Here is a 57,671-nt window from a genome sequence, read left to right as displayed (position 1 = left end):
CGCCCCAATCAGAAAGTAAAACCACCATGGCTTGGGCTATTTGTGCATCATTTTCTATCAGTAGTATTCGCCTGCCGGCCAAAAACGGCTTAATTGGCATCGAGTGGGTTGTCGCTGCGCTTAGCTTTATGTCGTCACTGGTTGAGTTTGATTGAGGCTCTGCCGTTTCGGCATGTGCAACGCCCGCGCTTTTCATGTCTAAGTGCCCGTTGCTAGCTGAAATTTCAGCGCAAGGTACAGACACACTAAATTTGCTGCCCTTGTTTACTGTGGATACCAGTGAAATAGGGTGGTGTAGCAACCGGCCTATGCGCTCTACGATAGTTAACCCTAATCCCAAACCTTGGGCGTTTTGTTTTTCGTCTAATTGATGGAATTCATTGAAAATTTCACTTTGCTGGTGGCTAGGAATACCAGCTCCTGTGTCGTAAACACAAATATCAACTAGCGGCGCATTTGATCCCGAATTTAACTGAAAGCCTGATGGCATGTACTTGCGCCTTACCCCAATCAGCACCTTGCCGGCAGCAGTATAGCGTATCGCATTCGATAATAAGTTTTGTACAATACGGCGTAACAAGTTTTTATCGGAATGAATAACGAGTAGGGTGGGTACATAACGCAAGGTTAAGCCTTTAGATGCTGCTATTACACTAAACTCTTGAACGAGTGGCGCTAACATATCATCAAGTGCAAAATCGCTTGTTTGTGGAGCCAGCTTGCCCGACTCCAACTTGGTCATATCTAGTAACATAGTTAGCAGGCTTTCTGCACTATTAAGTGAGCTTACCACCCCTTCTGAAAGTGTGGCTAATTCACCACCTTTGGTTTTTTGAGCCAGCATGGCGGCGAATAAGGTAGCGGCATTAAAGGGTTGCATGAGATCGTGCCCAGCTGCGGCTAAAAATTTAGTTTTACTTTCATTTGCCCTGTCGGCTTCAAGTTTTGCATGCTGCAGCTCTTCAGTGCGGGCAGCTACGCGGCCTTCTAAGTCAAATTTAGCGCGCTCAAGGGCTTCTTGAATGGCAATGTATTCTGTTATATCACTGTAGGTTGTTACATATCCGCCCCCTGGAAGTGGTGAGCCGTTTAGCTCAATCACTTTTCCGTCAGGTTGTTTTCGTACGTACTTATACCGGCTGCCTTCTTTCATATAAACAATACGTTTATTAATTTCTTCGTTGCTTAGCGTGGCGTTACCGAATAGTCCTCGTTTAGCGTTGTAAGAAAGAATACTTTCAATCGACATACCGGTTTTAAGGAAAGCCCGAGGGTAGTCGAACATTTCAATATAGCGCTCATTCCACGCTAATAACTGCAGCTTTTCATCTAATACGCTAATGCCTTGCTCAATATTTTGTACCGACGATTGCAGTACCTCATGATTAAACTGAAAAGATTGCGACGCTTCTTCTACCCAATCTACTAATTCAGGCAAGGTCTCGTTTTTAGTTTCGGTTATAGCGCCTAGCAATATGCGCGCACTTGGCGTACCCACTTGAGCGCTGAGCAATTTTTCTGTGCGCTGCAGAAGGGTATGGTTTGCGTAACCAGAATTGGCATCATTAGCATCGGAGATATTCACAGAAAGTTGATTTACTAAAGCTTGATGAACATTGGGGTCTAGCACGCGCTTCGTTAACGCCGTTAAATCTTTAATGCGAATAGCAAAAGCAGGTGATGCAAGCGTTTCGTGTTCAATGCCATGAAGCGGGCGTTTGAACGTAATATAAGAAACCACAATAAAGGTGACGCAGTTCGCTAATAGAGAATAAGCAAACCCTATTCCTAGCTCGGCATCAGAAGGTGGGCTATTAAAGTAATAGCTCGACATTATGCTGGGGTACAGCAAGTACATTACCCAAAAGCTAAAGCCGGCTAGCAACGCGCATACGGCGGCAGATTTGGTACTTCGTTGCCAATAAATACCGAACATAAGCACAGGAAAGCACTGGCCTAGTAAGGCAATCGCAATAATACCGCTTTTTACTAAGGGAGCTGATTGGCTAACATTTAAGTGATACCAAAGTGCCACTGACAACACCACCAATACGGTAAGGCGCCGGATAGTTAAAATTTTACTGGGTTGCATAGTGTGATTGGGTTCAGCGCGCAAACGTAGCTTCAGCCACAACGGAGTAACTAAGTTGTTGGCTATCATGATGCCAAGGGCAAGCGTTGCAACAATGACCATGCTGGTAGTAGCCGATAGGCCACCAATAAAAGCAATAATAGAAACAGACATATTTTCTGCATACAGAGGAAGGGCTAATACATACGCATCGGAATTGACGCTTTGCGGCAGTAACACTTTACCAGCCAATGCCAAGGGAATAAGAAACACCGTCATACCCAATAGGTACAGGGGAAATAGCCAGCGAGCGGTTCTTAATTCTCCTTCGCCGTTTAATTCAACGAAGTTCATGTGAAATTGGCGCGGTAATACAAACATAGAACACACACCTAAAAGTACGTGCGATAAATACACCCATGGTGCCCTGTCGGCATAAATAACACTGCGCGCCGCGTCGCTACTGGCGGCTTGTGTGACTAAATCAAGCACGCCATCAAACACGTAAAAACAAACAAATATGCCCACCACCCAAAGTGCAACAAGCTTCACCACCGATTCAAAGGCAATGCTAAGCAGCAAACCTGGGTGCTTGTCGGTAAGGTTGAGCGTGCGTGTACCAAATACAATGGCAAAAATAGCCATTAGCCCCGCCACATATAAACTTACGTTTTGCGTTGAATGTTGAGTATCGGGTGTAATGAGGTTGATGCTTTTTGTGATAGCGTCTAGCTGCAAGGCGATATAAGGAATTACACCAATAAAGCACAGCAAGGTGATTAACGCGGCAATAAGGTGAGAGTGTTGATATTTAAGGCCAATTAAATCGGCCAACGAGCTGATATTGTGTTGCTGACATAACCGGCTAATGTGCAGTACCACGGGAAAAGCAAACGCCATGGTAAGGATAATACCCATATAAGTAGGTATGACGGCCCAACCGTATTCAGCCGCTTGAGATGTGGTGCCAAAGAACGCCCACGATGTGCAGTGAACCCCTAATCCCAAGCTGTATAAAATAGGGTGCTGTTGATTATCGCGTAGCCGCTTATCGCCCCAAAAGGCAATGGCAAATAATGCGAGCAAATAAAGGGCAACTACCGTTCCAACGGTCCAAATACTGAGCATCAAAATTCCCTAATACAATACGTATTAAAGTTAACATGTTTTTTACAAGGTGTGGGTGTGCAGCTCGCATTTATTGATCTATTTAAAAAAACGCAAAAACAAACCATAAAAATAGTGTGGTTACCCTTGAAGGCGGTTAAAGCAGCCCCATAATTAATCCCAACATAGACATTGCCTATGATTGAGTACGAGTCATTCATGGGTTTATGCAGTATAGACATTAACGTTTGGAGGAAAGCATGAGCGATAACCGCGACGTGCAGGCAGAGCAAGAAGTTTCTGGCGTAGACGAAACCGTACAAAATGCTGAAGTGATACAAGAAGAGCAATCTTCACCAGAAGCTGAATCAGATGCAACGCAGCGCATCTATGAACTGGAAACAGCACTTTCAGAAGCACAGGCAACCATTAAAGAACAGCAAGATAGCGTATTACGTGCCCGTGCTGATGTGGAAAACGCCCGTCGCCGCGCTGAAATGGAAGTAGAAAAAGCACGTAAGTTCGCATTAGAGCGTTTTGCGGGTGAGCTTCTTCCTGTTGTTGATAACCTTGAGCGCGCTATCGAATTAACCGATGGCGAGAACGAAGCGGTTAAGCCGTTGCTTGAAGGTGTAGAAATGACGCATAAAAGTTTCTTAAGCACTATTGAGAAATTTGGATTGAGCCTTATTGATCCGCAGGGTGAAACCTTTAACCCTGACTTGCACCAAGCTATGTCTATGCAAGAAAGTGCAGACCACGCACCGAATACGGTAATGGCGGTTATGCAAAAAGGGTATCAAATTAATGGCCGTTTGTTGCGCCCAGCCATGGTTATGGTTTCGAGAGCGCCTAGCGGTGGTGTAGATACGCAAGCGTAAATACGTCTTGCGGCATAAATTACACAATAATGTCAGTTTTTTTACTGACAACTATTGAAAATAGTGCGGAATAACCCCACTAAAACTGTAGATTAAATAAATTTTTGGAGACACGTAATGGGTAGAATCATTGGTATCGATTTAGGTACAACGAATTCATGTGTCGCAGTGCTAGACGGCGACAAACCTCGCGTACTTGAAAACGCGGAAGGCGATCGTACAACGCCATCAATCATTGCTTACACAAACGACGGCGAAACTTTAGTGGGCCAATCTGCTAAGCGCCAAGCGGTAACAAATCCTGAAAACACGCTTTTCGCGATTAAACGCTTAATTGGCCGTCGTTTTCAAGATAAAGAAGTACAACGCGACATCGACATCATGCCTTACAAAATTGTAGGTGCAGACAACGGTGATGCATGGGTAGAAGCGAAAGGCGAGAAAATGGCGCCTCCTCAAGTTTCTGCTGAAGTACTTAAGAAAATGAAAAAAACCGCTGAAGATTATCTTGGCGAAGAAGTGACTGGCGCAGTAATTACTGTCCCTGCTTACTTTAACGATTCACAGCGTCAAGCAACGAAAGATGCGGGTCGTATTGCTGGTCTAGAAGTTAAACGTATTATCAACGAGCCAACTGCGGCTGCGTTAGCGTACGGTATGGACAAAAAGCAAGGCGATAACGTGGTTGCGGTATACGACCTTGGTGGCGGTACGTTCGATATCTCTATCATCGAAATTGATGAAGTAGACGGCGAGCACACGTTTGAAGTACTAGCAACTAATGGTGATACTCACCTTGGTGGTGAAGATTTCGATAACCGTGTAATTAACTACCTTGTTGACGAATTCAAGAAAGACCAAGGCATCGACTTACGTAAAGATCCGCTTGCTATGCAGCGTCTTAAAGAAGCCGGTGAGAAAGCGAAAATTGAGCTTTCTTCTTCACAGCAAACGGAAGTTAACCTACCGTACATCACAGCAGACGGTTCAGGTCCTAAGCACTTAGCGATTAAACTAACGCGTGCAAAACTTGAGTCTTTGGTTGAAGAGCTTGTCAAGAATACCCTTAACCCGCTTAAGCAAGCGTTGGCAGACTCTGATCTATCAGTAGGTGATATCCAAGATATTATCTTGGTAGGTGGTCAAACACGTATGCCATTGGTACAGAAGCTAGTTACTGAATTTTTCGGTAAAGAGCCACGTAAAGACGTTAACCCTGATGAAGCCGTAGCAGTAGGTGCAGCAATTCAAGGTGGTGTACTTTCTGGTGACGTTAAAGACGTACTACTTCTTGACGTAACGCCCTTGTCTCTTGGTATCGAAACCATGGGCGGCGTGATGACAGCACTAATTGAGAAGAACACGACTATTCCAACGAAGAAGTCGCAAACTTTCTCTACTGCTGAAGATAACCAGTCTGCGGTAACAGTACACGTGCTACAAGGTGAGCGTAAGCAATCTAGCGGTAATAAATCACTAGGTCAGTTCAACCTTGAAGGTATTCGTCCAGCTTCACGTGGTACCCCTCAAATCGAAGTAACTTTCGACTTGGATGCGGATGGTATCTTACATGTGTCTGCGAAAGATAAAGACACAGGTAAAGAGCAGAAGATCACAATTAAAGCGTCTTCAGGCTTAAGTGATGAAGAAGTCGAGAAGATGGTTGCTGATGCAGAAGCTAACAAAGAAGCTGATGCTAAGTTTGAAGAACTCATTCAAGCACGTAACCAAGCTGATGGCATGATCCACGCTACTCGCAAGCAACTTGAAGAAGTTGGTGATGCACTAAGTGCAGAAGATAAAGCGCCAATCGAAGAAGCTGTTAGCGCGCTAGAAACAGCGGTTAAAGGCGAAGACAAAGCAGACATCGAAGCGAAAACGCAAGAACTCATTCAAGCGTCTAGCAAGTTGATGGAAGCGGCTCAAGCACAGCAAGCAGGCGCGGCCGGTGAAGCGGGCGCTGAAGGTGCTGAGCAACAAGCAACTGGTCAAGCTGATGAAGACGTTGTTGACGCTGAGTTTGAAGAAGTTAAAGACGAAGATAAAAAGTAAGCAAACTGTTGCGATATGCCCGGTAAGCCGGGCAAACTTTAGCAGTTAAGGCGCATCAGGTTCACTTGTTGCGCCTTTGTCGTGTAATAAAACACGATAATAAATGTAGTTTCACAAGGGCGATAATGTGCTCGAACAACGTGCTTGTGATAATAATAGGTAGGATAAGTAAACACTATGTCGAAACGTGACTACTACGAAGTGCTTGGGGTAGATAAAGGCGCTGGCGAACGCGAAATCAAAAAAGCGTATAAAAAGCTAGCGATGAAATATCACCCAGACCGTACACAGGGCGATAAAGCCCTTGAAGTTAAATTCAAGGAAATCCAGGAAGCCTACGAAGTATTAAACGATGCGCAAAAGCGTGCCGCTTACGATCAGTATGGCCACGCTGGTGTAGATCCTAATCGCGGTGGCGCTGGCTTTGGTGGTGGTGGCGACTTCGGTGATATCTTCGGTGATGTATTTGGTGATATTTTCGGTGGCGGCGGTGCTCGCGGCGGTCGTCAATCACGTGCTCGTCAGGGCTCAGACCTTCGTTACAACCTAGAACTCTCGCTTGAAGAAGCGGTACGTGGCAAAAGCGTTGATATTCGCGTGCCTACATTGGTTGAATGTGAAGTGTGTGACGGTTCTGGTGCGAAGAAAGGCTCTACGCCCAAAACGTGCCCAACCTGTCATGGAAACGGTCAGGTGCAAATGCGCCAAGGCTTTTTTGCGGTTCAACAAACTTGCCCAACCTGTTCAGGCAAAGGCAAGATTATTGAAGATCCATGTAATAGCTGTCATGGCCATGGTCGTAAAGAAAAAACCAAAACCCTTAATGTTAAGATCCCATCTGGTGTTGATACCGGCGATCGTATTCGTTTATCTGGCGAAGGCGAAGCAGGAGAGAATGGTGCACCGGCAGGTGACTTGTATGTTCAAGTACATGTGCGTGAACACAAAATATTCCAGCGTGACGGCAACAACTTGTACTGTGAAGTACCATTAAGTTTCACAACAGCAGCGCTAGGTGGCGAGCTAGAAGTACCTACGCTCGATGGCAAAGTGAAACTTAAGATTAGCCCTGAAACCCAGACAGGACGTATGTTCCGTTTACGTGGTAAAGGCGTTAAATCGGTTCGAAGTGGCGCGGTTGGCGATTTGATGTGTAAAGTCGTGGTGGAAACACCGGTTAGCTTATCATCACGTCAAAAAGAATTGCTGCAAGAATTAGAAGAATCGATGGGTAAAGCATCAAGTAAACACAGTCCAAAAGCACAAGGCTTCTTTGACGGTGTGAAAAAGTTTTTCGATGATTTAACTAACTAAATTGTATCGCATTAAAAAAGCCCTCTTAGGAGGGCTTTTTTTTGTCCTAAACATCGGAAAAATACAAAATTTACATGCTAAAACCTTGCGCAAAAGGTGGGTATTCGTCAGGATAGAAACCAGACCAACACAACGAACAGGCATGGCGATAACTATGAGCAAGAATCTAGGAAAGATAATAAAGAACACGTTAGCTACCGCAACGTTAGCAACCGTTTTAGCTGGTGGTGCCATTGCGGCGACGGAAACATCAGAAGCCTCGTCAGAAAAGCACGCAAAAGCGGCGACGCAATACCGCCAAGCAATGTTCCAATTGATACGCAGCAATATGGGACCGTTGGGCGGCATGGCGAAAGGTGCGCTACCTTTTGACGAGTCTGTGATGATGACCAATGGCGTACGTTTGGAACAACTTGCAGATATGATGAGTGATTACTTGTCAGTCGATACACGTAAATTCAACGTCGAGACAGGTGCTAAAGACGCGTTATGGGAAAACTTCCCGGACGTAGAAACCAAGATTGCTGCTTTAAAAGAAGCCTCTATGGGCTTACAAGCGGCAGTAAAAGCAGGGGATGAAGGTGCTTATCGCGGCGCGATTGGCAAAATAGGTGCAAGCTGCAAGTCTTGTCACGACGACTACAAAAAAGACTAACCCTTTGAGTCATTCGCAGCGCATGAGCTTTCGTGCGCTGTTATTCATATTCCCTCATGTTTATCACTTTAAATATACGACTTATTTATACTGGCGCATAAATTCTTATTATATGTCAGGTGATTACTCATTTCTTATTGCAAATGTGCTGGAAAAAGTAATAAAAACTCACTATTGTTGGTTAAATAGTGATCACAGTTTTGCGTAAGCAATGAAAGACATTAAGCCAATATTCAACGATAAATGATCGTACTATAACCATCTTGAGATGGATTGGAGTTCACCTATAATGCAGCTTCACGACGGATTGTTGGGCTCTTTACAAGATAGTAGTTTGCCAGAAGTTACCTCGCGGTTGAGTGAAGCCAGAGTAAATACGGAAGCTACCGCAGTCTTGCTCGTTTCATTACCTCCTACCGCCAGTCGCGTGGATATTCTATTCTGCGATGATAATAATGCCGATTCAAAGAAACAAACACTGGTCATGCCCAAGCATGCTCAACTCCTATTATCAATGACAGAAATGAGTGCCACTTTACCGGGCAGTGATTTTGAATGGCCAGAGGCGCTAAAAAAATGTGTCAACCAAAACGTGATTGTCGGTGGGATAAAAGATTTTCAAGGTAATATTATTGGTGCTGTTTTTATTGTGCTCCCATGTCACCAATTAACGAATCAACAAAAGCATTACGCCAGTATCGCCCGCCAGCAAATAGAACTAAGTCTTCAATATAAACTTATTCAGCATCCCTTTACCGACAAGCTCGCCGAAAAGATTCAGTTACTCAATGAAATAGGGCGTATCTCTCATGTTGGTGGCTGGGAGCTCGATTTACATGCTGGGGTTGTCGCGTGGACACGAGAAACCTACTTATTGTTCGGTGTTACGCCTGGAAGAGATATCACGGTAGAGCGAGCGTTAGCCAACTTCCCACAAGATAGCCGCGAAAAAATTGCCAAGGAGATGAAAGCGGCAATTAAGTCACTCTCTACTTTTGCATTAGAAGTAGAGTACATCAATGCTGAAGGTTATCGGCGCTGGCTAAAAATGACGGGTACACCTCAGTCGGATGGTACTCAAAAGCATCAAGACAATGTGTATAGAATTTATGGTTCTGTACAGGATATAACAGAACATAAACGCTTATCGGATACCCAACACAACTACACGGAATACCTTTCTACTATTTTGGACAGTATTGCAGATGCGCTAGTGACGATTGATGAAGAAGGCACAGTGATCACGGCAAACAACACGGTTGAGCATGTGCTAGGTTACGATGCTGATGAACTAATAGGGCAAGATATCTGTATATTGGTGCCTAAAGTTGAATCACAAAATACTAAAGATCACCTGAAAACTTTCATGGAAGGGGGGAGGAAAACCACTAAAGCTTCCGTGGAACACCACTTTGTTAGCCATAAAAATGGTGGCCTGATCCCTGTTGATATTTCATTATCTTCTTTTCATTTCGATATGCAGAAACGGATAGTGGTGGTATTTCGAGATATGAGTGTTCGAAAACAATTGGCAGACCAAGTTTATCAAGCGGCTTTCTATGACAATATCACCCAACTGCCAAACACTAAACTGTTCGAAAAGGGGTTGAAGTGTGTAATTCGAAAAGCGGGAGTAACCTATGCTGATATCTATTGTGCGCAAATTTCTATCGACAATATAAGTCAGTATAAGCAGGCGTTTGGCCAGCCTACCGCCGATTATGTTATGCGTATTCTTGCCTCTAGGCTCACCCGAACATTTTCTAAACCCTTCTCTATTTACAGAGGCGCAGAAAGCAACTTTTATTTGTTATACGAAGACGTCATTACCGAGGAAGATAAAGAAGCTCGCCACGCTATTGATGCAGTTAAACAGCAATTTACCGATGAAGTGTGTAGCGATATCACCTTGCACAATAGCCCGCATAAAATTTATGCCGTAGTGACCATTTGCCAGCTTAAGGGCATGGAGGCAAGCGTGACGAAAGTCAGGCATATGCTTTCCCAAGGGTATAACCAACTGAGCGCAGACCAAGTAAATACACCAGTGGTTTTTCATAGTGCTTCTAGTGTGGGTTATGACCGATACAATTTTATTCGACAATCCCTTGGTGCTGCTGTCAGTAATCATGAACTCTTCATTGAGTTGCAACCCCAATATGAGGGCGATGGCAGTATGGTGTGTGCCGAGGCGTTAGTTCGTTGGCAGCACCCCCAATTAGGCTTAATTACCCCCGCTGAGTTTATTCCTATTGCTGAAGAGACTGATGCAATAGTAGAAATTGGCCAATGGGTGATGAATGAATGCGGAAAGCTATTATACGAGTGTAATAAAAGCGGTTTGAGAACACGGCTCTCAATTAATATTAGTGCCAAACATATGGCTAGAGCCGACTTTAGCGAAAAAATGCTCGCAGTGATTGCTCATTGGAATATTCCTACGGGGAGCCTCACCATTGAACTTAGAGAGGCCGAACTTATCGGAAGTTTTGCTTTGGTACGTAACTCAATGAAAGAGCTATCAGAGAAAGGGGTATCTTTTTCCATAGATCATTTTGGTAGTGGTAATTTGAATTTAAGTTACCTTCGCGACCTTTGCATAAAAGAAGTAAAACTTGATAGGCACTTTATTGATGAAGAGGATGGGAAGGGGGCGCAAAGCCCGCTATTAAACAGTATTTTCGATATCGCAAATATATTCGAGCTAAGAACTGTGGCAGAAGGAATAGAAAATACCACGCAATTTGACGATGCAAAGAAGCGTGGTTGTCATGTTTTTCAAGGGTACTTTCTAGACAGGCCTCTTAATGTCAGAGATTGGCGTGCAAAATTACCAGTGAAATAGCGTGACTATTGGGTAAAGCGAACCACATTAAGCCCCGTGTTTATATTCACTAACACCAAATTGACGATGCTGATAGCACAAAGGTTTAATAAATAATTTCAGTGAATACAGTAGCTTAATTAACGTAAGCCTGAAGTCTTATACGATAAATTCATGTTTATGAAGTAGGGTAAAGTAATACTTTACTGCGGAAACGGTCATGAATTATCATCAAGAATATCAGGCGTCAATTGATAACCCAGAAGCATTTTGGCTAGATAAAGCACAGTATCTCGACTGGTTTACTCCCCCTAAAACAGCAATTAGCGAAGATACAAACGGCTATCCTCAGTGGTTTAAAGGGGGAAAGCTTAATACTAGTTATTTGGCATTAGATCACCATGTAAACGCTGGCCGCGGTGAGAGCGCGGCACTAATTTACGATTCCCCTGTTACCAACACGCAAGAAACCTGGACCTACAATACCCTACTCAATGAGGTGGCTACGTTAGCGGGCGCACTCACTAGCCTTGGTGTGACGAAAGGCGATACCGTTATTGTGTATATGCCTATGATCCCTCAAGCGGCGGTAGCAATGTTAGCGGTTGCAAGAATTGGCGCAATTCACTCGGTGGTATTTGGTGGCTTCGCCGCCAGTGAATTAGCGGTCAGAATTGATGATGCCGAACCTGCACTCATTATTACGGCGTCGTGCGGAATAGAAGGTAAAAAACTACTGCCTTACAAACCCATGGTTGACGACGCTATTGCCCTTGCTCACCACAAACCGGTAGGCTGCGTTGTTTATCAACGCAAACAGCTTGCCGCTTCTCTTGTTGATGATTTTGACCACGATTGGCAAGCATTGTGTCAAGCCAGCGAGCCAGTAGAATGCACAGCCGTAGATGCTACCGACCCCCTTTATATTTTGTATACCTCTGGCACAACGGGCAAACCCAAAGGGGTTGTTCGTGACAATGGTGGTCATGCGGTAGCACTTAATTATTCTATGCAAGCCATTTACGGAATAGATCAAGGTGATGTTTTTTGGGCAGCATCTGATGTGGGCTGGGTAGTAGGGCACTCTTACATTGTTTATGGACCCCTAATAAAGGGGGCTACTACTGTCATGTTTGAAGGCAAGCCCGTAGGTACACCAGATGCTGGCGCATTCTGGCGTATGGTAGAGCAGCATAAAATAAGTGTACTGTTTGCAGCGCCAACGGCATTCAGAGCGATTAGAAAAGAAGACCCTGAAGCTAGTTGCATCGGCCGTTATGACCTAAGTAGCTTGCGTACTATTTTTATGGCAGGAGAACGATTAGATCCGCCAACATATCATTGGACTGTGGAAAAAACCGGTAAGCCGGTGGTTGATCATTGGTGGCAAACCGAAACCGGATGGCCCATTTGTTCTAATCCCATTGGCATAGAACCTTTGAGCACTAAACCTGGTTCATCTAGCGTACCAACCCCCGGCTTTAACGTAAAAGTGCTCGGTTCAAGTGGGGAGCAAGTCTCCGTAGGTAAAAAAGGGGTAATAGCCATTTCTTTGCCGTTGCCTCCCGGGTGTTTAACGACTATCTGGCGAGACCATAAGCGTTTCACCCAAGGGTATTTGCAGGAATTCGAAGGTTATTACAGCACGGGTGATAATGGGTACATAGATGAAGAAGGGTTTGTGTTCATTATGGGCAGAACCGACGATGTCATCAATGTGGCGGGGCATCGATTATCAACTGGGGAAATGGAAGAAGTACTGGCTTCACACCATGCGGTGGCTGAGTGCAGTGTTATTGGAGTGGCTGACGCGCTAAAAGGGCAGATTCCAGTAGGCTTAGTCTTACTTAAAGATGGCGTTGAAGTAGAAGAAGCGGCCTTTGAGCAAGAGCTCATTGCTAAAGTACGAAATACGATAGGCCCGGTAGCCAGCTTCAAGCGTGCCATTATTGTGAGCCGCTTGCCAAAAACACGTTCAGGGAAAATATTGCGTAAACTGTTAAGGCAAATCGCGGCTGATGAGCCAATCAATATACCGTCTACCATTGACGACCCAGCCAGTGTGACAGAGATTGCCGATTTAATGAAACACAAAGGCTTAGTTGAACGCTAAGCCTTATCTTTTCTCTTGCACAAGGAGTTAGAAGTACTCTTCTACTTCAGGTGCGGGCGGCGCAATTTCTATCGCGTAGTAAAGCGCAGCCGCTGTCATTAGTGCTATAGCCAGAGCTAGCAAAAGGCGCGATGAAGGAATAGGGGGAGCTTGAGTTTCTTTTTTGCCATGAAACATAGGGGGCACAAGTTTTTGCTTTTTATACACGGCATAAAACCCAATAGCGGCAACATGTAAGCCTATTACCCACAGTAAAATCTCGAAGGCGAGATGGTGCAAGGTATTCATAAGGTCTAACGTGCTACCGCTGACAAGATGGCGATAGGGGCCATCTAGAAAAATATCATCGGTCATAAACAAGCCGCTTACTGCTTGTACCAACAACAGTGAAATCATTACTACCACAAACCAGCCACCGAGGGGATTGTGGCCTGCCACAGCGGCGCTGTTTTTATCAAACAGCGTACGTAAATAACCTATTACCGCACTAGGGCCTTTCACAAATTGACTAAAGCGGGCATAAGTTGGGCCTATGACTCCCCAAATCACCCTAAATACTAAAAGCCCTAAGGTGAAGTAGCCAATATAGAAATGCCATTGGGTCGCATCATCCATCCACTCAGCGGTAATATATTGTGCTGCAATACTGGCAACCAATAGCCAGTGGAAAAGCCGAGTGGGGAGATCCCATATAAGCTGTTTATGCATATTATTCTGCCTATGTGTTTTGAAGTAATTCAATAAACGGTATTTTTCACGTCATCTAGGTCTTGGGGTAAACCCACAGGCTATCATGCTAGCTATTTTTACCGTTAAAAACGATAGGTTGCCCGCCTTTTTTGTATTAATGCTGCAATTTTTCAATTATCGGTAATATTTAAGCTTATCTCGTTGCAATAGTAACTGCATTTGGCAAAATGCGTTTACTGTTAAAGGAAAAGAATAACGTAAATGAAAGTAGGTTTATTTGGCGCCAATGGGCGCATGGGTCGGGTGCTTATTGAAGCACTAGATCAAAACGAGAATGCAGAATTGAGCGTTGCTACGGTGCGCGATGACTCTCCTTGGGTTGGCATGAATGTAGGCGAACTGGCAGGCATTGGCAAAAAGCCAATTGATTGCTTAGGCATGTCTGCTTTAACCCAATCACACGCCGATGTAATGATTGATTTTACATTGCCAGTGGTGTTTGAAAATAATATTGCATGGTGTGTGGCCAACAAAATGCCAGTGGTCATTGGTACTACTGGGCTAAGTGAAAGCCAATTGGCTGCGCTAGATGAAGCGGCGAAAACCATTCCTATTGTATTTGCGGCTAACTACAGCGTGGGCGTTAACCTGATGTTGTCATTGGTTCGACAAGCTGCGAAGGCGTTAGGTAACACGGCTGATATAGAAATTATGGAAGCCCACCACAGGTTTAAACAAGATGCACCTTCCGGCACCGCCATGGCCATTGGTGAAGCTATTGCCGATGAACTGGGTCGTGACTTAAAGACATGTGCAGTATACGGCCGTGAAGGAAAAGAACCTGAGCGCGACCAAGGCACTATTGGGTTTGCTACCGTTCGCGCAGGCGATATTGTAGGTGAGCATACCGCTTTGTTCGCTGATATTGGTGAGCGATTAGAAATAACCCATAAGGCATCTAGCCGACTGACATTTGCAAAAGGGGCTGTGCACGCTGCCCAGTGGCTGCATGATAAGCCAGCAGGGTTATATTCTATGGTTGATGTTTTAGATTTAAAATAAAAGCCAAACGCTATAGCGGTGTTTTTAATTTTAACAGCAGCTTAAGTGAAATTATTTCAGGCTAATAAGTGGTGGTTTTGGCGGTTATACAAGGTAAATGAGTTTAAGTGGTGATTTTAATGATTTTTGATATTTAAATTAGACATTTTTAGTCAGTCATGTATACTCGCCGGAATTTGCCCGAATTTCGTATTCTAAAGCTATAAAACTGGCTGTAGAGCACGGTTTTATTAGCTGCAAAGATCGTAAAATGAGCGCTGTTAAATCAGTACTCTCATTTTTTGTGGGGTTTGGACAGAAATTCTGTTCAAACACATAGTTATCCTTAATCTGGAGGTTGACTTGGCTAATTCTGCCCTTTTGGTGTTAGAGGATGGTTCTGTCTTTAAAGGAACGGCGATAGGTGCGCAAGGTACTGCCGTTGGTGAAGTGGTTTTTAATACTTCAATGACAGGCTATCAAGAAATCATCACTGACCCATCCTACGCTGAACAAATCATTACCCTTACTTATCCACATATTGGCAATACCGGTATTAACGAAGAAGACGTTGAAGCAGATAAAATCTGGTCTAAAGGTCTTATCATTCGTGACTTACCATTGGTTGCTAGTAATTTCCGTCAACAACAAACGTTATCTGAATACCTCAAAGCCAAAGGCGTTGTAGGTATAGCCGATATCGACACCCGTCGTTTAACACGTATTTTACGTGATAAAGGCGCGCAAAACGGCTGCATCGTTTGTACTGATGAGTTAGATGAAGCGAGCGCGTTAGCACAAGCAAAAGATTATCCTGGCTTGAAAGGCATGGATTTGGCAAAAGTAGTAAGCATTACTGAGCCAAAAAACTGGACTGAAGGCAGCTGGAAATTGGGCGAAGGGTATATCACTCCAGCCGATAGTAAATATCATGTAGTCGCTTACGATTACGGGGTTAAGAGCAACATTTTACGTTTGCTTGCAGACCGTGGTTGTCGCGTTACCTTGGTACCAGCGCAAACACCTGCTGAAGAAGTGTTGGCTATGCAGCCTGATGGTGTATTCTTATCTAACGGCCCTGGTGATCCTGAGCCGTGCGATTATGCCATTACAGCGATTAAAACTATCGTTGAAACAGGTTTGCCAGTGTTTGGTATCTGTTTAGGTCATCAACTACTTGCGCTAGCCAGTGGTGCTACTACGGTGAAAATGAAGTTTGGTCACCATGGTGCTAACCATCCAGTGAAAGACTTAAAACGCAATGTGGTTATGATCACCAGTCAAAACCATGGCTTCGCTGTAGATGAATCAAGCCTACCTTCTAATTTAGAAGTAACGCATGTTTCGTTGTTCGATAAGTCGTTACAAGGTATTCATCGTACCGATAAGCCAGCGTTTAGTTTCCAAGGGCACCCAGAAGCAAGCCCAGGACCGCACGAAGCTGCGCCGCTATTCGACCACTTCATTGAATTAATCGAACAACACAAGCAGTAGGAACGAGCCCGCTATGCCAAAACGTACCGACATAAAAAGTATTCTCATCATAGGTGCTGGCCCTATTGTTATTGGCCAGGCCTGCGAGTTTGACTATTCAGGCGCTCAAGCATGTAAAGCGCTACGCGAAGAAGGTTATCGCGTTATTCTGGTTAACTCGAACCCCGCTACTATCATGACCGATCCTGAAATGGCCGATGCAACATACATCGAGCCAATTCATTGGGAAGTGGTACGCAAAATTATCGAAAAAGAGCGTCCGGACGCTATTCTCCCAACAATGGGCGGACAAACCGCACTTAACTGCGCGCTTGACTTAGATCATCACGGTGTATTGAAAGAGTTCAATGTTGAACTTATCGGTGCAACGGCTGATGCTATCGATAAAGCCGAAAACCGTGAGCGCTTCGACAAGGCAATGAAGAACATTGGTCTTGAATGCCCACGTGCTGAAATTGCACAAAGCATGGATCAAGCCCACGATGTATTAACGCGCATTGGCTTTCCTTGTATCATTCGTCCGTCATTCACCATGGGTGGAAGCGGCGGCGGTATTGCATACAATATTGACGAATTTAACGAAATTTGTGGCCGTGGTCTCGACCTTTCGCCTACCAAAGAACTACTCATTGATGAGTCGTTAATCGGTTGGAAGGAATACGAGATGGAAGTAGTGCGCGACCGTGCAGATAACTGCATCATCGTGTGTACGATTGAAAACTTCGACGCCATGGGTGTACATACTGGTGATTCAATCACAGTAGCGCCAGCGCAAACCCTTACTGACAAAGAATTCCAGCTAATGCGTAATGCCGCCATGGCAGTATTACGTGAAATCGGTGTTGAAACCGGCGGCTCGAACGTACAGTTCGGTGTAGATCCTAATACAGGCCGTATGGTGATTATCGAGATGAACCCGCGCGTATCGCGTTCATCTGCATTAGCATCAAAAGCCACAGGTTTCCCAATTGCTAAAGTGGCCGCCAAGTTAGCCATTGGTTACACCCTTGATGAGCTTGCTAACGATATTACTGGAGGCTTAACACCAGCATCGTTTGAGCCTTCAATCGATTACGTAGTCACAAAAATTCCTCGCTTTAACTTTGAAAAATTTGCTGGTGCGAACGATCGCTTAACCACGCAAATGAAATCAGTGGGCGAAGTGATGGCGATTGGTCGTAACCAACAAGAGTCATTACAAAAAGCACTTCGTGGCCTTGAAGTTGGCGCGAATGGCTTGAACTCAATGGTCGATTTAGAAGACCCAGAAGCGCGCAACAAAGTGATTTACGAACTACGTGAGCCTGGTGCTGAGCGTATTTGGTACATTGGCGATGCGTTCCGCATGGGCATGACCGTTGATGAAGTATTTACGCTCACCAATGTAGACCGTTGGTACCTAGTTCAACTTGAAGAGCTTATTCAGCTTGAAGCTCAGGTTGCTGAGTGCGGATTGCACGGCATTGATGAAGACCTTATGCGTAAGCTTAAGCGCAAAGGTTTCTCTGATTCTCGCTTAGCCGAGCTAACGAAAGTAGCGGAAGGTGACATTCGTGAAACCCGTCGTGGCTTTGGTGTAACGCCAGTTTATAAGCGTGTTGATACCTGTGCGGCAGAGTTTTCTACCAGCACGGCTTACATGTATTCAACCTACGATGAAGAGTGTGAAGCTGACCCCACTGACAACGATAAGATTATGGTGTTAGGCGGTGGTCCAAACCGTATTGGTCAGGGTATCGAGTTTGATTATTGTTGTGTTCACGCGGCGCTTTCAATGCGTGAAGACGGTTACGAAACCATTATGGTTAACTGTAACCCTGAAACGGTTTCTACCGACTATGACACATCTGACCGCTTGTACTTCGAACCGGTAACGCTAGAAGACGTACTTGAGATTGTGGCTAAAGAAAAGCCAAAAGGCGTCATAGTGCAATACGGTGGCCAAACGCCGCTTAAATTAGCACGTGCCCTTGAAGCTGCGGGTGTCCCCATTATTGGTACGTCGCCTGAAGCTATCGATAGAGCAGAAGATCGTGAACGCTTCCAGCAAATGGTGAATAAGCTAGGCCTTAAACAGCCAGCGAATGCGACCGTGACTAACATTGAGCAAGCTCTTGCCATGGCTGATGGTATTGGCTTTCCGCTTGTAGTACGTCCTTCGTACGTACTAGGTGGCCGCGCAATGGAAATTGTTTACGACCTTAAAGACTTAAAACGCTACCTAACGGAAGCGGTGAAGGTTTCTAATGATTCTCCTGTACTGCTAGACCGCTTCTTAGATGACGCCATCGAAGTCGATATCGATGCAATCTGCGACGGTAAAGAAGTCGTTATTGGCGGAATCATGGAGCATATTGAGCAAGCCGGTGTTCACTCTGGTGACTCAGCCTGTTCATTGCCACCTCACTCTTTAAGTAAAGAGATTCAAGATGTTATGCGCGAACAAGTGAAAGCCATGGCGCTTGAACTTGGTGTTGTTGGCCTAATGAATACACAATTTGCGGTAAAAGATGGCGAAGTGTATTTAATTGAGGTTAACCCGCGTGCAGCACGTACAGTACCATTTGTATCGAAAGCCACAGGTGTTCCACTTGCTAAAGTTGCCGCGCGTGCGATGGCGGGTGTTAGCTTGGCAGAGCAGGGTGTTACGACAGAGATTATTCCTCCGTTTTACTCTGTGAAAGAAGTGGTATTACCGTTTGCTAAATTCCAAGGTGTTGATCCACTATTAGGCCCAGAAATGCGCTCTACTGGCGAAGTAATGGGTGTAGGTGACACGTTTGAAGAAGCGTATGCTAAAGCTAACTTAGGTGCAGGGGCGCCATTACCTAGATCAGGTAAAGCGTTAATCTCTGTGCGTAATAACGATAAGAATAAAATTATCGAATTAGCCAAAGCATTGAACAGCGCTGGATTTAGCATTGAAGCGACGCGAGGCACAGCGACCACACTTTATGATGCCGGCATTGCCTGCTCTGTTGTGAATAAGCTGTCTGAAGGCCGCCCTAACATTGTGGACTCTATCAAAAACGGTGAGTACGCCTATATCATCAATACAACGGAAGGTCGCCAAGCGATTACCGACTCGGTTTATATTCGCCGAGAAGCGTTGCTGAATAAGGTGACTTACACCACCACAATGAATGCTGCTTTTGCCACTATTCGTGCGAAGTCAGCAGACGATCGTGACAAGGTGGCTTCTGTACAAGAGCTTCACGCAAGACTCTAACACTGATGACATTACATGGGATACGCGGTATCCTGTGTATATGACACTTATGTGAACCAATCAAAAGTGCGCCGAAAAGGCGCACTTTTTTCTGTTTAAAATCAACTATCCAGTCGAGACTGTATTCATGAGTCAGTATCCAATGACCGCGCACGGCGCACAGCTTCTGCGCGACGAACTAAACGAACTTAAAACAAAAACTCGCCCGCGTATTATTCAGTCTATTGCTGAAGCTCGCGAGCACGGCGACTTAAAAGAAAATGCTGAATATCACGCCGCCCGTGAACAACAAAGTTTCTGCGAAGGCCGTATTCAAGATATTGAAGGTAAATTGTCGAACGCACAAATTATCGATGTCACTAAAATGGAAAACAAAGGTAAGGTTATTTTCGGCACTACCGTTACCATTTTGAATGTCGATACCGACGAAGAAACCACATATCGGATAGTGGGCGACGACGAAGCGGATATTAAGAAAAACCGTATTTCGGTAAATTCACCTATTGCTCGCGGCCTTATCGGTAAAGAGCTTGATGATATGGTGACTATTCAAACGCCAGCTGGCAGTGTTGAAGTAGAGATTATTGAAGTTCAATATATCTAAAAGAGACGAAAGTGTTATTGAAGATAAAACCGCCGAGCCCTGCTCGGCGTTTTTTTGTAAGCAATGAAATATACTGACTTACTGGTAACTTTCATCCACTTTGTATTGATTCCTACCCGCATTTTTGGCTCTGTAAAGCGCCTCATCAGCTTTTTTCAGCAAGGTTTTGAAGCCTTGTGATGAGTTATTAGTGCACGCTATACCTAGGCTAACCGTTGCTTGTAGCTGCTTTTGTCCATAATTAACCACCATGCGCTCAATATTAACCAATACCCTCTGGGCTATTTCTGTTGCGTCTGTCAGCTCAGTGCTTGGCAACATTAATAAAAACTCTTCACCGCCCATACGAACCATTACGTCATGTTTTCTTAAGGTGTGTTTACAGGTGTTGACCACAGCATTAAGAAGCACATCGCCAGCGTCGTGCCCGTAGGTGTCGTTTACCACTTTGAAATGATCAATATCTAAAGCGATTACCGTAAAGGTTTCTTTTGAACGCTTTGCTTGAGTAATCATACGCTCGCCAATTCTTAACCCACTTCGGCGGTTGTGTACACCTGTAAGATGGTCATAGTCTGCAATCTTCTTATAACGTGAAATGCCTTTTACGAGGGAAATAACCACTAAAATCAGCAAAAACGATAGTGAAATTGCTAAGAAAAGCTTCAGCTTGGCATTTGTTTCCTGGCTTTCCTTTTTATGTAGCTGTAGCTCGGAAATAGCTAACTGTCTTTGTAAAATATCGTTTTCCATCTGGGCGACGGTGATGTCGTTTTCAGAAGCGACAATACTAACTTGTTTTTGTATCAGTGAATTTACGTGATCTTCATAATAGGTATTTAGTGAAAGTAAACTCGCCACCTTCTCTATAGATGCTGGTTTGTTATTTAAAAGTGACGTGAGTGATTTCGCGATAATGCCTTCGACAGGACGTTCATCATTGTCGATGGTGTATTTTGATGCGAATTCTGCCGCCGAGCTAAACTCACCTATTCGGTATGCACTTAGCGCAAGGTGATAGTAAAGTTGATTAACGAACGCTGTTTCTACTGTTGTTTCTTTTAACGCCAATGCATCGCGATATCGGTTGTAAGCGTCTTGGTATTTTTCCTTGGCGTAGTAAACATGCCCCTGATTAAACTGCGCAAAAAAGAAGAAGTCGGGGCCTGCGTTACTTTTTTCAGCGAGGGCAAACTGACTGTTCACATGAGTTTGTGCTTGCTGGAAATCTGCCAGCCTTATGGCTTCGAGTGTCAGCGTATGGTGCATATTGAATACACCTTGATAGTCGTCTATTTTCTCCCATTCTGTTAAAGCCTTCGATAAATATACGTAGGATTTTCCGTGTAAGCCGTTAAAGCGATAGATATTACCCAGCGCATTATAAATAACGCCTTTGTCTGATGGCGGTATGGAATAGCGGTCTTCCAGAGCCAATGCTTCGTTGAGTAGGCTTAAGCCTTCCGCAAAATTGTTCGTTGAAGTGGCACAAAAGGCGGTTTGAGAAAGAGCCAATACTAAATGTTCTGCGTCGTCTAAATGTCGGGCAATGTTGAGTGCTTTGTACCTGTCGGGGCAGTAATGATTTGGGTCTCCAGTTGCCAAATAGCGAAAGAATGAGCGTTCTAGCAGAGCCATTACTACATGAACTGAAACAGGTTCACTTTCAAGTATCTGTAACGACTGACTCAAATACTTCTCAGCCAAGTCAAGTTTATCCAATTCGCCAGCGGTCGAACCCAGCCATTGAAAATACTGACCCTGTTCTTTGGCCGACCAGCTAGTAACGTCTTCTTTCACATCGATAAGAAGCGTAAATGCCGTTTCGAAATCTGGTGCAAGAGAATATTGCGCGTTAACTCCTTTAAAACTTTCGGCAGCCTTCAACACCAAACTATAAGAAGAAAGGAATATGAAGAAAGTGAATGGAAGCAGTAAACATATTAATCTAGAGCGAATGACCATGAGCGCATTTTTTATAAGTTTGGTTAGGAAAGATAGCACAGTTATGAAATATTAAGATAATCGTTAAAATTGAACCTCCTGTCGTGTTACATAGTGCATTGGAAATCAGTTAAGCTCTCGCATTTAACGTAGGACAGTCACGTTTGCGTGTTTAGTTTTGATTACTACATTTACTTATGTGTCTGTCCAACTGTACGGAAAAAAGCGCAATGCCTTGTGATTTCGAAACAACCTTACACTAATTGATAAAGGTGAAAGTCGCCAATAGTAGGCTACTTTTTAATAGCGTACGCGTTTATCAGCAACAGCGATATTAATTGCTTGTTGTCACTAACCACGTGCTTATTGAATTTTGTAACCACGTTATCTACCTATTAAGAGGCTGTCTTCGTTATGGTATTGAAAAAGCTATCAGTAATGCAGCTTGCCATTTTAGGTACAGCCTCCTTGTTCATATCAATAATGTTTCTTGCCTACAAAGACATAAATTCCTCAAGAGAACGACTATCTTCTGCGCAAAAAGATATTAAATTAGTGACAATAATAACAGCCGTAGAACGGGTGGCACATCATCACGCGGTCGAAAGGGGGATTACGGCAGGTTATTTAGGTAATCCGAATGATGCATCGCACAATAAAGTGTTAAGCCAAAGAGAGAAAGCCGATGCGGCGGTTGAAAAAATAAACAGTATAATAGCGTCGGACTGGAAGAATTCATCGACAATTAACGTCATTCTTTCACCCGTTTTTACATTATTGAAAAATAAAGGTGAGATTAGACAGCAGGTAGACGAATTAAATGGGAAAAATGCTTTTTCCTTTTACAGTAGCCTTAATAAACGCGCGTTAAATACTACCAATGCGCTAACCATGCTGGTTAATGCCCCCGATGCTAAACTGGCGCTGTCACAGGCGCTGCTGTTTGCGCAAGCAAAAGAAAAAATGGGGCAGCGACGAGGTAAAATGAACGCTGTTCTAGCAGCCAGAAGTATTTCCGATCCGGTCAGGCAGCAGGTGGTAGCCTATACCAACGAAACTAAGTACATAGAAGATAAGCTGAAGCTGAATTTAGACGGCGAGTCATTAACTGGGTTTCAAACATTATTGAACAGTTCCACAAGCAATGAAATTAATCGAATTGTGAATGGAGCCACCTCTGATAACCCTGATTTCTCTTCACTACCCACCAATACAGATTGGTTCGCATTAGCCTCAGAGCAAATTGGGGGGATTGCCGGGCTGCTAAAAGAGCGGTTTGATTACGTGCTAAATGATGTTAACGCAAAAGCAAATAGCGCGAACACAAACCTAGTGATTACATTCGTAGCCATTGTGCTACTCACGCTGATTATTTTTGTTATATATCGCACGTTGCACGGCATCATTACGCAACAGTTAGACAAGTTGGTGGCGAACCTTGATAAAATAGCAAAAGAGGGTGATCTCACTATTGATTTATCAATGAGCACGAAGAACGAATTAGGCGATATTTCCCGTTCAGTCAATGCCACCATTTTAGCGCTGCGGGATCTTTTGCGTGGGTTAGGGCAATCTATTCTCACAAGCTCAAGGCTTTCCAATCAATTAGAAGACTCTAGTGGCGAAATGCTGGATGATGCGGGAAATACTCAGCAACTTAGCGCTAATATTGCTTCAGCAATTGAACAAGTTGCGTCGACTGGCAGGGAAATAGCTAAAGCCGCATTAGATACGTTAAGTGCCAGTAAACAGTTAGATGGTTTAGCTGAGCAGTCGCTAATAGCGAATGATAAAATTCGTCATAGTATGGAAGTACTATCTAATGATATTAAAGGTGTGCAACAAAATGCCGCCGATATGGAGCAGCAAGTTACAGAAATTGGTTCAATTCTCGATACCATCAACTCGCTTTCTGATCAGACGAATTTATTGGCGTTAAACGCGGCTATTGAAGCGGCCCGCGCGGGTGAACATGGCAGAGGTTTTGCCGTTGTTGCTGATGAAGTGAGAAAGCTAGCGCAAAGTAGTCGTGCCTCCTCTGACAAAATCTCAAGTTTGCTGTCTAATTTAAAAGATGCCAGTGTGATAGTGGTGGCAGATATTAATAAAAATGTGGCCTCTATTACCAATTCTATGGAAGTGACTATCGAAGGAAGGACCACCGCAGAAAAAGTAAAAGAAGCGGCTACTAATGTGGAAGGTATGGCTAACAGCATGTCTTCCTCGGCAGAACAACAATCAGCTACTACCTCAGTGATAGCGCAAGATGTGGTGAACGTCGAAAAGGCGGCTAGCCATGAAGTAAATATAGCCCAACATTTATCTAAATTATCGGGTGACATGAAAGAAAACAACCTTCTTCTTCAACGCACAATAGATGGGTTTAAAGTGGATAATGATTAACTTCTGAAGCCTAGTTCGATGAAAAAGGACAATGACTAACTCCCCCCCCCAAATATTGGGCCCCAAAAATTGGCTCACTTCACTAGTTGGACAAACACTCATTTTGCTTCTCTTATTTTAGGTGACTATTTAAAGTGGCAGGCTCGCGCTTAACTGCCAACCCTTTACAATCTTGCTGAGACTTTTCATTGCCTAACCCTTAGGCAAAGTTTATTCTGCATAAGCTTTTATTTAACAGGGATTTTTTCGATGGCATATGATTTTGGTTCACAGACGTTAGGCATAGCCAACCCCTTCAAAAAAGAAGGGGTATTCCACGCAGTGGGCGGGGGCTTGGTACTCGCTTTAGCCATTTATGCAGTAGCGGGCGTGCCCGATTTGTTTGCCGAGAACAAAGTGCGTGGTTACACGCTACTAGGCGTGGCTTTTGTGCTGATCGTGTCAGGCATTAAACATTGCGCGGTGGGTATTTTGCAGCTCATGCGGTTTTTTGTAGGGCGTACTGTGCCTACTTCTCTTGCGTATAATCACTCAGTTTGCGAACAGGATGCAGCGCAAGCCGAAAAAAAATCCCTGCTGTATTCGAAAGAAAGCTTACACGCTATGTTAATGGGTCGTCGTAACACCACGTTTGAAGAGCCTCGTGGTTGGCTAGCCAGATTAGTGCATAGTGTACTTCCTAAACTTACTTTCCTACCTTTTCCTTTGCGCCATTTATCTCAAGAAATTATTGCCATGGCGGTGACCTTTCTTGTGGCGCTGCTTGCATTCGCTATTGTCTACTTTTTAGTGAGCAACGGGTTAGCGGGTGAGGTAGCTAAAGTATTGGTGATGCCTTTGCTCTCAATATTGCTTCTTGTGTACTTAATAGCGAATTGGGGCTCTACCGCAAAAGGCATTCACAATGAAGGTAACTCTCAACTTGCGAAAGCGAGCAGTTTATCGCTAGGGGTGATTATTGGCCTAGCGATAGTTGTGCCGTTAGGCGCGGGTGTATTCTTAGATGAGTTGGTTGGCCGCGATATCGATAAAGTACAAGCGTGGGCAAATACGTTCCCACTGTTTAGCGCTTGGGCAAACTTAGCCTTGTTACTAGTTTGCGTGATTGCTGTGATGGCGTTAATCATGCCGTTACTTTACAAACGAATGGGGCAGGTTACACCGAAAACTGAAGTCAGTGAATTCCGCGCTAATATGCAGGAGTCGGTTCACCCGAATGAAATTTTTATCAATATTGAAAATATTGTGCTTGCTAACCGCAGATACCGTGAAGTGCCAAATCGTATCTATGCCGACTTCGATCCTAGACTAAAAGAGCAAGCAGAAGGTAAAGGCAGTTTTGAGGGCGAGTTATTAATAGAAACCCAGCCTACATTAACCGCCGGTGTTACCTTGCCAGAGAAAAAGAAAATGACCCTAACTGCCGTTGCACAAGTGGCCGTAGTTGCCGCAGCTATATTGTTTTATGTGGGTGGGTTGCAGCTAGCTGAAGTGCTCGATTTAGTTATTCGCCAAGGCGTTAATACCGATGAGCAAGTTAATTCCGCAATTACCATGGGTAATAACCTCATTTGGTTAATCTTCGCCTGGTTAACGGTTCGTGGTGCTGCCAATGTGATGAACAAAGCGTCCCACATGTTTTGGGGGGAAATGACATTCTCATCGTTACTCATGTTTATGAAAACGGAAGGTACCTATACAGAGTCTCGTGTATCTACAGGCATGGCCATTCATGATTCTACACGTTCCGAAAATGTTGTGGTGCGAAGCAGTATTACCCCTTGGATCATAACCAGTAGAATCAATACTTCTATTTTTGCTACAAGCGGTATGAACAACTTAGAGTCGCCACGTTTCATTATGGGAATGAATAAGAACGATGCCGAGCTTGGCGATATTGTCTCTGAGATTAAGGCATTCCTTCGCGGCCGAGAAACCATCGCATCTATCACCAATGAGGCCGATTTAGCGAACGCTGGAACCATTCATCAGGTAAACCAGCAAACCCGAAGCCACAATGACGAGCCTCAAAGCAAAATTACCCTTGAACAAGAAGAAGAGGCCGCCGGCTTCTTGCGTAACAATGCAGATCAAGAAGATGAGAATAAAAGCTAAAAGTTAGGCTTTGTCACTATTTACTTTATTTAGATATCGAATGTATTTATAGAAAACGTATATTGGACACACACATTAATTTTGATGAACATGAGTGTGTGTCCAATTTTTTACAACTTATATTCCACCCTCTAATCCTATTTTATCTACGTCGTTAAACCTGCTTATTTAGCTTAAAATGACGCATATTTGTGTGACTGTCCTATCTGCTTCTATCTGCTAACTATCTGTGCCTCTTATCTAATTACCTAACCTCTTCAGTTTATTTTGAATGACTGTCCAACCTATAGTTAATTCGTAGGTGGACGGAGTTGCTCCTTGGTATAGGCGCTTGTACACTGAGTTTTTTAAGACTTACTGAAAGGCGCTATTATGTCGGATAAGGATATTGAAACGCTTTCGTCGAAAGTGGTTTACGAAAATAAGTGGCTAAAAGTACGTGAAGATAAAATTCGTCGTGCTAGTGGGAACGAAGGTATTTATGGTGTTGTTGAAAAGCCAGACTTTGCGATTATTCTTCCCATCGATGGTGATATTGTTTATTTGGTTGAACAATACCGGTATACGGTAGAGCAGCGATTGCTAGAATTTCCGCAAGGTGCCTGGGAAGATAACCCGGATGCCGACCCGAAAGTGTTAGCCGCCGGCGAATTAAAAGAAGAAACGGGGTTTACAGCCAACGAAATGCATTACGTTGGTTTTCAATACCTTGCCTATGGCTTTTGTAATCAGGGGTATCATATATTCGTTGCGAAAGGGTTAACGCAGGGTGAGCAAAAGCTAGATATAGAGGAAGAGGATTTAAAAATCATACCTGTGCATTTTAAAGAATTAGAATCTATGATAACTGAAGGCACTATTAAAGATGCATCTACCTGCAATGCGTTCGGACTTGCCCGTTTAAAAGGGTTTATTTAGTTAACAGCCTGATTATTGACTGTAACAGAGTGTAACAATTTTATGTTGAACGGCATCGAACTCACTTGTATTGTGTGACCACACTTTTTCTTTGGAGCAAACAATGAACTGCAATGGGCAATTTTCCATTACGGGGTGGGATGAAAATATACTAAGTGAAAAACGAGAAGGTGTTAAGCAAACCCATGCTAGCATTACGCAAGCTTATGAAGGCAGCATGGCGGGGCAAAGCGACGTTGAATTTCTCATGTCGTATCAGACATCAATGTTGGCACTATTCGTTGGATTCGAGAGTTTTGTAGGGGTTATAGACGGTCGTCGAGGCACAATTTCGTTTAAACACGATGGAAAATTTGAAAATGGCATTGCCAGCAGCAACTTCTCATCGATTGATGGCAGTGCAACGGGTGAACTATCTAACTGTGATATTTCAGGGACGTTCGAGTCTGCTGAAGGCGGTAAAGCAAATTATACAATAAATCTTACCGAATAAATCTTACCAATAACCTATTTTTTACACACTGTATAAACGAAAAAACGGCGCTTTTCAGCGCCGTCCAAAATCAGGGAAACGATTTTTAAAAGCCTTGTTTAACTCTCTATTAATCGTGAACCAATCTCAATTTGACGAGGTTTTTTAGCTTCGGGTATGACACGCTCCATATCGATGTGCAGTAACCCATTTTCCATATCAGCGGCTAACACCTTCACATGGTCGCCAAGCTGAAACTTCCTTTCGAAATTACGCTCGGATATTCCTTTATGAAGAAACTTACGTTCGGCGGATTCTTTTTCTTCCGGCTTACGTGTGCCCGTTATTACTAGGGTGTTTTCTTGAACCTCAATGGACACGTCATCTTTACTGAACCCCGCTATTGCCATAGTGACACGATATTTGTCATCGCCAAGCAATTCAATGTTGTAAGGGGGGTAAGTACTTTGTTTTTCAGCACGAGACGCAGCATCAACTAATGAAGCTAAGTGGTCAGAACCAATAAATGAACGGTAAAGTGGAGATAGATCGATAGTACGCATAGTCATATCCTATTAATTTAGCAATATGTTAAAAATAATTCGCCCCGACTATTCGGCGGCGGTGTTGTCAACCTGAGCTTTCAGCGTCGACATAATAGATATAGGGTGGCTCAAATTCTTTTCAAGGTTTTTTTTCAAAAAATTTTAAATTTTATTTTGAAACGTAAAAGCCCCCTGATTTTTCCGGCTTCTAACACGTAACAGTCTTAATTACCGGAACTATTAAAGTGCGACCGAATTTTTATTATTAAAGTCTATTGTTTTAGGTGTCGACAATTATTTACCTCTCCTTGTTTTTGTCCCTTCCTATTTAGCGTTCTATCAAATCAATAAAGTTTTTGTAGCGAAAATAGATTCGCATAACGTTTAACGCATACTGAACTAAATGATAATTAATTGTATTTGGGTGGTGTGGGATAGTATTATGAGACTCTACTTGAAAGAGTATTAAGTAAGCATTTATGTACGTAAATGCTACACTTAGCGTTCTTTTTGTCACTTAATCAAACTCAAGAAATCGAATGAAAAAAGAAGTTATTGTTTTAAATTGTGGTAGTTCGTCAGTAAAATTTGCCATTATCGACGCCGACACAGGTGAGGCTGGGTTAAGTGGTATTGCTGAAAGCCTAGGAAATGATGATGCTAGATTATCGTTTAAATTAAACGGGCAAAAAGAACAGCACTCCCTACCTAGTAATGCGTCTCATGCAGAAGCGTTAGCGGCAATTCAGAACATAGTCACCAGTACCGGCGTTAAGCCAATAGCGTTGGGACATCGAGTAGTCCACGGTGGTGAGCGGTTCAAAGAAGCTGCGTTAGTCGACGATGGCGTATTAGCCTCTGTAGAGGAATATGCCAGTATGGCGCCGTTGCATAATCTAGCGAACTTGAAGGGGATTACCACTGCTCAAGCCGCGTATCCAGCGTTACCTCATGTCATCGTGTTCGATACCTCTTTTTTCCAACAAATGCCAAAACGTGCCTATATGTATGCGCTACCCAAGGCCTTGTACGAGCAGCACGGTGTGCGTAAATATGGTTTCCATGGCACTAGCCACAAGTTCATTCTAGATAGCACTGCGCAATTGCTTAGTAAGCCTGTTGAACAAACCAGTATTATTAGTGCTCACTTAGGAAATGGTTGCAGTGTTACCGCTATTGAAAAGGGTGTAGCGGTAGATACCAGTATGGGGTTTACGCCCCTTGAAGGTTTGATGATGGGCACGCGCTGCGGTGATATCGACCCCAGCCTGCCAGGGACTTTGCAAGAAAAGCTAGGTAAGTCTGCTGCTGAAATCAATTCATTGATTAACAAAGAGTCTGGGTTGGCGGGTATTTCCGGGTTAAGCAACGATTGCCGTACGCTAGAAGAAGCGGCAGAAGCGGGGCACGAAGGCGCATTATTAGCCCTCGAAATGTTCTGCTATCGCTTAGCCAAGTATATATCTAGCTACATGATAGCAGTGCCGTCATTAGATGCTGTGGTGTTTACAGGTGGCATTGGTGAAAATTCATCGTATATTCGTGCAATTACCATGAGGTATTTTTCCCATCTTGGTTTTACCATTGATGATCAAAACAACCAAGCTATGCGCTTTGGTGCAAAAGGAAACATAGCGACTTCGTCATCCACAAAACCTGTTTTAATCGTACCCACTAATGAAGAGTGGGTTATCGCCGCCGAAGCTGCGAAATTCGCTTAGGTTTTTTCGCGTAAATTGTCTTTGCTTTAGGAGCAACTATGTCACGCCGTATTATGCTGATCCCTGTTGGCACAAGCGTAGGGTTAACTACTGTCAGCATTGGGCTCGTTCGTGCATTAGAAGAACAAGCCATTAAACTGAATTTCTTTAAACCTGTAGCACAGCCTCGAAGAGGCGACACCGGTGAAGAGCGCTCAACCGCTATTATTAGTCACCACTGTAGTGTTAAGCCTATAGCGCCATTCGATTTGAACGTAGTAGAGCGAATGATCAGTAGCGACAATACTGATGAATTACTTGAAGAGATTATAGAGCGCTTTGAAGCGAATCAAGAAGCCGATGCCGTGGCAGTAATCGAAGGCTTGGTGACAACTCGCCATCACCCTTACGCAGAGCGTTTAAATCTTGAAATTAGTCGTGCGTTAGATGCCGACATCGTGTTTGTCTGCGTACCAGGAAATGATGATCCTGTGGATATTAACCATCGCCTTGAAATTGTGGTAGACGCTTACGGCGGCCACAAAAGTAAAAAGGTAGTGGGCTGCATTTTTAATAAAGTTAACGCACCGTACGACGAACACGGTCAGCTACGTACTGATTTAAGTGTGCTGGAAGCGCCTGAACACGATGAAACCCGAAGCAAAGCGCTGCGTGAACTGCCTATATTTGCAAAAGGCTTGAACCTGCTAGGAAATATCGATTGGAATGCCGAGCTAATGTCTCCTCGTGCTATCGACATTGCCAAGCACTTAAATGCCACGTTAATTAACGAAGGCAATATTGCTTCACGTCGATTAAGTAGTGTTACCTTTGCTGCCCGTGAAATTCACAATATGACACACACCTTAAAGCCAGGTGCACTGCAAGTGATGTCTGGTGATAGAGGCGATGTATTTGTTTCTTGTTGCTTAGCGGCATTAAATGGCACTAAGTTAGGCGCATTGTTATTAACTGGCGGCTACCAGCCAGATGAAAACATAAAGCATTTATGCAGCCAGGCTCTGGAAACCGGCTTGCCTGTCATGCTGGTAAATACTAATACGTGGCAAACCGCACAGAACCTGCACGCGTTCAATCAGGAAGTGCCGGTGGATGATAGTCAACGTATCGAAAAAGTGATGGTACACGCGGCAGAAAGTTTAGATGCTAAATGGGTATCTTCACTTACCGAAAAAGTATCTCGTCAAAAGAAACTTTCTCCGTCTGCATTTCGCTATTATCTGACTAATCGTGCGCGCCAAGTTAACAAGCGTGTGGTATTACCTGAAGGTAATGAACCGCGCACTGTAGCCGCGGCAGCCATTTGTGCTAAACGTGGGCTAGCGCGCCCTGTGCTTATAGGTGATGAAAACGAAATTCAACGTGTGGCACAGCAACAAGGCGTGGTGCTGGGCGATGGTGTTGAAATTGTTTCACCTGCTGCCATACAAGAAGATTATGTGGCAGGGTTAGTGAAGCTTCGCGGTCACAAGGGGGTTACCGATGTGGTTGCTCGTGAGTTGCTACAAGACAACGTTACCCTAGGTACTATGATGTTGCAGCAAGGTGATGTTGATGGCTTGGTATCTGGCGCCGTTCACACTACAGCAAATACCATTCGCCCCGCATTGCAGTTAATTAAAACAGCAGAAAATGCATCGTTAGTTTCGTCGGTATTTTTCATGTTATTGCCAGACCAAGTCTTGGTTTATGGTGACTGTGCTATTAATCCAGACCCTAACGCCCAGCAGCTGGCGGATATTGCTATTCAGTCTGCCACGTCGGCACAGATGTTTGGCATTGAACCAAGAGTGGCCATGATCAGTTATTCTACCGGCACATCAGGTGCTGGTAGTGATGTTGAAAAAGTGCGTGAAGCTACCGAGATTGCACAAAAGCTTCGCCCTGACTTATTAATTGATGGACCGCTTCAATACGATGCAGCTGCTATAGAAAGCGTAGGGCGCAGTAAAGCACCAAATAGCCCTGTTGCGGGTAAAGCTAATGTATTTGTATTCCCAGACTTAAACACCGGGAACACCACTTACAAAGCGGTACAGCGTAGTTTTGATTTGGTGTGTATTGGGCCAATGTTGCAAGGCATGCGCAAGCCAGTCAATGACTTAAGCCGTGGGGCATTGGTGGATGATATTGTGTTTACTATTGCATTAACTGCTATTCAGGCCGCGAATTAGTTAGGGGCTGTTTAAGCTGGCTCAAGGCTGTATCAATTAGCTTAACGCTATCGTAAATTATGACTATAAAAATTTGATAGTTACACGTACAAAAACGGCGCATCATGCGCCGTTTTTTATGGTTAAATTTTAGTTCGTCAACTAAGTTTAACTTGTCGAATTAATCAAACCTGTTTATTAAAGCGTGGCTTGGCTACCAAGCCTTAGAACGTTTCCTTAACCAAAGGGCAATGACGAAAAATACTAATACCAGCACCCATACGCCTATATCTTGAATCAGGTAATAGGGCGTGAAACCAGAGGTCGCCAACACAGGAGCAGTTAAACTGGCCGCTTCAAATTGAGGTAACCGTGCAGTTATATTGCCTTTGTGATCAATAAAGGCAGTTACGCCATTATTGGTCGCACGCACTACTGGGCGGCCAAATTCGACGGCACGCATTCGAGCAATTTCTAAATGCTGAGCTGGGCCATGAGAATGGCCAAACCAGGCATCGTTACTGACCGTAATAATCATGTCGGTGGCGTTATAAATATTCGCCGCCACTTGCCTTGGGAAGGCAATTTCAAAGCATATTGCCGGCGCCAAATGGATACCGTTGGCAACAAGATTAGCTTGCTGAAAATCACCTCTTGCAAAGGAAGACATGGGTAAATCAAACAAGGGCGCTAAGGGGCGCAACCAATCTTCAAAAGGGACGAACTCACCAATGGGTAGCAAGTGGTGTTTAGCAAAGCGATTGTTGTGGAAATACTGATAATCTGGTGTTGTAGCATCGGGTGTTCTTTTACCCAGTACAATCAAATTATTCCATGCTTCATCGGTTTCCCAATTATAATTAACAATCCCTGTGATAAGGGCTGTGTTTTCAGCAAAGGCGCGGGCATTAACTTGAGTTAAATAATCTAATGCAAGTGGCTCTAGTTTTGGTACAGCGGCCTCAGGCCAAATTACAAGGTCGTTATCCCACAGCGGTTCCGTAAGGCTTAAATAACGGTTCATGGTAGGGGCGTCTTGTTCAGGTACCCATCGCAACGACTGCGCAATATTACCCTGCGCCATCGCGACGTTATACTGCCGTTTAGGCGCAACCCATGAATGCTGATTGGCAGTGAACCCGCTAATATACAAAGCTAAGCTAACCACAACAGCGCCGGTGAAATGCCGTTTAGTACGCGACACGGCAAACAAGCTCGCACCGATAACCAGCAAGGCCGTTATGCCGGTTTCACCTAATATGGGTGCCCAACCCACTAGGGGGCTATCAATTTGGCTATAGCCTAACGACAGCCAGGGAAAACCGCTTAGTAACCAACTGCGCAACCATTCTGCGAATACCCAGAAAAAAGGCAAAGCTAATGGCCAAAGCCGATGAGGGAAATAGCGAGCGGTAAGCTTAAAGGCAAGGGCCGGGAACAACGCAAGGTAACTACACAGCAAAACCATAAGGCCTATGGATGCAACCAGCGGTAAGCCACCGAAATCAGCAATGCTCACGTGTACCCAACTGATGCCCGCACCAAACCAGCCTAGCCCAAATACCCAGCCAGCTAAAAAAGGGCGATGTGGAAGTTTAATAACTTGCCTAATTCCTAACGCAAAAGCGGGAATAACAAGTGGCCAGATACCAAAGGGCGCAAACGCCAGCGTTAAGCTAGCGCCGCTTAGTAAAAGCAGTAAATAAGGAATGAACCGTTTCAACGGAGTTACTCCAGAGAGGCCACCGACACTTTAAGGTGTATAAGACGGCGTTTATCAGAGTTGGTTACCTTAAAGTGAATATCACCAATGGTAACTTCATCGTTCGTTTCAGGCATGTGCCCGAACGCTTTAAGCACAATACCGCCAATGGTATCAGCTTCTTCTTCGCTGAATTTGGTTTCAAAGAAGGCGTTAAATTCGTCAACGGGCGTTAACGCTTTAACTGAATAGGTCGATTTGTTCAGTGGGCGAATATCATCGGTACCGTCTTCTTCGGTATCGTATTCGTCTTCAATTTCACCAACAATAATCTCTAGTATATCTTCAATGGTAACAAGCCCTGACACACCGCCGTATTCATCCACAACAATGGCCATGTGATAGCGTTGTTGGCGAAACTCTTTCAGCAGTACATCTACACGCTTACTTTCCGGCACAATAACGGCAGGACGTAAGATATCGCGTAAATTAAGACTTTTTTCTGGATTAAACGCATAGCTTAGTAAGTCTTTAGCAAGCAATATGCCTTCAATATGATCTTTATCTTCACTAATAACGGGGAAGCGGGAGTGGGCTGATTCCAACACCACAGGTAAGAATTCATCGACATTTTTTTCAACGTCTATGGTGGTCATCTGCGCGCGGGGGATCATAATATCCCTAACTCGCATTTCGTTGACACCTATAACGCCTTCAATCATCTCCCGGGTTTGGGGATCAATGATTTCGTTCTGCTCGGCTTCAGTAATAACTTCAACCAGTTCTTGTTTGCTTCTCGGCTCGCCAGAGATAGAAAGTTTAAGTTTGTCTAACCAACTTTTTCCTTGGGAGCCGTTGGTAGAGTGAGGATTATCGTCGCTCATAATGTCCGCTAATTTATTGATACAACGTCAACGTTAAATGTCTTGGGGAGGGGCGTCAATGCTTTATTGTTTATTTGCACGTAAATTACGCAACTGCCCAAGTGTAACTTGTTGGCGCTATTGGGTTTTATTGATAAGGATTACCAATATTTAAAGATGCCAATATACGAATTTCTTTTGCTTCCATAATCTCAGCATCAGCATCGTTTATATGATCGTAGCCCAGAAGATGTAATATTCCGTGAACGACCATATGGGCATAGTGGTTGGTGGGGGCTTTGTCTTGCTCTACCGCTTCACGCATGATCACAGGCACACAAATAACCAAATCACCAAGCAGGTTCATTTCTATGCCAGGTGGAACTTCAAAGGGAAAAGACAGCACATTAGTAGGCTTATTTTTACCTCTGTATTCATGGTTTAGCGTTTGTGACTCTTCATCATCAGTGAAGCGTACGGTAATTTCTTGCTCACCAGTATTTTCCGCCACAAGGACTGCATTGGCCCATGTTTCGATTTGCTCAACAGAGGGAATGGCCTTAGCCATTTCCGCGTCAGCTTCATAAGCTTGCTGGTAATCTACAATAGCTATCACTGGCTATCGCTATTTTGTTGTGCAGATGAGCTATTAGATGAGGCGTTAGCATCAGCTTGTTCACGTTGAAGACGCAAAGCTTCCTCTTTCTTCTCTTTGCGAACACGCTCTTGTTCGGCGTCATAATTTTCATAAGCACGCACGATTCGGGCTACTACAGGGTGTCTGACCACATCTTCAGCGTTGAAGAAGTTAAACGAAATATCGTCAACGTTACTCAATACTTCAATAGCGTGGCGCAAACCAGAGCGGGCACCACGTGGTAAATCAACTTGGGTGATATCACCGGTGATCACCGCTTTAGAATTAAAGCCGATACGGGTTAAGAACATTTTCATTTGTTCAACCGTGGTATTTTGACTCTCATCCAAAATAATAAAGGCATCGTTTAACGTACGGCCACGCATATAGGCTAATGGTGCAACTTCTATTACGTTACGTTCCATTAATTTTTCTACTTTTTCGAAACCAAGCATCTCAAATAAAGCATCGTAAAGCGGGCGCAGGTAAGGGTCTACTTTCTGTGAAAGGTCACCTGGCAAAAAGCCTAACTTCTCGCCTGCTTCTACAGCGGGGCGAGTAAGTAATATTCTACGTATTTCTTGACGTTCTAACGCATCAACTGCCGCGGCGACTGCTAGGTACGTTTTACCCGTACCAGCAGGGCCGACACCAAAAGTGATGTCGTAGTTTAGAATATTTGCTACATACTGTGCTTGATTTGGATTACGGGGCTTAATAACACCTCGTTTCGTACGTATGTGCACTTCTTTGCCAAAATCACCTGAGCCAGATTCTGTATCTTGCTCTAGAGCTGCAGCCTGTTGAATAGCCAAGTGCACTTGTTCAGGTTCAAGTTCAGGTATGCGGCCTTTTACTGGTTGAGTTTCTACATACAGCTGCTTAAGTAACTCAGTGGCGCTCTGAATTTGGCGTGGCTCACCTAGCACCTTGAACGCATTATTCCGGTAAGTAATTTCTACTCCCAACCTGCGCTCTATTTGCTTGATGTTGTCGTTAAACGGCCCACATAAGTTAGACAAACGCTTTGTGTCTGCCGGCTCTAAATCAAATTCATTACTTACCAATGTACTCAAACTACTGTATTCCTCACTTTTACTATTTATGCTGGGTTGAATTGGCCTACGCCTATTGCGTCAGGTAAGTCAGCCTCATGCTTAGCCATAATAGATTGGGGCGAAACTGCCACACGCAAGCCCATTTCATCTTCACGGCGAATAACGTCACCACGCAATGAATTAGAGAATACGTCAGTCACTTTCACGTCTACGAATTCGCCAATCATATCCGGCGTACCTTCGAAGTTTACTACGCGGTTATTTTCAGTACGGCCCGAAAGCTCCATAGGATTTTTCTTTGACGGGCCTTCTACCAAAATACGTTGTTCAGTACCTACCATGTTACGCGCAATACGCAACGCTTGTTGGTTGATACGTTGCTGTAAAAGGTATAAACGCTGCTTCTTGGCGTCTTCGGTTACATCATCTACTGCATCTGCCGCGGGTGTACCAGGGCGAGCACTGTAAATGAAGCTAAAGCTTAGGTCGTAATCAATGGCCTGAATAAGGTCCATTGTGGCTTCAAAGTCAGCATCGGTTTCACCTGGGAAACCAATGATAAAGTCGCTCGACATACTAATATTTGGGCGAACTTTACGAAGCTTACGAATTTTAGACTTATACTCAATGGCGGTATGACCACGCTTCATTAAGTTAAGAATTCGGTCTGAACCACTTTGCACAGGCAAATGGAGGTGATCAACAAGCTCAGGAATAGTGGCGTACACGTCGATAATATCATCGGTAAACTCAACCGGATGCGACGTGGTATAACGAATCCTGTCTATACCATCGATAGCTGCAACAAGTTCTAATAACTCGGCAAAGCGACATACGGTTCCATCGTGGTTCTCACCGCGAAACGCGTTTACGTTCTGGCCTAACAAGTTAACTTCGCGTACGCCTTGACCGGCTAGCTGGGCAATTTCAAGTAATACGTCATCTACCGGACGGCTTACTTCTTCACCACGGGTATAAGGTACTACGCAGAATGTGCAGTACTTAGAACAGCCTTCCATAATAGAAACGAACGCCGTAGGGCCTTCAGCTCGAGGCTCAGGTAAACGGTCAAATTTCTCAATTTCAGGGAAGCTTACGTCGATAACCGACTTTTCGCCGCCTTTAAGTTGGTTAATCATTTCGGGCAAACGATGTAAGGTTTGCGGGCCGAAAACTAAATCAACATAAGGCGCGCGCTGTCGAATAACGCTACCTTCTTGAGAAGCTACGCAACCGCCTACGCCAATGATAAGCTCGGGGTTATCTTGTTTAAGGTTCTTCCAACGACCAAGTTGGTGGAACACCTTTTCTTGTGCTTTTTCACGAATAGAGCACGTATTAAGCAAGATAACATCGGCTTCTTCCGCAGTTTCTGCTGCAGTGTAGCCATGAGTAGAGTCGAGTAAGTCTGCCATTTTCTCCGAGTCGTACTCGTTCATTTGGCAGCCCCAGGTTTTGATATACAGCTTTTTAGTCATAACAACTAGTCGATAACCTGATAGAGTTCCCGTAAGCAATTGACTGGCGGTTGAAAATGCCACACGCTAACTAGGTTAGGTGTAAATTCTGGCAAAGCCTGCCACTGCAGTTTTGGGAAGATGTTCAAAATAGCCGCGTATTTTACCTGTTATAACGTCGAATGCCCAGTGTATTCACCCACATTCGACGGAATTTAATGCACTGCCATCTTGCAAGGGCGGTGTGGTTGATATAAAGCATGAAGCAGAAGATATTAGTAAATTAAAATGGCGAACGTATTTGGGCTCACATTCGTATTATTTATTAGTGCAAAGCGAGTAAGCTATTGGGTAAGTAGAAGAGATTTATAGTATGTATGATTTTTGTATAAATGGTGGTGGCATGGTTGGGGCTGCGCTTGCATTGGGCTTAGCGAAGCAGCAATACCGGGTAGCTATAATTGAGCCCCACTTGCCCAAAGCTTTTGACGAGGCCAGTAAGCCAGACTTAAGAGTATCTGCCATTAGTGACGCGTCTGTATCGTTATTAACCTCGTTAGGCGCGTGGGAATACATTGAAACAATGCGTGTTAAGCCCTATACGGGCCTGAGTGTGTGGGACGATCCCGCGCATCGAACAGACTTTACAGCGCAAAGTATCGATGTACCTCAGCTAGGCTTTTTTGTTGAAAACCGTTTATTGCAATTAGGGTGTCATCAAGCATTAAAGGCGTTTGACAACGTAACATGGTTTACTGGCTGTAAGGTGACTGATATCGCGCTTGGCAATAGCTCAGTTAGTAACTCAGTTGATAGCTCAGTTAATAGCTCGGCTAATTCTGCAGCGTCATTGGCCCACGCCGCTATCCTTAGTCTTGATAACGGCGAAACTATTCACGCTAAGTGGTTGATAGGTGCCGATGGTGCGGCCTCGCAAGTTAGGCAATCTGCAAATATTGGTGTATCGGGTTGGCAATACCGCCAACAAGCTATGGGTATTACTATTGAAATGGCAAACCCGGTTAACGCCATTACATGGCAAGAATTTACCCCTGAAGGCCCTAAAGCCTTATTGCCAATGTTCGACAATTACGCCTCGTTAGTATGGTACGACTCGCCCGATGAACTTAAGCGGTTATCAACCCTTAATGCCGCACAATTAAAACAAGCCATTATAGAAGCCTTTCCCAGTGAGCTAATAAAAAACGGTAACGACTTTACAGTAATAGACAAAGCTACATTCCCGTTAACCCGTGCACATGCTAGCCGCTATGTTACCGATAGCGTTATTTTGGTGGGCGATGCCGCCCACACCATTAACCCATTGGCAGGGCAGGGAGTTAACTTAGGGTTTAGAGATGTTGAAACCTTATTAGCGGTGACCGGCGAAGGTATCGACTTAACGTCGCTAGCGTTTAAAAGCCGCTTAATAACAAGCTACGAAAAGCCACGCCAGCGTGATAATGGCTTGATGATGTCTGCCATGGACGGTTTCTATGGCTTGTTTAGTAACGATATCGGCCCCATTAAATGGTTAAGAAACCAATTACTTTCTGTGGCACAACACTTTGAGCCAGCTAAACGGGAAGTACTTAAATATGCGATAGGGATGCGAGAATGGAAGTTTTAATCATACTTGCCGTACTGTTCGGCGCACTTTTTATAGTAATACCACTTATCGAGCGCTCGAAAATGCGCATTAGTGATGAAGACACCGCCAAGTGGTCTAAGTGGATATGGCCGCTAATGGGCATTCTACTTGTTGCACAACTTCTGCGGATGCTGCTTAGCTAGCTGTTTGGATGGGAAGTTGAAAGCTCGAAAGGTTGAAAGGGCGTTGGGAGAGTGTGCATTAGAAACTCGCGGTAAACCCATCCATGGGCGCTCTGCCACAGCATCCATGCTGTGGAAGGTTTCTAATGCATACTCTCCCAATGCTCTATAGATGCATGAGTGAACAGCTAACACTTAAAAACTCGTGGTAAATCCATCCATGGAAGGTCTACCAAGGCGTTCACATTGTGAAGGGGTAAAGCGGGTTCACCATATACATCTTTCACTCAGGCCAAGAAGTTTTAAGATCGATGAGTACTTTATCTATCATGGTTTCGATGGCGTGATCGTCGCTTTGCATTAACGCAAAAGTGCGAAGGCCTATAAATTGGTTTTGTAACCAATCTGCGGCTTTATCAATCGGTGTGCTCGAAGGTAGAGAGTTAGTTTGAACGGCCTTTTCTACAATCGATTTGAAGCACGCTTTTAAGGTACTCATGCCATCAAGCACAGATTGTTTCCCGTTTTCACCCAGCATCTCTAATTCGGTAATAGACTTAATTAATAAGCATTGGCGCTGGAAGCGCATTTCTTCAGGATTAATAAGCTCGCTGACGAAAAATTCGCGTAAAGCGTCAAGGGGGCTGACAGCCTCAATAACAATGCTGAGTTTTTCTTGGCTGTTCGTAACATACTTTTCCACTACTAACTGGAACAAGCCTTCTTTACTTTTAAAGCGAGCGTAAATACTGCCGGGTCGCATATCTAGCGCTTGTTGAATGTCGCGCATACCAGCGGCCTGAAAGCCTTTTTGCCAAAAAAGCGCCGTTGCCTTCTCAATCACTTCAGACTCTTCATATTTCATTCTGGTATACCTTATATTTGAATGTTTTGAACACTTGTTCAATTATGACTTGAACAAGTGTTCAAGTAAACCTATATTGTATTACATCAAAACGTAATCAGTATTTATCATTTTAGTTACTGGTTTTCAGTTCACATCAATAGGAGAGTGACATGAGCGATTTTACATTACACACAGCAGATAGTGCACCAGAAGCAGCTAAACCACTTCTTGATAATTCTCAAAAAGCTTTCGGTATGATCCCTAACTTGCATGCAGTAATGGCGGAAGCGCCAACGTTGCTTGAAGGTTATCAAGTACTTCACGGCTTAGCACAAGATACGTCATTCAATGCAGAAGAGCTTACGGTAGTATGGCAAGCGGTTAACGTAGAGCATGCGTGTCATTACTGCGTACCAGCACATACCGGTATTGCTAAAAGTATGAAAGTAAGTGATGAGCTAATTGAAGAGTTACGTAACGACGAAACCCTTTCTGATGCCAAGCTAAACACTTTGAAAGATACCGTACTAGCAGTAACGCGTGGTCGTGGCCACATTGAAGATGCACAGCTTAAAGCATTTTACGATGCGGGTTATGCGCATAAGCAACTATTAGAGATTATTCTAATATTGGCGCAAAAAGTGATGAGTAACTACACAAACCACCTAGCTGAAACCCCAGTAGACGATGCATTCAAATCGTTTGCCTGGGAACCGAAGTAAGGTACGAAGAAGGTAGAGAGAGCTAACTCTTCTACCCGTAGTGAAATAGCAATGGTTTTACGAAAGTTCAAGTAAAACATGAATATACAAAAACGGCCTTTGATAATCAAAGGCCGTTTTTTTACGTCTAATTTTCTTGTTATTTGCTATTTTGGTTAAACAAAACTGTCATATAAAAGCAATAAACCTTGAAAGTGTATATACAATTGATATATGGTGTATAGCCATATTCCGCATGAACTCATAATGAAGTTCTTGATGAGGACTTACATTGGATAAGAAAAAGAAAAAAAAGAATAGTCAGCTGATTATTCGCATAAATGATCAGGAGCGTGCTGACTTTATTCATCTCTGCGAAGAGTTAGATACTACAGCGGCTAGAGAGATCAGGCGGTTTATTAAAGAATTCACTGAAGAGCAAAAAGCCAAGTCTTCAGATTAGCGCTTTTGCTTTATCAAAAATGCATATGCTCTTAAAGCAGTGATTACATCGAGTGGGCGTATAATGCCTAGCATTCCTCACTCAATAACAATAGTAATAAAAGGATATTTCCAATGGCTAAAGCTAAAAAAGTCAAACAAGAAATCAAAGTAACAAAAGCTAAAATTTCTAAGCAAGAAGGTAAACTTAAAAAGCTTAAAAAAGAGCTTAAAAAAGCGAAGAAAAAATAGTTCGCTATATTAATTTACATTTATAAAACGGCGTATAAGCATGGCTTTACGCCGTTTTTATTTTCTATTAATGGCATTCGTATGTCTGTTTCGGTGCCACAGTTCATCAGATAAATGCTTCATCTAAATGAGTATCCACTACTGCTAATTGAACGTCTTAGGCGCTATACTCATAATGGTAAAGTAACGATACTCGCCGCTAAGGAACATTCTTGTCTGACATTCACTTCTACGAACCCAAGTTAGGTCATAACCTCGCACACGATCCGTTTAATGCCATTATTGCGCCTAGACCCATTGGCTGGATTTCGACTAAAAGTAAAGACGGTAAGCCCAATTTAGCGCCTTACAGTTTCTTTAATGCACTTAATTACACGCCACCTATTATCGGTTTTTCTAGCGTGGGTGATAAAGATTCACTGAAAAATATCAAAGAAACCGGTGAGTTTTGTTGGAATCTTGTCAGTAAATCATTAGTTGAGGCAATGAACCAAACAAGTGCACCGTTAGCATCTGATGAAGATGAGTTCGCATTCGCTGGTTTAAGCACCGCTGAATCTCACATTGTTGATGTACCACGGGTTAAGTCCAGCCCGGTCAGTATGGAATGTAAGCTTACCGATATCGTACAGCTAAAAAATGCAGAAGGCGGCTTATGTGAAAGCTGGTTTGTCATGGGCGAGGTAGTAGGCGTTCACATTCAAAAAGGTATGATTGAAGCGGGTGTATATAAAACGTTGAAAGCTGAACCTGTCATGCGTGGTGGCGGAGCAGGGGATTACTTCACCGTAGATAGTCGCAATATGTTTGCGCTTTTCAGGCCGAAATAGAGAGAGTTTATGGCATAAAAAAGCAGTGGCGACTGTGTTTAGTTAGCGGCCACTGCCTTTTATTACTGCTTAATGTTTCGCTTACCAAATACCGTCTTCAGATTTACCCTGAATTTCACAGTCTCCAGCTTTATATTCTACCTTTTCACCCCTATCGCGCTTAGCAAAGTAATCTTTGCTGATAGAGACAATGGTAGGCGTCATCCACACAATCGCGGTGATATTAATAACAGTCATTAACCCTAATGCCATATCGGCCATGGCCCATACTTGCGGCATAGCAGCTTGAGCGCCCCAGTAAATCATACCCAGGTAACCTATTGTGTAGGCGGCTCGACCCGCGCGGTTATCGAGTTTGAACATATGTAAGTTACTTTCGCCGTAGGCATAGTTAGCCACAACCGAAGTGAAGGCGAATAAGCTAATAGCGGCGGCAACAAAGTCAGTTCCCCCTTCGCCTAAGTGGCTGCTCATTGCATCTTGGGTTAATCTAATGCCTTCCATTTGATCGGAGTTAGACCCGCCGGCAAGCAGAATAATAAAGGCGGTAGAGGTACAAAGCACCATAGTATCTAAAAACACGCCCAGCATTTGAATGTAGCCTTGTGACACTGGGTGGTTAGGGTTAGGTACCGCGCTGGCCGCTGCATGAGGCACAGAGCCACTTCCGGCTTCGTTTGAGTATAACCCTCGTTGTATACCGTTTTTAATCGCTGCCCCTAGCGCGCCAGCTCCCGCTTCTTGCAATCCAAATGCAGATTTTACGATATCCATCAGCATCGCAGGTAGTTCTGAGATGTTGATAAAGGTAATTCCCAATGCCACTAATACATAACCAATACCCATAAAAGGCACAACAAACTCAGCAAATCTAGCAATACCGCGTAAGCCACCTATTACGATTAAAGAGGCTAGGGCAATAATCGCTATGCCTGTGTATTCGCTGGGAAATTGATACGCGTTGTTTAATGCATCCGTGATGGTGTTTGCTTGCACCGCACTAAAGACAAAGCCGTAACCGAAGAAAAGACATAAAGAGAAGGCTACCGCTAACCAGGTTTTATTCAAACCTTGTTTAATGTAATACGCAGGGCCGCCACGAAACTCACCGTTTTCATCACGTACTTTGTAAAGTTGCCCTAACACGCTCTCTGCGAAGCCTGTGGCCATGCCTAATATGGCAATCATCCACATCCAGAAAATAGCCCCCGAGCCACCAAGCGAGATAGCTACAGCTACCCCTGCTAGGTTACCGGTACCTACTCGGGCTGATAAACTAGTACACAATGCCTGAAAAGAACTAATACCTTCTTTTGAGGATTTATTGCTTCCTTTCAATAAGGAAAACATGTGACCAAAATGACGTAATTGAACACCACCTAATTTAACGGTAAACCAAATACCACACACCAATAGCATTATAATTAATACTTGGCCGTTACCCCATAAGACGTTATTCACCGCCGAGACAAAGTCGTATATCACGCGTTTTCCTTTGTTTTTGTTGTGAGACTCGTAGAAATCCTAAAGAGGCTGTTACTCGCTTAAAGGCAAGTACCTTAAAAGGCTAATATCTAAATCGAGAGTACTTTAAATGAATACACCTTAACTAAAGCATCGTAGAAGAAAGTATCTTGCAGGAGAGCGCTCAAAAGACACAGTAAGCAAATATAGTAGCATGTGGGAAAAAAGAGTGAAGAGGGAATAAGTAGTTAGATTACAACTTTATTTAGGTCTAAAAACAAAAAACCGGTCGAAGGACCGGTTTCTTATGTATGGCTGGGGTAGCAGGACTCGAACCTACGAATGGCGGGATCAAAACCCGCTGCCTTACCAACTTGGCTATACCCCAAGTGATAACCACGCAGCAAAAGCGCAATTACTAGGAAAAAATGGCTGGGGTAGCAGGACTCGAACCTACGAATGGCGGGATCAAAACCCGCTGCCTTACCAACTTGGCTATACCCCAACTGTGGTGCGGAAGGAGAGACTTGAACTCTCACGCCGTGAAGCACTGGAACCTAAATCCAGCGTGTCTACCAATTCCACCACTCCCGCACAGTCAGAACCTCAAGAGAAGTTAGATAAAAAGAAAAATTGGTGGCTATGGCGAGATTCGAACTTGCGACCCCATCATTATGAGTGATGTGCTCTAACCAACTGAGCTACATAGCCTCCGGCTTTTTCTTTTCCCTCTCAGGAAGTGGCGCGTATTATGCGGATATGACTGGCGACCGTCAACCCCTTTTTTACTAACTTTTTCTAAGTGGCTAATATCTGTGCGTTCAGGTCTAAAATCTAGTCAAAGTGCAGTGAATTTAATCAAATATCGCCAATAAACCTAAACTTAATTCCATGGCGTTGATGAAGTTTTAGTCTGGTAATAGCAAACATCGATAGGTCTAGGACTATAAATTTTGTCATGAAAGAAAGAATTATTGAGTGTTTGTCCAGTTTTCATACGTTTTTGGTATTCAGGGTGTGAGGGAAGCTGAATATAATACAGTTTACCCGACGTATCTTTGTTACCTGCGTAACTATTTTTAATTTGGCTCTTATCTGAAGGCACTTCAATAACGCCACTATTCTCTATTGGGCCCCTAGGCAATTGCTGCAATACTTCCATCCCCTCAAGTACTCGTCCAATAACAGACATATTTCGGTCTAAATGTCTGGGGGCTTGGCCAATCACAATATAAAACTCCGTGCTGGCAGTGTCCTTTTCACTATTTCGGGCAAAAGCGACCGTGCCAGGGCAGTGAAGCGCCCACATCTCATTTCGAGCGCTGTCTATTCCTACAGGAAACCCATTTAGAAAACCTGTAGCGGGGGCAAACATGTCATTTTCTTCTATAACAACCGCAGAGGATGAAAGTGGGGTAACAAACTCAGCCTTCAACTTATCGGTTCCTTGCGAGGGGGTATGGCTTTCATTACTTCCTCCTTGGGCTACGAAACCGTCTACCACGCGGTAGAAGTACTGCTGTTGATAAAAATCACGCATAATCAATTTACGAAAGCGTTTTACATGATGGGGCGCTAAAGCTGGGTTCAGCGCTATGACGACATCACCGTAGTGTGTCTCAAGGGTAACGATATGTTTAGTAGGCACCTTGTACCATTTGTTGGCTATGTTGGTATCCAGCAGGAGCTTTTCTTTTATCAGAGTATCCTCAACGCTTTTCCCATGGTCATTTGCGGAAACAATACCTACACCAGAAAATGCCACACAGAGCGAGACAGACAGTGCTGAAAGTGAACATATGAGGTTTTTTATCATTTTATTTGTAAGCCCTAATGTGAATCTTATTATAAGCACTGTTATAAGTGCCATTTGATGTGTTTAAAGTACCGAGTCATTGCCTGTTAAATCAACAACTAATTCTACAGGCAATAAAAAACCACCTCTAAGGGTGGTTTTTGTAACGTTAAAAGAAAGGCTAGCCTAGGCTACATTCTTATTACACGTTAAATCTAAAGTGAATTACATCGCCATCTTTAACAATGTATTCTTTACCTTCTAAACGCCACTTACCGGCGTCTTTAGCACCTTGTTCACCGTTGAATTCAACAAAGTGATCGTAGCTAACGATTTCGGCACGAATAAAGCCTTTCTCGAAGTCGGTGTGAATCTTACCTGCTGCTTGTGGTGCAGTTGAGCCTTCTGGGAAGGTCCAAGCGCGTACTTCTTTTACCCCTGCTGTAAAGTAGGTTTGAAGAGTCAACAAGTTATAGCCTGCACGAATAACACGGTTAAGACCTGGTTCTTCAAGCCCCATGTCTTGCATGAATTCTTCACGCTCATCGTCTTCAAGCTCGGCAATGTCAGACTCGATAGCGGCACATACTGCAACTACAACGGCGTTCTCGCTTTCGGCGATAGCGCGTACTTTGTCTAAGTATGGGTTATTTTCGAAACCGTCTTCGTCAACATTAGCAATGTACATGGTTGGCTTGAGGGTAAGCATGTTCATGTAGCTGATTGCCGCGTGCTCTTCTTTAGTTAGTTCTAAAGAACGAAGTAATAAACCTTCATCTAAATGAGGCTTAATTTTTTCCAATACTTTAAGTTCATACTTAGCATCAGAGTCGCCACCTTTAGCGCGTTTAGCAACACGATGTAGGGCTTTTTCTGTGGTTTCTAAGTCTGAAAGTGCAAGTTCGGTATTGATAATATCAATATCGTCTTGTGGGTTAACTTTGCCTGCAACGTGAACAATATTTTCGTTGTCAAAACAACGAACCACGTGGCCAATGGCATCGGTTTCACGAATGTTAGCTAAGAATTTATTTCCTAAGCCTTCACCTTTTGAAGCCCCTTCAACCAAACCTGCAATATCAACGAATTCCATCGTGGTTGGAATAACACGTTGAGGGTTTACAATTTCAGCCAGTTTGTCCAAGCGAAGATCCGGTACAGGTACAACGCCTGTATTGGGCTCTATGGTACAAAAAGGGAAGTTTGCCGCTTCAATACCTGCTTTTGTCAGTGCATTAAAGAGTGTTGATTTACCTACGTTTGGTAGTCCAACAATACCGCATTTAAAACCCATGGTAGGGATCCTTGTCTGGAATTAGTACTAGCTCAGGCTCACGCCTTAAAGGAGTGTAGCCGATTTTGCGCTTGCTTTAGGTCGTTTTTAAGGAGTATTTCAGTACAGCGCACAGCTTCGTCAATGACACTTTCTATGGCCATTTTTTCTTCAGCGGGGGGCTTACCTAATACATGTCCGGTAACACGGCTTTTGTGACCCGGATGTCCAATACCAATACGCAAGCGTAAGAAGTCTTTATTGTTACCCAATTTTGCCACAATGTCTCTAACACCATTTTGACTAGAGCTACCGCCGATTTTGTATTTTGCTACACCGGGAGGTAAGTCGAGTTCATCAAAGGCCACTAAAATTTGTTCGGGTTCAATACGGTAGAAATTGGCTAATGCCGCTACAGCCTGACCACTCTTATTCATAAAAGTTGTAGGGTAGAGTAAGCGCACATCTTGCCCAGCAATAGTCACGCGGGCGGTTTTACCGAAAAATTTGGATTCTGGTTTTAGCGGGGTATTGAAGGTGTCGGCAAGTTGGTTGAGAAACCATTCACCGGCATTGTGTCGGGTATTATCATATTCGGGGCCTGGATTTCCCAGGCCCACGATAAGTCGGATATCAGCCAAGCTGATTATTCCTCAGAAGCTGCTTCTTCGTCGCCTTCTTCTGCATCAGCTGCTTTAGGAGCAGGCTTAACAGTGACTACTGCAAGGTCGTGAGTCTCGTCGTCTTTTCCAAGCTCAACAGAGGTGATACCAGCAGGTAGTGTAAGGTCAGACAAGTGAAGAGTAGAGTCCATTTCAACGTTAGCAATATCTACTTCGATGAATTCTGGAAGATCTTTAGGCAGACACGTAATTTCGATTTCGTTTACGTGGTGCTCAGCGATACCGCCAGCTTTGATAGCTGCAGACTTGTCTTCGTTGATGAAGTGAAGAGGTACGTTAGTGTGTAACTCTTGACCTGCGATTACGCGCTGGAAGTCAACGTGAAGAATACGAGGCTTAAAAGCGTGACGTTGCATGTCTTTAACAAGTACTTCAACAGCTTTTCCGTCTACGTTCAAAGTAAGAACGTGAGAGTAGAACGCTTCAAAATCAGCGGCGTTGTTTACTTTGTTGTGCTCAAGAGTAATCGACACTGGTGCTTCTTCACCACCGTAGATGATACCAGGAAGCTTGTCTTCACGACGTAGGCGGCGGCTCGCACCTTTCCCTAGGTCTGTACGTACAGTAGCGTCCAGAGTAAAAATTGCTTTAGACATTATATGTCTCCAATAAAAAATTAAGAATGTAAGTTCTTGCGACCAGAACCTACTGTTATAGGGCGTTGTAGCTACAAATTGTATACAACAATCGCCGCCTCAAATTTTGAGGGCGGCGAATTCTAACACCGAGGCCTATAACATACAAATTTTACTTGGCGGGTGTGCTTATGTTAGCGAGGCTTCATAATATTGGAAGCTTTACTTAGCACTAACCTAAAGCCTATTTAGTTAGCACAACACGATAATGAGCCTTGCCATCACGAAGTCGTTGTACTGCTTCATTAACCTCGTCGAATTTAAAGGTTTCTGTCACCGGCGCAATATTATGCAGCGCTGCAAATTCCAGCATGGTTTTAATGGTTGCAGGGCTACCTACTGGCGAACCTGATACTGAACGTTGACCTCCAATAAGATTAAACGCCCCTATATCTAAAGGCTCTAATGTTGCACCAACAAAGTGTAAACGGCCTTTAGGCGCTAGAGTCGATAAGTACAAGTTCCAATCAAGCTTCACATTCACCGTAGAAATAATAAGGTCAAACTTGCCAGCAGCCGCTTTAAGTTCGTCTTTATCACGGCTATTTAAGGTTTCGTGAGCGCCTAGCTCTAACGCTTCTTTTTTCTTCGATTCACTTGAAGTGAAAGCAACAACCTTACATCCCCATGCATTTAAGAACTGCAATGCTAAGTGACCTAGGCCGCCAATACCTACCACGCCAACCACTGAGGTGGGTTTAATATCAAATTGTACTAATGGGTTAAATACGGTGATACCACCACAAAAAAGTGGCCCTGCTGTTTTAGGATCTACACCGTCAGGAAGAGGAACTACCGCAGTAGCTTGCGCACGTACTTTATCGGCAAATCCACCGTGGCGACCGCCAATTGTCATTGTGGCATTAGAACATAAATTTTGATCGCCAGACTCACAGGTGCCACAGCTATTACAATAGCCGGCGTGCCAGCCTAAGCCAACTCGCTGACCTACTTTCAATGACGTAACGTGTTCGCCTACCGCATTTATTGTCCCTACCACTTCATGGCCTGGTACAAATGGGTATTCACTAATACCCCATTCATTATCCAACATGCTTAAATCACTATGACAAATGCCGCAGCTCTCCACGTCTATCTCAACATCGTGAGAGGCTAATTCGCCAGGATCATATTCAAACTTTTCCAGTTTTCCACCTGGCTCTTTTGCTGCATATGCATTAATCATTTGTTACTCCTAGTCTTATCAGTGACGTTTGTACGGCGTAGCTAGCCGTAATCGATCACCGGTTCCTTTTTCCAATCAACCACTGCTTAGTCAAAGCATGCTTAGTGAGTGGGTGCGTTTCCTATCACTCTGCTGGCGTCGAGAATTTCTACACTTTCAACCTGTAACACGGTGCCGTATTGGGTGATAGTCATAAGGTCCGGCATAGGCATGCCGGTTATCTTAACGATTAAGCCATTTCTATGAAATTTCTTATCCAGTTTTTGAAGCGTGTAGCGGTCCCCATTTTCAGCAATAAAGGCGTAAAAACCGCCTTCCATTTCTTTGTACACAATAGTGCCTGTTAGGGTGACTTCACTAGCTTCACCTGACGCGCTAAGACGTTTTTGTTCCGCAGTTTTAGCCACTAAGGCTTGCTGAGGCTTTTCATCTGCTTTTTCAGTCATAAGGGGCTCTTCTTTAACATCTACAGTGGCGTCATCTTCATTAGAGCAGCCAACAAGGGCTAATAGTAATGTGGCGGCTGACAGCGTAGATAATGTGCGAGTAAATTTCATAAATGCCTCTTTTATAGTTTTTTGTTAGATACTAACGGTAAACCGAAAGTGGCCACATGGCTACAAAGAAAGACTACTTTAAAGCAGGTTTAGTTCTCTTTATTTTGAATGTCGGGCCATTTACTGATGAAATTTTGAGCGTGTTCGGCGGTCATCGGGCGACCATAGAAAAAGCCCTGGGCATTCGTAAAACCTAGCTGTTGTAACAAAGTGGAAACTTCTCGGGTCTCTACACCTTCTGCAGTGGTTTGCAAGTGTAATGCATTAGCCAATTGTAGTATTGCTGACAAGATAGATTCCGCATTTGCACTGTTTACGTTTTGAGTGTGTTCTGACGCGGCAATAACGAAACTTCGGTCTACCTTAAGCTTGTCAAAAGGGAAACGTTGAAGGTAAGACAGTGAAGAGTACCCTGTACCGAAATCATCCAATGCGATACGAACGCCTTGCTCTCTTAAGCTATTTAAAAGCATGATTGTGCTGTCGCCATCACACATTAATGATGATTCAGTTAACTCAAGTTCTAATCGAGAAGCGGGCAGACCGGTTGCTTTAAGCGCCTTGATCACCGTAGTGAGTAAATTGGTTCGCTCAATTTGAACGGGAGAAACATTCACAGCAACTTGAAGCGGTGCAGGCCAGTTCATGGCATCACTACAGGCCTGTCTTAAGACCCATTCCCCTAACTGGACTATCATGCCATTTTCTTCAATAAGGTGAATAAAATCGGTAGGCGACACGACGCCTCGTTCGGGGTGGTGCCAACGAACCAATGCTTCAAAACCGATTAGCGTATTATCGCTAAACCGAATTTGAGGCTGGTAGAGCACAACAAAGTCGTGGTCTGCAAAGCTCTGACGAAAATCACTTAGCAGCGCCAATCTCAACATGGCATACTCATCGAGTTTAGGATCGTAGAAGCAAAGTTTGTTTTTACCGCTCGCCTTGGCTGCATATAGTGCCATGTCGCTGGCACGTTGAAGAGACACTGGGGACACACCATCCATTGGCGCGTTTGCTACCCCAATGCTGGCGCCTAAATCAAACGAGTGCTCTTGATGTAGCCATGGTTCAGCTAATAAGTCGTGGATTTTCTGCCCGAAACGTGTTGCTTCCAGAGGCGTAAGGCTATTTTTGAAAACCCAAGCAAATTCATCACCCCCCAGTCTTGAGAGCAAGACATTCTTTGGTGTGATTTCTTGAAAACGACATGAAATTTCTTTTAATAACGCATCACCAGCTAAGTGGCCTAACGTATCGTTAATCACTTTAAAATTATCAAGATCTAACGTAACTAAGGTTATATCCTTGATTATTTCAGGGGCGTTCAGTTCAGCTTCAACGACAAAGCATTCTTGTAATGTTTTGGAGAATAAGTGGCGGTTAGCCAACCCAGTTAAAGAGTCGATATTAGCTAAAAACGTCATCTCTTTTTCGCGAAGTAGCGCATCTGTCACATCAGTGCTTACGCCGCGCCAGCCAGATAAGTTACCCGTACTATTAATAAGAGGTTGGGCAGTCAGCGACCACCATTTAGTATCGCCATTGACTTCAATAGGAATGTTATCTTGTGTGAAGGGCTCATTCTGTTGAAAATTGGTCGCTAATTCTCTCACTACGTGCTGGTTCGCCGCAGATGTGCTGTCTGAAAGTAAGTTTAAAAAATGGCTGCCAGAGAGTTGTTGTACAGGTTTCCCTAAAACATGTTGCATACGTAACGAGACATGCTTCAAACATCCGTGACTATCAATTTCCCATAGCCAATCACTAGCGTTTTCTTCAAAATCTTTCAACAACAACCCTACAACCTGGCGTTGATGTTCTATCGCGGTTTCTGCCATTAATCCGCGAACAAAACGTTTCGATGTAACCAGCACCACACAGCTTAGATATATCCAATAGATCAACAGCAATGCAGATATAAATAAATACTCGCCAAAGTAACTTATGTGGATACCTACTGATACCCCCAAGGTTAAGAACAAAACCCAAAATAACGCGGCTGCGGGTAAGGACGCAAACTGCCAAGCGCCAGTTGCAATAAATGCTGCAATAATAGCAACTAAGATAATCTTACCTTGGGTATCCAATACTCCAAGTAATACGGTCGTCATTTGCGCATATAAAACAGCCGCCAATCCCAACATGAGTGCCAAGATAAATTGAACCCGCTTAGAGCCGGTATTCTCAATTTTTCGTTTAACCAATAAGTACCAAGCAATAACATCACCGGCTGCGATAATAAGTAATGACAACGACCATGCAATCATGAAATCACTATTAATAAGGTCATTAGCAAAAACGGAACACAAAATAACGATGAGAACAGTTGCACTGCTGGCAAGGGGAAGTTGTCGAGATAGAGAGTCAATTTGCCGGGCACGATAGTAGTTAGCCAGCTCAGACGTAGCATCGGGGTCGGTCCAAAATCGACTTAACCAATACCAAAATGCTGTTGACGAGCGAGTTTTTCTTACATTCACTAACCGCTCCTTTTTTATTATTTGTATTTGAACGTGGCTTGTAAGAAAACTCACGTTAGGAACAACTTTTTTAACAGACTGATCGTGGTTGAAATTCGACCGTTAGTCTACGACTTAGTCTACGAGTGTTAATAATAGTAAAAGAGACACTAAATATTTTACTTTTTTCAGGTGATTTTTAATGTGGAGATGAAGAGGCAAGAATAGTAGGCACAAAAAAAGGGCCCGTAGGCCCTTTTATATATAAATCGTCGAACTGTCATCGCTTAACTTATTCGCGGCGAGAATTCGAGATGAGTACTTGTGACGGTTACTAGAAACTAGTACTCAAACATCGCTGAAATAGACTCTTCGTTGCTGATACGACGAATCGTTTCAGCAAGCATTTCAGATAATGTTAGTTGTTTCACTTTTCCAATCTTCTGCATATCTGCACTAAGCGGAATAGAATCGGTAATGATAATTTCATCGATGACAGATTCTTTTAGGTTCTGTGCTGCGTTACCAGAGAAAATTGCATGGGTGGCGTAAGCATAAACATTACGTGCACCATGGCTTTTCAATGCTTCAGCTGCTTTCGCTAACGTGCCGCCAGTATCAATCATGTCATCCACAATAATACAGTCACGGTCATTAACGTCACCAATTATGTTCATTACCTGAGCAACGTTCGCCTTAGGACGGCGTTTGTCGATAATGGCAAGATCAGCATCGTTAAGTAGCTTAGCGGTAGCACGTGCTCGAACAACACCGCCAATATCTGGCGATACTACAACCGGATCGGCAAAATCACGTTGAACCATGTCGGCCAACAGGATAGGCGTTCCGAATGCATTATCTACAGGTACATCGAAGAAACCTTGAATCTGCTCGGCGTGCAAGTCGATAGTAAGTACTCTATCTACACCAACGTTAGAAAGAAAGTCTGCGACAACCTTTGCAGTAATTGGCACCCGGGCTGAACGAACGCGACGGTCTTGACGCGCATAACCAAAGTATGGAATTACCGCAGTAATACGACCTGCTGATGCGCGGCGCAAAGCGTCGATCATCACGATCAATTCCATTAGGTTGTCATTAGTGGGTGCACAGGTTGATTGGATAATAAAAACGTCCGAACCACGGACGTTTTCATGAATTTCTACGCTAATTTCACCATCACTGAAACGGCCTACTTTGGCGTTTCCGAGTTTGGTATAAAGGCGATCGGCGACTTTCTGGGCAAGTTCTGGTACGGCATTACCTGCAAAGAGCTTCATATCTGGCACAAGTGGGTTCCTCAGTGCGTTGATAAAAGAGGTTTGGCTGGGGTAGCAGGACTCGAACCTACGAATGGCGGGATCAAAACCCGCTGCCTTACCAACTTGGCTATACCCCAATTTTTTATTTCTTGTCCGATGTGGCGTACACGTGCTCTGATTTTTTTAATTTTTGTAATAGCGGTGAGCGATTCACACCTTTTGCAACAAAACTTTGCCAAGCAGCAGGCAGTTTAGCCTGAACTTGTTTAGCGGAAACTTCGTCAGAAAAGGTGGCAAATACGCAGGCACCTGTGCCCGTCATTCGCGACGGTGCGTAGTGTACCAACCACTGTAATAAATTTGCAACTTCGGGATAGCGATTAACGACTAATTGCTGACAATCATTGCGAGTTTTTTCAAATTGGTAGTCTTCCCACTGCATAATTGGTGTATTTCTAGGCAATTGTTCAGCGGTAAATACCTCGGCGGTACTAATATGCACATTGGGGTTCGCCACCAAATACCATTTTTCTTGTTGCGGGGCAGGGGTGATCTCTTCACCTACTCCTGATGCAAAAGCGGTAAGCCCGCGAACAAAAATAGGTACATCGGCGCCTAACTTTAACCCAAGTTCAGCAAGTTCATCTTCTTTTAGCCCCGTCCCCCACAAATGATTCAAAGCGACTAGCGTTGTGGCGGCATTTGAAGATCCGCCGCCAATTCCGCCGCCCATGGGTAAGCATTTTTCTACACTAATGCTAACACCTTTATCAATATGAGCATGTTCAGCTAATAGCTTAGCGGCACGCACAATAAGATTATCTTCATCTTTTACCCCTTCGAGCGGGGTAGCCATAGAAATTTTACCCGAATCATTAATGTCAAAAGCAAGCTTGTCGCCGTAATTAAGCATCTGAAATAAGCTTTGCAATTGGTGATAGCCGTTCGGGTAACGACCATTAATATGTAGAAAAAGATTAAGTTTGGCGGGAGATGGCCACCAATCTGGGCTTATCTCTTGTGGATTCGTTACTTCTGAATTAGTCATGTTTATTTCTTTACTTCCGAGCCTGTCACAACTGAGTTTGTCACGACTTAGTTTGTTACTTCTAGCTTTTTTTAGTGCTAGGTTTGACGCTGCTAGGTTTAGGCTTGAAACTAAAGCAGCGTCCATTCATATATTTTTATTTTTAATTGCGTTGATGGCGGGTTGGGTTGAACCAAATTAATAGCGTGGGGCAGCCACACATTATTGCCTTCGGGGGTAGTCACATTGCCATAGTTAGCATAACTCACTTGCCAGCCTTTACATGCACGACAATTGCTTTCAAGGGTATTAAGCAAACCCTTGTCGGTAAGGGTAAATTTATCATCGGCAAGAGGAAGCCCTTTGATCCACGAAAGTAAGGGGGCGACGGGAATATCCATGCCAGTGGTATAATAGATTAAAGGTTCAGGATCGGCGTCTTCATATACTTCATTACCGGCTTCTAAAATGGCTTTATCACCATTTACATTCAAATCAACCATGGTTACACCGAGTAAATTGGTTAATCGGAAATGAAAATTGGCGTCATCGGTTTTCCACAATAGGTTCGCGCTAGCCCCTTCTTTTTCCTTTCTGAAGGCTATTTTTCCGCGCAATTGCCAGGCATCAACTTGAGCCACCTTTTTAAGCTGGGCGCTAAGGTTGACGGCGTCTTCAGGACCATCAGGTAAGGTGATACAGGCGCTGATAAATAGGCTAACCACTACAAGTAAAAAAGCAAAGCGAATCATTGGGTGTCGTCTTAGGTAAAGTGCATACTTTATGTGAACACAGTTCTACCAACACTTTCAATCATTTTGGGTTTTTCGTACAATGCGCGTCCGACGTTGCCAGCACAGATTTGAATGACTCTACTCGCCCTTGGTATTAACCACAAAACCGCCCCTGTCGCATTGCGTGAAAAAGTGGCTTTTACACCAGACTCTCTGGTGGAAGCGCTTGCGTCATTAAGAAAGGTGGACGGGGTTGATGAGTCGGTAATTGTCTCTACGTGCAACCGCACAGAGCTTTACGTGAACACCCAGCATGAAACTGCGACTGCATTATTAGCGTGGTTATCAAACTTCCACCATGTTGAAGTTGATGAAATTGCCAATAACAGTTATGTGCTTGCCGCAGATGATGCGGTTAAACATATTATGCGGGTGGCAAGTGGGTTAGATTCGCTCATTCTTGGTGAACCGCAGATATTAGGGCAAGTAAAGCAAGCCTTTGGTGATGCCAAACACTCAGGTATGATTAATACCGAGTTTGATAAACTATTTCAGCATACCTTTTCTGTAGCTAAGCGGGTACGCAGCGAAACTGAAATTGGCGCGAATGCCGTCAGCGTAGCTTATGCGGCAGTTCAATTAGCAAAGCATATATTTGCTGAGCTACCCAAGCGCTCGGTGCTACTGGTGGGTGCGGGTGAAACCATTGAGTTAGTGGCACAGCACTTAAAAGAGCAAGGTGTTACTTGTCTAGCGGTAGCGAACCGAACTATTTCTCGTGCAGAAGCCTTGGCTGAAAAATTGGATGCCAGTGTGTATACCCTTTCACAGGTACCGGAACACCTAAAAGATTTTGATATAGTGATCAGCTCTACTGCCAGTCAACTACCCTTAATAGGGAAGGGCATGGTAGAGAAGGCGTTGAAACAACGCAGAAATATGCCCATGTTTTTAGTTGATTTAGCGGTACCTCGTGACATTGAAGCGCAAGTGAACGAATTGGGTGATGCCTATTTATATACCGTAGATGATTTACAGCACATCGTTCAAAAGAATTTACAAAATCGTGAGCAAGCGGCGCTGGAAGCTGAAAAGTTGATTGAGAAGCAAGCTGGCGATTACATGAGCTGGAAGCAGTCTCAACAATCTATTGATTTAGTTAGGCAGTATCGTCAAAAAGGCATGGAACAGCGCGACGATGTAGTAGAAAAAGCATTGGCGCAGTTAACCGAAGGCAAAGACGCCGAAACGGTTTTAAGTGAAATGGCCTATAAGCTAACCAATACATTGCTGCACCCCACAACCCTGGCACTTAGAGAAGCTGCCATGCATGATGACCCGGCGCTGAGTCGGTGGTTGGGGCAGGCATTATCGTTATCTGACACTACGTCAGATATCAAAAAATAAGGTAAACATAAAAATATGAAAGACTCGGTTGTCAGAAAACTCGAAAACTTGGTGGAACGCTTCGAAGAAGTGCAGGCCTTATTGGGCGATCCGCAAGTAATCGGCAATCAAGAAAAGTTTCGTAATTTGTCAAAAGAGTTCAGCCAGCTTGAAAGCGTAGTGGGTGGATTTAATGCCTATCAACAAGCGCAAGAGAATCTTGATTCAGCGAATGAAATGTTGAAAGAAGATGATGCAGAAATGCGTGAAATGGCGCAAGAAGAACTTAAAATTGCGAAA

Annotated in this window: 44 protein-coding genes and 5 tRNA genes (2 of these 49 running past the window's edge); 23 read left to right on the top strand and 26 right to left on the bottom strand. The window is 44.0% G+C overall.

What is annotated here, in order from left to right; translation table 11 throughout:
• Positions 1-3,199, bottom strand: the 5' portion of a protein-coding gene (locus tag FLAVO9R_RS10955) for a hybrid sensor histidine kinase/response regulator (protein WP_159531247.1). It extends 290 nt beyond the left edge of the window; only the first 3,199 of its 3,489 coding nucleotides appear in the window; it begins with the start codon at positions 3,197-3,199; its stop codon lies off the left edge, out of view.
• A 239-nt stretch (positions 3,200-3,438) separates the two neighbouring features.
• Here FLAVO9R_RS10955 and grpE point away from each other — a divergent pair, with 239 nt between their 5' ends.
• From grpE to FLAVO9R_RS10925, 6 genes are all read left to right on the top strand, one after another.
• Entirely contained in the window at positions 3,439-4,059 is a 621-nt protein-coding gene (gene grpE / locus FLAVO9R_RS10950) for a nucleotide exchange factor GrpE (RefSeq protein ID WP_159531245.1), read from the top strand.
• A 117-nt stretch (positions 4,060-4,176) separates the two neighbouring features.
• Complete coding sequence (gene dnaK, locus FLAVO9R_RS10945) at positions 4,177-6,111, top strand: molecular chaperone DnaK (RefSeq protein ID WP_159531243.1); 1,935 nt, start codon at positions 4,177-4,179, stop codon at positions 6,109-6,111.
• Between the two features lie 177 nt (positions 6,112-6,288).
• The gene (gene dnaJ, locus FLAVO9R_RS10940) at positions 6,289-7,425 is read left to right on the top strand and encodes a molecular chaperone DnaJ (protein ID WP_159531241.1); all 1,137 of its coding nucleotides are present in this window, start codon (positions 6,289-6,291) and stop codon (positions 7,423-7,425) included.
• Positions 7,426-7,579: 154 nt separating this feature from the next.
• Positions 7,580-8,080, top strand: a complete 501-nt coding sequence (locus FLAVO9R_RS10935; RefSeq protein ID WP_232370631.1) for a c-type cytochrome — start codon at positions 7,580-7,582, stop codon at positions 8,078-8,080.
• A gap of 289 nt (positions 8,081-8,369) precedes the next feature.
• Positions 8,370-10,925, top strand: coding sequence for a GGDEF domain-containing phosphodiesterase (locus FLAVO9R_RS10930; RefSeq protein WP_159531239.1), 2,556 nt, complete (start codon positions 8,370-8,372; stop codon positions 10,923-10,925).
• Positions 10,926-11,124: 199 nt separating this feature from the next.
• Positions 11,125-13,017: a propionyl-CoA synthetase gene (locus tag FLAVO9R_RS10925; protein ID WP_159531237.1), complete on the top strand. Its 1,893-nt coding sequence runs from the start codon at positions 11,125-11,127 to the stop codon at positions 13,015-13,017.
• A gap of 27 nt (positions 13,018-13,044) precedes the next feature.
• Here FLAVO9R_RS10925 and FLAVO9R_RS10920 read toward each other — a convergent pair whose 3' ends face one another.
• Positions 13,045-13,725 carry a cytochrome b/b6 domain-containing protein gene (locus FLAVO9R_RS10920; RefSeq protein ID WP_159531235.1) on the bottom strand — a complete coding sequence of 227 codons (681 nt, stop codon included), beginning with the start codon at positions 13,723-13,725 and terminating at the stop codon, positions 13,045-13,047.
• 243 nt (positions 13,726-13,968) lie between these two features.
• Between FLAVO9R_RS10920 and dapB the strand changes: the two genes are divergently transcribed.
• The 4 genes from dapB to greA all read left to right on the top strand — a co-directional run bounded on the left by dapB (position 13,969) and on the right by greA (position 20,075).
• A complete protein-coding gene (dapB, locus tag FLAVO9R_RS10915; protein WP_159531233.1) occupies positions 13,969-14,769 on the top strand; it encodes a 4-hydroxy-tetrahydrodipicolinate reductase in 801 nt (266 codons plus the stop codon).
• A 342-nt stretch (positions 14,770-15,111) separates the two neighbouring features.
• The gene (carA, locus tag FLAVO9R_RS10910; RefSeq protein ID WP_159531231.1) at positions 15,112-16,242 is read left to right on the top strand and encodes a glutamine-hydrolyzing carbamoyl-phosphate synthase small subunit; all 1,131 of its coding nucleotides are present in this window, start codon (positions 15,112-15,114) and stop codon (positions 16,240-16,242) included.
• Positions 16,243-16,255: 13 nt separating this feature from the next.
• Positions 16,256-19,471: a carbamoyl-phosphate synthase large subunit gene (gene carB, locus FLAVO9R_RS10905; protein WP_159531220.1), complete on the top strand. Its 3,216-nt coding sequence runs from the start codon at positions 16,256-16,258 to the stop codon at positions 19,469-19,471.
• A 127-nt stretch (positions 19,472-19,598) separates the two neighbouring features.
• The gene (gene greA, locus FLAVO9R_RS10900) at positions 19,599-20,075 is read left to right on the top strand and encodes a transcription elongation factor GreA (RefSeq protein WP_159531210.1); all 477 of its coding nucleotides are present in this window, start codon (positions 19,599-19,601) and stop codon (positions 20,073-20,075) included.
• Positions 20,076-20,153: 78 nt separating this feature from the next.
• Here the strand turns inward: greA and FLAVO9R_RS10895 are convergent, their stop codons facing one another.
• Entirely contained in the window at positions 20,154-22,040 is a 1,887-nt protein-coding gene (locus tag FLAVO9R_RS10895) for a tetratricopeptide repeat-containing diguanylate cyclase (RefSeq protein WP_232370630.1), read from the bottom strand.
• Positions 22,041-22,433: 393 nt separating this feature from the next.
• Between FLAVO9R_RS10895 and FLAVO9R_RS10890 the strand changes: the two genes are divergently transcribed.
• The 4 genes from FLAVO9R_RS10890 to FLAVO9R_RS10875 all read left to right on the top strand — a co-directional run bounded on the left by FLAVO9R_RS10890 (position 22,434) and on the right by FLAVO9R_RS10875 (position 27,948).
• Complete coding sequence (locus FLAVO9R_RS10890) at positions 22,434-24,422, top strand: methyl-accepting chemotaxis protein (protein ID WP_159531206.1); 1,989 nt, start codon at positions 22,434-22,436, stop codon at positions 24,420-24,422.
• 249 nt (positions 24,423-24,671) lie between these two features.
• Positions 24,672-26,537 carry a hypothetical protein gene (locus FLAVO9R_RS10885; RefSeq protein WP_159531205.1) on the top strand — a complete coding sequence of 622 codons (1,866 nt, stop codon included), beginning with the start codon at positions 24,672-24,674 and terminating at the stop codon, positions 26,535-26,537.
• Positions 26,538-26,909: 372 nt separating this feature from the next.
• The gene (locus tag FLAVO9R_RS10880) at positions 26,910-27,455 is read left to right on the top strand and encodes an NUDIX domain-containing protein (RefSeq protein WP_159531203.1); all 546 of its coding nucleotides are present in this window, start codon (positions 26,910-26,912) and stop codon (positions 27,453-27,455) included.
• A gap of 103 nt (positions 27,456-27,558) precedes the next feature.
• The gene (locus FLAVO9R_RS10875) at positions 27,559-27,948 is read left to right on the top strand and encodes a DUF3224 domain-containing protein (RefSeq protein ID WP_159531201.1); all 390 of its coding nucleotides are present in this window, start codon (positions 27,559-27,561) and stop codon (positions 27,946-27,948) included.
• Between the two features lie 98 nt (positions 27,949-28,046).
• Here FLAVO9R_RS10875 and FLAVO9R_RS10870 read toward each other — a convergent pair whose 3' ends face one another.
• Complete coding sequence (locus FLAVO9R_RS10870) at positions 28,047-28,490, bottom strand: Hsp20 family protein (RefSeq protein ID WP_057792724.1); 444 nt, start codon at positions 28,488-28,490, stop codon at positions 28,047-28,049.
• A 521-nt stretch (positions 28,491-29,011) separates the two neighbouring features.
• On the opposite strand from FLAVO9R_RS10870, the gene FLAVO9R_RS10865 reads away from it, so the two are divergent.
• Together FLAVO9R_RS10865 and pta are read left to right on the top strand one after the other, a co-directional pair.
• Positions 29,012-30,193: an acetate kinase gene (locus FLAVO9R_RS10865; RefSeq protein WP_159531199.1), complete on the top strand. Its 1,182-nt coding sequence runs from the start codon at positions 29,012-29,014 to the stop codon at positions 30,191-30,193.
• Positions 30,194-30,231: 38 nt separating this feature from the next.
• Positions 30,232-32,367, top strand: coding sequence for a phosphate acetyltransferase (gene pta, locus FLAVO9R_RS10860; RefSeq protein WP_159531197.1), 2,136 nt, complete (start codon positions 30,232-30,234; stop codon positions 32,365-32,367).
• Between the two features lie 193 nt (positions 32,368-32,560).
• Here pta and lnt read toward each other — a convergent pair whose 3' ends face one another.
• From lnt to miaB, 5 genes are all read right to left on the bottom strand, one after another.
• Positions 32,561-34,069, bottom strand: coding sequence for an apolipoprotein N-acyltransferase (gene lnt / locus FLAVO9R_RS10855; RefSeq protein WP_232370629.1), 1,509 nt, complete (start codon positions 34,067-34,069; stop codon positions 32,561-32,563).
• 5 nt (positions 34,070-34,074) lie between these two features.
• Entirely contained in the window at positions 34,075-34,932 is an 858-nt protein-coding gene (locus tag FLAVO9R_RS10850; protein ID WP_013784735.1) for an HlyC/CorC family transporter, read from the bottom strand.
• Positions 34,933-35,059: 127 nt separating this feature from the next.
• Positions 35,060-35,527, bottom strand: coding sequence for an rRNA maturation RNase YbeY (gene ybeY, locus FLAVO9R_RS10845; RefSeq protein WP_159531196.1), 468 nt, complete (start codon positions 35,525-35,527; stop codon positions 35,060-35,062).
• Positions 35,524-36,624: a PhoH family protein gene (locus FLAVO9R_RS10840; protein ID WP_159531194.1), complete on the bottom strand. Its 1,101-nt coding sequence runs from the start codon at positions 36,622-36,624 to the stop codon at positions 35,524-35,526. The genes ybeY and FLAVO9R_RS10840 overlap by 4 nt, the downstream gene beginning before the upstream one ends.
• A gap of 26 nt (positions 36,625-36,650) precedes the next feature.
• Entirely contained in the window at positions 36,651-38,084 is a 1,434-nt protein-coding gene (gene miaB, locus FLAVO9R_RS10835) for a tRNA (N6-isopentenyl adenosine(37)-C2)-methylthiotransferase MiaB (protein WP_159534559.1), read from the bottom strand.
• Positions 38,085-38,436: 352 nt separating this feature from the next.
• Here miaB and FLAVO9R_RS10830 point away from each other — a divergent pair, with 352 nt between their 5' ends.
• Together FLAVO9R_RS10830 and FLAVO9R_RS10825 are read left to right on the top strand one after the other, a co-directional pair.
• Positions 38,437-39,693, top strand: coding sequence for an FAD-dependent monooxygenase (locus FLAVO9R_RS10830; protein WP_159531192.1), 1,257 nt, complete (start codon positions 38,437-38,439; stop codon positions 39,691-39,693).
• Entirely contained in the window at positions 39,681-39,857 is a 177-nt protein-coding gene (locus FLAVO9R_RS10825; RefSeq protein ID WP_201299258.1) for a hypothetical protein, read from the top strand. Before FLAVO9R_RS10830 ends, FLAVO9R_RS10825 begins: the two co-directional genes overlap by 13 nt.
• 262 nt (positions 39,858-40,119) lie before the next feature.
• Here the strand turns inward: FLAVO9R_RS10825 and FLAVO9R_RS10820 are convergent, their stop codons facing one another.
• Complete coding sequence (locus FLAVO9R_RS10820; RefSeq protein WP_159531190.1) at positions 40,120-40,701, bottom strand: TetR/AcrR family transcriptional regulator; 582 nt, start codon at positions 40,699-40,701, stop codon at positions 40,120-40,122.
• A 152-nt stretch (positions 40,702-40,853) separates the two neighbouring features.
• Between FLAVO9R_RS10820 and FLAVO9R_RS10815 the strand changes: the two genes are divergently transcribed.
• The 3 genes from FLAVO9R_RS10815 (at position 40,854) to FLAVO9R_RS10805 (ending at position 42,907) form a co-directional block, all read left to right on the top strand.
• Entirely contained in the window at positions 40,854-41,405 is a 552-nt protein-coding gene (locus tag FLAVO9R_RS10815; protein WP_159531188.1) for a carboxymuconolactone decarboxylase family protein, read from the top strand.
• A 271-nt stretch (positions 41,406-41,676) separates the two neighbouring features.
• Positions 41,677-41,847 carry a hypothetical protein gene (locus FLAVO9R_RS10810; protein WP_013784701.1) on the top strand — a complete coding sequence of 57 codons (171 nt, stop codon included), beginning with the start codon at positions 41,677-41,679 and terminating at the stop codon, positions 41,845-41,847.
• A gap of 442 nt (positions 41,848-42,289) precedes the next feature.
• Positions 42,290-42,907, top strand: a complete 618-nt coding sequence (locus tag FLAVO9R_RS10805) for a flavin reductase family protein (protein ID WP_159531185.1) — start codon at positions 42,290-42,292, stop codon at positions 42,905-42,907.
• 81 nt (positions 42,908-42,988) lie between these two features.
• On the opposite strand, the gene FLAVO9R_RS10800 is transcribed toward FLAVO9R_RS10805, so the two are convergent.
• From FLAVO9R_RS10800 to lolB, 16 genes are all read right to left on the bottom strand, one after another.
• Positions 42,989-44,392, bottom strand: coding sequence for an alanine/glycine:cation symporter family protein (locus FLAVO9R_RS10800; protein WP_159531183.1), 1,404 nt, complete (start codon positions 44,390-44,392; stop codon positions 42,989-42,991).
• Positions 44,393-44,683: 291 nt separating this feature from the next.
• Positions 44,684-44,759 (bottom strand) — tRNA-Gln (locus FLAVO9R_RS10795).
• 41 nt (positions 44,760-44,800) lie between these two features.
• A tRNA-Gln gene (locus FLAVO9R_RS10790) sits at positions 44,801-44,876 on the bottom strand.
• 4 nt (positions 44,877-44,880) lie between these two features.
• A tRNA-Leu gene (locus FLAVO9R_RS10785) sits at positions 44,881-44,965 on the bottom strand.
• Between the two features lie 40 nt (positions 44,966-45,005).
• Positions 45,006-45,082, bottom strand: a tRNA-Met gene (locus FLAVO9R_RS10780).
• 172 nt (positions 45,083-45,254) lie between these two features.
• A complete protein-coding gene (locus FLAVO9R_RS10775; RefSeq protein ID WP_232370628.1) occupies positions 45,255-46,187 on the bottom strand; it encodes a peptidylprolyl isomerase in 933 nt (310 codons plus the stop codon).
• A gap of 181 nt (positions 46,188-46,368) precedes the next feature.
• Positions 46,369-47,460: a redox-regulated ATPase YchF gene (ychF, locus tag FLAVO9R_RS10770; protein ID WP_159531181.1), complete on the bottom strand. Its 1,092-nt coding sequence runs from the start codon at positions 47,458-47,460 to the stop codon at positions 46,369-46,371.
• Between the two features lie 38 nt (positions 47,461-47,498).
• Positions 47,499-48,080, bottom strand: a complete 582-nt coding sequence (pth, locus tag FLAVO9R_RS10765) for an aminoacyl-tRNA hydrolase (protein WP_126873900.1) — start codon at positions 48,078-48,080, stop codon at positions 47,499-47,501.
• A 5-nt stretch (positions 48,081-48,085) separates the two neighbouring features.
• A complete protein-coding gene (locus FLAVO9R_RS10760; protein ID WP_159531179.1) occupies positions 48,086-48,718 on the bottom strand; it encodes a 50S ribosomal protein L25/general stress protein Ctc in 633 nt (210 codons plus the stop codon).
• A gap of 223 nt (positions 48,719-48,941) precedes the next feature.
• Positions 48,942-49,943 carry an NADPH-dependent aldehyde reductase Ahr gene (gene ahr, locus FLAVO9R_RS10755; RefSeq protein WP_159531177.1) on the bottom strand — a complete coding sequence of 334 codons (1,002 nt, stop codon included), beginning with the start codon at positions 49,941-49,943 and terminating at the stop codon, positions 48,942-48,944.
• Positions 49,944-50,044: 101 nt separating this feature from the next.
• A complete protein-coding gene (locus tag FLAVO9R_RS10750) occupies positions 50,045-50,500 on the bottom strand; it encodes a ribose-phosphate pyrophosphokinase (protein WP_159531175.1) in 456 nt (151 codons plus the stop codon).
• Between the two features lie 89 nt (positions 50,501-50,589).
• Positions 50,590-52,983, bottom strand: coding sequence for a putative bifunctional diguanylate cyclase/phosphodiesterase (locus tag FLAVO9R_RS10745; protein ID WP_159531173.1), 2,394 nt, complete (start codon positions 52,981-52,983; stop codon positions 50,590-50,592).
• A gap of 320 nt (positions 52,984-53,303) precedes the next feature.
• Positions 53,304-54,242 (bottom strand): ribose-phosphate pyrophosphokinase, encoded by a 939-nt coding sequence (locus tag FLAVO9R_RS10740; RefSeq protein ID WP_208806010.1) that lies wholly within the window; start codon positions 54,240-54,242, stop codon positions 53,304-53,306.
• A gap of 43 nt (positions 54,243-54,285) precedes the next feature.
• Positions 54,286-54,361: transfer RNA gene (locus FLAVO9R_RS10735), tRNA-Gln, on the bottom strand.
• 5 nt (positions 54,362-54,366) lie between these two features.
• Complete coding sequence (gene ispE / locus FLAVO9R_RS10730; RefSeq protein ID WP_159531171.1) at positions 54,367-55,272, bottom strand: 4-(cytidine 5'-diphospho)-2-C-methyl-D-erythritol kinase; 906 nt, start codon at positions 55,270-55,272, stop codon at positions 54,367-54,369.
• A 110-nt stretch (positions 55,273-55,382) separates the two neighbouring features.
• A complete protein-coding gene (gene lolB, locus FLAVO9R_RS10725) occupies positions 55,383-56,003 on the bottom strand; it encodes a lipoprotein insertase outer membrane protein LolB (protein ID WP_159531169.1) in 621 nt (206 codons plus the stop codon).
• A gap of 114 nt (positions 56,004-56,117) precedes the next feature.
• Between lolB and hemA the strand changes: the two genes are divergently transcribed.
• Positions 56,118-57,392, top strand: coding sequence for a glutamyl-tRNA reductase (gene hemA, locus FLAVO9R_RS10720; protein ID WP_159531167.1), 1,275 nt, complete (start codon positions 56,118-56,120; stop codon positions 57,390-57,392).
• Between the two features lie 15 nt (positions 57,393-57,407).
• On the top strand, positions 57,408-57,671 hold the beginning of the coding sequence (prfA, locus tag FLAVO9R_RS10715) for a peptide chain release factor 1 (RefSeq protein WP_159531165.1). It continues 822 nt past the right edge of the window; the window shows 264 of its 1,086 coding nt (coding positions 1-264); its start codon is at positions 57,408-57,410; its stop codon lies beyond the right edge, outside the window.

The sequence above is a fragment of the Alteromonas sp. 38 genome (assembly GCF_902506055.1).
Lineage (GTDB): Bacteria > Pseudomonadota > Gammaproteobacteria > Enterobacterales > Alteromonadaceae > Alteromonas > Alteromonas lipotrueae.
This window is presented reverse-complemented; position numbering and strand designations above follow the sequence as displayed.

Bases quoted from the DNA above. Each gene is read 5' to 3' on its own strand.
- ispE (WP_159531171.1), bottom strand. From the start codon at position 55,272: ATGACTAATTCAGAAGTAACGAATCCACAAGAGATAAGCCCAGATTGG.
- FLAVO9R_RS10925 (WP_159531237.1), top strand. From the start codon at position 11,125: ATGAATTATCATCAAGAATATCAGGCGTCAATTGATAACCCAGAAGCA.
- FLAVO9R_RS10880 (WP_159531203.1), top strand. From the start codon at position 26,910: ATGTCGGATAAGGATATTGAAACGCTTTCGTCGAAAGTGGTTTACGAA.
- FLAVO9R_RS10930 (WP_159531239.1), top strand. From the start codon at position 8,370: ATGCAGCTTCACGACGGATTGTTGGGCTCTTTACAAGATAGTAGTTTG.
- FLAVO9R_RS10750 (WP_159531175.1), bottom strand. From the start codon at position 50,500: ATGAAATTTACTCGCACATTATCTACGCTGTCAGCCGCCACATTACTA.
- dnaK (WP_159531243.1), top strand. From the start codon at position 4,177: ATGGGTAGAATCATTGGTATCGATTTAGGTACAACGAATTCATGTGTC.
- FLAVO9R_RS10865 (WP_159531199.1), top strand. From the start codon at position 29,012: ATGAAAAAAGAAGTTATTGTTTTAAATTGTGGTAGTTCGTCAGTAAAA.
- FLAVO9R_RS10885 (WP_159531205.1), top strand. From the start codon at position 24,672: ATGGCATATGATTTTGGTTCACAGACGTTAGGCATAGCCAACCCCTTC.
- FLAVO9R_RS10895 (WP_232370630.1), bottom strand. From the start codon at position 22,040: ATGGTCATTCGCTCTAGATTAATATGTTTACTGCTTCCATTCACTTTC.
- FLAVO9R_RS10890 (WP_159531206.1), top strand. From the start codon at position 22,434: ATGGTATTGAAAAAGCTATCAGTAATGCAGCTTGCCATTTTAGGTACA.
- FLAVO9R_RS10820 (WP_159531190.1), bottom strand. From the start codon at position 40,701: ATGAAATATGAAGAGTCTGAAGTGATTGAGAAGGCAACGGCGCTTTTT.
- grpE (WP_159531245.1), top strand. From the start codon at position 3,439: ATGAGCGATAACCGCGACGTGCAGGCAGAGCAAGAAGTTTCTGGCGTA.
- FLAVO9R_RS10825 (WP_201299258.1), top strand. From the start codon at position 39,681: ATGGAAGTTTTAATCATACTTGCCGTACTGTTCGGCGCACTTTTTATA.
- FLAVO9R_RS10815 (WP_159531188.1), top strand. From the start codon at position 40,854: ATGAGCGATTTTACATTACACACAGCAGATAGTGCACCAGAAGCAGCT.
- FLAVO9R_RS10830 (WP_159531192.1), top strand. From the start codon at position 38,437: ATGTATGATTTTTGTATAAATGGTGGTGGCATGGTTGGGGCTGCGCTT.
- FLAVO9R_RS10760 (WP_159531179.1), bottom strand. From the start codon at position 48,718: ATGTCTAAAGCAATTTTTACTCTGGACGCTACTGTACGTACAGACCTA.
- pta (WP_159531197.1), top strand. From the start codon at position 30,232: ATGTCACGCCGTATTATGCTGATCCCTGTTGGCACAAGCGTAGGGTTA.
- FLAVO9R_RS10920 (WP_159531235.1), bottom strand. From the start codon at position 13,725: ATGCATAAACAGCTTATATGGGATCTCCCCACTCGGCTTTTCCACTGG.
- greA (WP_159531210.1), top strand. From the start codon at position 19,599: ATGAGTCAGTATCCAATGACCGCGCACGGCGCACAGCTTCTGCGCGAC.
- ahr (WP_159531177.1), bottom strand. From the start codon at position 49,943: ATGATTAATGCATATGCAGCAAAAGAGCCAGGTGGAAAACTGGAAAAG.
- FLAVO9R_RS10935 (WP_232370631.1), top strand. From the start codon at position 7,580: ATGAGCAAGAATCTAGGAAAGATAATAAAGAACACGTTAGCTACCGCA.
- FLAVO9R_RS10875 (WP_159531201.1), top strand. From the start codon at position 27,559: ATGAACTGCAATGGGCAATTTTCCATTACGGGGTGGGATGAAAATATA.
- lolB (WP_159531169.1), bottom strand. From the start codon at position 56,003: ATGATTCGCTTTGCTTTTTTACTTGTAGTGGTTAGCCTATTTATCAGC.
- ychF (WP_159531181.1), bottom strand. From the start codon at position 47,460: ATGGGTTTTAAATGCGGTATTGTTGGACTACCAAACGTAGGTAAATCA.
- miaB (WP_159534559.1), bottom strand. From the start codon at position 38,084: ATGACTAAAAAGCTGTATATCAAAACCTGGGGCTGCCAAATGAACGAG.
- dnaJ (WP_159531241.1), top strand. From the start codon at position 6,289: ATGTCGAAACGTGACTACTACGAAGTGCTTGGGGTAGATAAAGGCGCT.
- FLAVO9R_RS10775 (WP_232370628.1), bottom strand. From the start codon at position 46,187: ATGATAAAAAACCTCATATGTTCACTTTCAGCACTGTCTGTCTCGCTC.
- FLAVO9R_RS10740 (WP_208806010.1), bottom strand. From the start codon at position 54,242: ATGAAGCTCTTTGCAGGTAATGCCGTACCAGAACTTGCCCAGAAAGTC.
- dapB (WP_159531233.1), top strand. From the start codon at position 13,969: ATGAAAGTAGGTTTATTTGGCGCCAATGGGCGCATGGGTCGGGTGCTT.
- FLAVO9R_RS10870 (WP_057792724.1), bottom strand. From the start codon at position 28,490: ATGCGTACTATCGATCTATCTCCACTTTACCGTTCATTTATTGGTTCT.
- carB (WP_159531220.1), top strand. From the start codon at position 16,256: ATGCCAAAACGTACCGACATAAAAAGTATTCTCATCATAGGTGCTGGC.
- hemA (WP_159531167.1), top strand. From the start codon at position 56,118: ATGACTCTACTCGCCCTTGGTATTAACCACAAAACCGCCCCTGTCGCA.
- FLAVO9R_RS10850 (WP_013784735.1), bottom strand. From the start codon at position 34,932: ATGAGCGACGATAATCCTCACTCTACCAACGGCTCCCAAGGAAAAAGT.